50 protein-coding genes (1 of these 50 only partly in view) are annotated in these 57,671 nt (G+C 54.8%); 32 read left to right on the forward strand and 18 right to left on the reverse strand.

Going from position 1 to position 57,671, the window contains the following annotated elements; genetic code table 11:
* Nucleotides 1-64 precede the first annotated feature (64 nt).
* The 5 genes from AC07P6_RS15935 (at nt 65) to AC07P6_RS15955 (ending at nt 5,841) form a co-directional block, all read left to right on the forward strand.
* On the forward strand, nt 65-1,111 hold the full coding sequence (locus tag AC07P6_RS15935; protein ID WP_478313640.1) for a LacI family DNA-binding transcriptional regulator: 1,047 nt from the start codon (nt 65-67) through the stop codon (nt 1,109-1,111).
* A 108-nt stretch (nt 1,112-1,219) separates the two neighbouring features.
* Nucleotides 1,220-2,527 (forward strand): MFS transporter, encoded by a 1,308-nt coding sequence (locus AC07P6_RS15940; RefSeq protein WP_478313642.1) that lies wholly within the window; start codon nt 1,220-1,222, stop codon nt 2,525-2,527.
* Nucleotides 2,528-2,552: 25 nt separating this feature from the next.
* Complete coding sequence (locus tag AC07P6_RS15945; RefSeq protein WP_478313644.1) at nt 2,553-3,317, forward strand: SDR family NAD(P)-dependent oxidoreductase; 765 nt, start codon at nt 2,553-2,555, stop codon at nt 3,315-3,317.
* Between the two features lie 47 nt (nt 3,318-3,364).
* On the forward strand, nt 3,365-3,778 hold the full coding sequence (locus AC07P6_RS15950) for an RbsD/FucU domain-containing protein (protein WP_478313646.1): 414 nt from the start codon (nt 3,365-3,367) through the stop codon (nt 3,776-3,778).
* A gap of 350 nt (nt 3,779-4,128) precedes the next feature.
* A complete protein-coding gene (locus AC07P6_RS15955) occupies nt 4,129-5,841 on the forward strand; it encodes an ABC-F family ATP-binding cassette domain-containing protein (RefSeq protein WP_478313647.1) in 1,713 nt (570 codons plus the stop codon).
* Between the two features lie 50 nt (nt 5,842-5,891).
* Here AC07P6_RS15955 and AC07P6_RS15960 read toward each other — a convergent pair whose 3' ends face one another.
* Both AC07P6_RS15960 and AC07P6_RS15965 read right to left on the reverse strand, forming a co-directional pair.
* Entirely contained in the window at nt 5,892-6,845 is a 954-nt protein-coding gene (locus tag AC07P6_RS15960; protein WP_434663673.1) for a bifunctional helix-turn-helix transcriptional regulator/GNAT family N-acetyltransferase, read from the reverse strand.
* Between the two features lie 200 nt (nt 6,846-7,045).
* The gene (locus AC07P6_RS15965; protein ID WP_434663672.1) at nt 7,046-7,645 is read right to left on the reverse strand and encodes an inorganic diphosphatase; all 600 of its coding nucleotides are present in this window, start codon (nt 7,643-7,645) and stop codon (nt 7,046-7,048) included.
* 227 nt (nt 7,646-7,872) lie between these two features.
* On the opposite strand from AC07P6_RS15965, the gene AC07P6_RS15970 reads away from it, so the two are divergent.
* The 6 genes from AC07P6_RS15970 to AC07P6_RS15995 are packed head-to-tail and all read left to right on the forward strand — an operon-like array spanning nt 7,873 to nt 14,986.
* Nucleotides 7,873-9,495: a TIGR04028 family ABC transporter substrate-binding protein gene (locus tag AC07P6_RS15970; RefSeq protein WP_478313649.1), complete on the forward strand. Its 1,623-nt coding sequence runs from the start codon at nt 7,873-7,875 to the stop codon at nt 9,493-9,495.
* A gap of 10 nt (nt 9,496-9,505) precedes the next feature.
* Nucleotides 9,506-10,450 (forward strand): ABC transporter permease, encoded by a 945-nt coding sequence (locus AC07P6_RS15975; protein WP_478313651.1) that lies wholly within the window; start codon nt 9,506-9,508, stop codon nt 10,448-10,450.
* Nucleotides 10,447-11,298: an ABC transporter permease gene (locus tag AC07P6_RS15980; RefSeq protein ID WP_478313653.1), complete on the forward strand. Its 852-nt coding sequence runs from the start codon at nt 10,447-10,449 to the stop codon at nt 11,296-11,298. The genes AC07P6_RS15975 and AC07P6_RS15980 overlap by 4 nt, the downstream gene beginning before the upstream one ends.
* Complete coding sequence (locus tag AC07P6_RS15985; protein ID WP_478313655.1) at nt 11,295-12,899, forward strand: dipeptide ABC transporter ATP-binding protein; 1,605 nt, start codon at nt 11,295-11,297, stop codon at nt 12,897-12,899. The genes AC07P6_RS15980 and AC07P6_RS15985 overlap by 4 nt, the downstream gene beginning before the upstream one ends.
* Entirely contained in the window at nt 12,896-13,885 is a 990-nt protein-coding gene (locus AC07P6_RS15990; protein ID WP_478313657.1) for a putative FMN-dependent luciferase-like monooxygenase, read from the forward strand. The genes AC07P6_RS15985 and AC07P6_RS15990 overlap by 4 nt, the downstream gene beginning before the upstream one ends.
* A gap of 9 nt (nt 13,886-13,894) precedes the next feature.
* On the forward strand, nt 13,895-14,986 hold the full coding sequence (locus tag AC07P6_RS15995) for an alkylhydroperoxidase domain protein (RefSeq protein WP_434663657.1): 1,092 nt from the start codon (nt 13,895-13,897) through the stop codon (nt 14,984-14,986).
* A gap of 15 nt (nt 14,987-15,001) precedes the next feature.
* On the opposite strand, the gene araJ is transcribed toward AC07P6_RS15995, so the two are convergent.
* Nucleotides 15,002-16,153 (reverse strand): MFS transporter AraJ, encoded by a 1,152-nt coding sequence (gene araJ / locus AC07P6_RS16000; RefSeq protein WP_434663654.1) that lies wholly within the window; start codon nt 16,151-16,153, stop codon nt 15,002-15,004.
* Between the two features lie 264 nt (nt 16,154-16,417).
* Here araJ and AC07P6_RS16005 point away from each other — a divergent pair, with 264 nt between their 5' ends.
* The 4 genes from AC07P6_RS16005 (at nt 16,418) to AC07P6_RS16020 (ending at nt 18,476) form a co-directional block, all read left to right on the forward strand.
* A complete protein-coding gene (locus tag AC07P6_RS16005) occupies nt 16,418-16,855 on the forward strand; it encodes a VOC family protein (RefSeq protein WP_478313659.1) in 438 nt (145 codons plus the stop codon).
* 107 nt (nt 16,856-16,962) lie between these two features.
* Nucleotides 16,963-17,781 (forward strand): polyphosphate kinase 2, encoded by an 819-nt coding sequence (gene ppk2, locus AC07P6_RS16010; protein WP_478313661.1) that lies wholly within the window; start codon nt 16,963-16,965, stop codon nt 17,779-17,781.
* 183 nt (nt 17,782-17,964) lie between these two features.
* A complete protein-coding gene (locus tag AC07P6_RS16015; protein WP_478313663.1) occupies nt 17,965-18,153 on the forward strand; it encodes a hypothetical protein in 189 nt (62 codons plus the stop codon).
* On the forward strand, nt 18,153-18,476 hold the full coding sequence (locus tag AC07P6_RS16020) for a CcdB family protein (RefSeq protein WP_478313665.1): 324 nt from the start codon (nt 18,153-18,155) through the stop codon (nt 18,474-18,476). The genes AC07P6_RS16015 and AC07P6_RS16020 overlap by 1 nt, the downstream gene beginning before the upstream one ends.
* Before the next feature lie 51 nt (nt 18,477-18,527).
* Here the strand turns inward: AC07P6_RS16020 and fdnI are convergent, their stop codons facing one another.
* The 3 genes from fdnI to fdnG are packed head-to-tail and all read right to left on the reverse strand — an operon-like array spanning nt 18,528 to nt 23,120.
* Nucleotides 18,528-19,184 (reverse strand): formate dehydrogenase-N subunit gamma, encoded by a 657-nt coding sequence (fdnI, locus tag AC07P6_RS16025; protein ID WP_142982273.1) that lies wholly within the window; start codon nt 19,182-19,184, stop codon nt 18,528-18,530.
* Nucleotides 19,177-20,061: a formate dehydrogenase subunit beta gene (gene fdxH, locus AC07P6_RS16030; RefSeq protein WP_181486154.1), complete on the reverse strand. Its 885-nt coding sequence runs from the start codon at nt 20,059-20,061 to the stop codon at nt 19,177-19,179. The genes fdnI and fdxH overlap by 8 nt, the downstream gene beginning before the upstream one ends.
* 11 nt (nt 20,062-20,072) lie before the next feature.
* Nucleotides 20,073-23,120, reverse strand: a complete 3,048-nt coding sequence (fdnG, locus tag AC07P6_RS16035; protein ID WP_478313667.1) for a formate dehydrogenase-N subunit alpha — start codon at nt 23,118-23,120, stop codon at nt 20,073-20,075.
* A 226-nt stretch (nt 23,121-23,346) separates the two neighbouring features.
* Between fdnG and yddG the strand changes: the two genes are divergently transcribed.
* Nucleotides 23,347-24,225 (forward strand): aromatic amino acid DMT transporter YddG, encoded by an 879-nt coding sequence (gene yddG, locus AC07P6_RS16040; protein WP_182238846.1) that lies wholly within the window; start codon nt 23,347-23,349, stop codon nt 24,223-24,225.
* Between the two features lie 42 nt (nt 24,226-24,267).
* Here the strand turns inward: yddG and AC07P6_RS16045 are convergent, their stop codons facing one another.
* The 3 genes from AC07P6_RS16045 to AC07P6_RS16055 form a co-directional block, all read right to left on the reverse strand.
* The gene (locus tag AC07P6_RS16045; RefSeq protein ID WP_478313669.1) at nt 24,268-25,548 is read right to left on the reverse strand and encodes a lysozyme inhibitor LprI family protein; all 1,281 of its coding nucleotides are present in this window, start codon (nt 25,546-25,548) and stop codon (nt 24,268-24,270) included.
* Nucleotides 25,549-25,790: 242 nt separating this feature from the next.
* Nucleotides 25,791-26,249, reverse strand: a complete 459-nt coding sequence (tnpA, locus tag AC07P6_RS16050) for an IS200/IS605 family transposase (protein ID WP_478313671.1) — start codon at nt 26,247-26,249, stop codon at nt 25,791-25,793.
* A gap of 177 nt (nt 26,250-26,426) precedes the next feature.
* Nucleotides 26,427-27,917, reverse strand: a complete 1,491-nt coding sequence (locus tag AC07P6_RS16055) for a SmvA family efflux MFS transporter (RefSeq protein WP_478313672.1) — start codon at nt 27,915-27,917, stop codon at nt 26,427-26,429.
* 119 nt (nt 27,918-28,036) lie between these two features.
* Between AC07P6_RS16055 and AC07P6_RS16060 the strand changes: the two genes are divergently transcribed.
* From AC07P6_RS16060 to narI, 6 genes are all read left to right on the forward strand, one after another.
* Nucleotides 28,037-28,612: a TetR family transcriptional regulator gene (locus AC07P6_RS16060; RefSeq protein ID WP_478313674.1), complete on the forward strand. Its 576-nt coding sequence runs from the start codon at nt 28,037-28,039 to the stop codon at nt 28,610-28,612.
* A gap of 188 nt (nt 28,613-28,800) precedes the next feature.
* Nucleotides 28,801-30,189, forward strand: coding sequence for a NarK family nitrate/nitrite MFS transporter (locus AC07P6_RS16065; protein WP_478313676.1), 1,389 nt, complete (start codon nt 28,801-28,803; stop codon nt 30,187-30,189).
* A 123-nt stretch (nt 30,190-30,312) separates the two neighbouring features.
* Nucleotides 30,313-34,053, forward strand: a complete 3,741-nt coding sequence (locus AC07P6_RS16070; protein ID WP_478313678.1) for a nitrate reductase subunit alpha — start codon at nt 30,313-30,315, stop codon at nt 34,051-34,053.
* Nucleotides 34,050-35,594, forward strand: coding sequence for a nitrate reductase subunit beta (gene narH, locus AC07P6_RS16075; protein ID WP_110276571.1), 1,545 nt, complete (start codon nt 34,050-34,052; stop codon nt 35,592-35,594). Before AC07P6_RS16070 ends, narH begins: the two co-directional genes overlap by 4 nt.
* Nucleotides 35,594-36,289: a nitrate reductase molybdenum cofactor assembly chaperone gene (gene narW / locus AC07P6_RS16080; RefSeq protein WP_434663633.1), complete on the forward strand. Its 696-nt coding sequence runs from the start codon at nt 35,594-35,596 to the stop codon at nt 36,287-36,289. The genes narH and narW overlap by 1 nt, the downstream gene beginning before the upstream one ends.
* The gene (narI, locus tag AC07P6_RS16085) at nt 36,286-36,966 is read left to right on the forward strand and encodes a respiratory nitrate reductase subunit gamma (protein ID WP_142465938.1); all 681 of its coding nucleotides are present in this window, start codon (nt 36,286-36,288) and stop codon (nt 36,964-36,966) included. The genes narW and narI overlap by 4 nt, the downstream gene beginning before the upstream one ends.
* Before the next feature lie 139 nt (nt 36,967-37,105).
* Here the strand turns inward: narI and nhoA are convergent, their stop codons facing one another.
* The 4 genes from nhoA to AC07P6_RS16105 form a co-directional block, all read right to left on the reverse strand.
* Nucleotides 37,106-37,951: an N-hydroxyarylamine O-acetyltransferase gene (gene nhoA / locus AC07P6_RS16090; protein ID WP_110274167.1), complete on the reverse strand. Its 846-nt coding sequence runs from the start codon at nt 37,949-37,951 to the stop codon at nt 37,106-37,108.
* Between the two features lie 76 nt (nt 37,952-38,027).
* Nucleotides 38,028-39,683, reverse strand: a complete 1,656-nt coding sequence (locus AC07P6_RS16095; protein ID WP_478313680.1) for an ABC transporter permease — start codon at nt 39,681-39,683, stop codon at nt 38,028-38,030.
* Nucleotides 39,684-39,859: 176 nt separating this feature from the next.
* Nucleotides 39,860-40,828, reverse strand: coding sequence for an ABC transporter substrate-binding protein (locus AC07P6_RS16100; RefSeq protein WP_478313681.1), 969 nt, complete (start codon nt 40,826-40,828; stop codon nt 39,860-39,862).
* Nucleotides 40,825-41,529 (reverse strand): ABC transporter ATP-binding protein, encoded by a 705-nt coding sequence (locus tag AC07P6_RS16105; RefSeq protein ID WP_434664080.1) that lies wholly within the window; start codon nt 41,527-41,529, stop codon nt 40,825-40,827. The genes AC07P6_RS16100 and AC07P6_RS16105 overlap by 4 nt, the downstream gene beginning before the upstream one ends.
* A 211-nt stretch (nt 41,530-41,740) precedes the next feature.
* Here AC07P6_RS16105 and AC07P6_RS16110 point away from each other — a divergent pair, with 211 nt between their 5' ends.
* The 4 genes from AC07P6_RS16110 to AC07P6_RS16125 all read left to right on the forward strand — a co-directional run bounded on the left by AC07P6_RS16110 (nt 41,741) and on the right by AC07P6_RS16125 (nt 44,062).
* A complete protein-coding gene (locus AC07P6_RS16110; RefSeq protein ID WP_110274163.1) occupies nt 41,741-42,322 on the forward strand; it encodes a flavin reductase family protein in 582 nt (193 codons plus the stop codon).
* Nucleotides 42,323-42,541: 219 nt separating this feature from the next.
* Nucleotides 42,542-43,042 carry a MarR family winged helix-turn-helix transcriptional regulator gene (locus AC07P6_RS16115; protein ID WP_139538247.1) on the forward strand — a complete coding sequence of 167 codons (501 nt, stop codon included), beginning with the start codon at nt 42,542-42,544 and terminating at the stop codon, nt 43,040-43,042.
* A 31-nt stretch (nt 43,043-43,073) separates the two neighbouring features.
* On the forward strand, nt 43,074-43,406 hold the full coding sequence (locus tag AC07P6_RS16120; protein ID WP_478313683.1) for a DUF6616 family protein: 333 nt from the start codon (nt 43,074-43,076) through the stop codon (nt 43,404-43,406).
* 137 nt (nt 43,407-43,543) lie between these two features.
* Complete coding sequence (locus AC07P6_RS16125; protein WP_478313685.1) at nt 43,544-44,062, forward strand: ClbS/DfsB family four-helix bundle protein; 519 nt, start codon at nt 43,544-43,546, stop codon at nt 44,060-44,062.
* Between the two features lie 8 nt (nt 44,063-44,070).
* Here AC07P6_RS16125 and AC07P6_RS16130 read toward each other — a convergent pair whose 3' ends face one another.
* Nucleotides 44,071-44,895: a helix-turn-helix domain-containing protein gene (locus AC07P6_RS16130; RefSeq protein ID WP_475700124.1), complete on the reverse strand. Its 825-nt coding sequence runs from the start codon at nt 44,893-44,895 to the stop codon at nt 44,071-44,073.
* Between the two features lie 203 nt (nt 44,896-45,098).
* Here AC07P6_RS16130 and AC07P6_RS16135 point away from each other — a divergent pair, with 203 nt between their 5' ends.
* From AC07P6_RS16135 to AC07P6_RS16150, 4 genes are all read left to right on the forward strand, one after another.
* Nucleotides 45,099-46,670 (forward strand): alpha-L-rhamnosidase-related protein, encoded by a 1,572-nt coding sequence (locus tag AC07P6_RS16135; protein ID WP_478313686.1) that lies wholly within the window; start codon nt 45,099-45,101, stop codon nt 46,668-46,670.
* Nucleotides 46,671-46,695: 25 nt separating this feature from the next.
* On the forward strand, nt 46,696-48,078 hold the full coding sequence (locus tag AC07P6_RS16140; protein WP_478313687.1) for a glycoside-pentoside-hexuronide (GPH):cation symporter: 1,383 nt from the start codon (nt 46,696-46,698) through the stop codon (nt 48,076-48,078).
* A 42-nt stretch (nt 48,079-48,120) separates the two neighbouring features.
* A complete protein-coding gene (locus AC07P6_RS16145) occupies nt 48,121-49,725 on the forward strand; it encodes a carbohydrate porin (RefSeq protein ID WP_475700121.1) in 1,605 nt (534 codons plus the stop codon).
* Nucleotides 49,726-49,976: 251 nt separating this feature from the next.
* The gene (locus AC07P6_RS16150) at nt 49,977-50,957 is read left to right on the forward strand and encodes an IS110 family RNA-guided transposase (RefSeq protein ID WP_478316951.1); all 981 of its coding nucleotides are present in this window, start codon (nt 49,977-49,979) and stop codon (nt 50,955-50,957) included.
* Nucleotides 50,958-51,151: 194 nt separating this feature from the next.
* Here the strand turns inward: AC07P6_RS16150 and pptA are convergent, their stop codons facing one another.
* Both pptA and AC07P6_RS16160 read right to left on the reverse strand, forming a co-directional pair.
* Entirely contained in the window at nt 51,152-51,379 is a 228-nt protein-coding gene (gene pptA, locus AC07P6_RS16155; protein WP_434663611.1) for a tautomerase PptA, read from the reverse strand.
* 678 nt (nt 51,380-52,057) lie between these two features.
* The gene (locus AC07P6_RS16160) at nt 52,058-53,062 is read right to left on the reverse strand and encodes a LacI family DNA-binding transcriptional regulator (RefSeq protein ID WP_304259388.1); all 1,005 of its coding nucleotides are present in this window, start codon (nt 53,060-53,062) and stop codon (nt 52,058-52,060) included.
* A gap of 303 nt (nt 53,063-53,365) precedes the next feature.
* On the opposite strand from AC07P6_RS16160, the gene AC07P6_RS16165 reads away from it, so the two are divergent.
* Together AC07P6_RS16165 and AC07P6_RS16170 are read left to right on the forward strand one after the other, a co-directional pair.
* Nucleotides 53,366-54,562, forward strand: coding sequence for an L-talarate/galactarate dehydratase (locus AC07P6_RS16165; protein ID WP_478313689.1), 1,197 nt, complete (start codon nt 53,366-53,368; stop codon nt 54,560-54,562).
* A gap of 232 nt (nt 54,563-54,794) precedes the next feature.
* On the forward strand, nt 54,795-56,105 hold the full coding sequence (locus AC07P6_RS16170) for an MFS transporter (protein WP_434663605.1): 1,311 nt from the start codon (nt 54,795-54,797) through the stop codon (nt 56,103-56,105).
* Nucleotides 56,106-56,169: 64 nt separating this feature from the next.
* Here the strand turns inward: AC07P6_RS16170 and AC07P6_RS16175 are convergent, their stop codons facing one another.
* Nucleotides 56,170-57,063, reverse strand: a complete 894-nt coding sequence (locus AC07P6_RS16175; protein ID WP_182238901.1) for a transporter substrate-binding domain-containing protein — start codon at nt 57,061-57,063, stop codon at nt 56,170-56,172.
* On the reverse strand, nt 57,060-57,671 hold the 3' portion of the coding sequence (locus AC07P6_RS16180) for an amino acid ABC transporter ATP-binding protein (protein WP_182238903.1). 168 nt of this gene lie beyond the right edge of the window; the window shows 612 of its 780 coding nt (coding positions 169-780); the start codon falls outside the window, past its right edge — the gene reads right to left on this strand; it ends in the stop codon at nt 57,060-57,062. The genes AC07P6_RS16175 and AC07P6_RS16180 overlap by 4 nt, the downstream gene beginning before the upstream one ends.

The following is a 57,671-nucleotide window of genomic DNA, read 5'->3' on the forward strand; positions in this document are numbered from 1 at the left end:
GATTATGATTCATCACAAGGAAAAAAGTCCATTTGTGCCGAAATACAAAAACAGGACATTAAGCATGGCAAATATACGTGATGTTGCTCAACTGGCTGGTGTATCAATCAGTAGCGTATCAAATTTTTTGAATAATCGCTCTGATAGAATGAGTGAAGCAACTCGGCTGCGAATTCAAAAATGCATGGCTGAACTTAATTATTCAGCCAAGCGAGTAATAATGCCGACTGAGAAGGACCAGGCTAAAACATTAGGGTTACTTGTCCCTTCCATTCTTAATCCGAGCTTTTCTGCATTAGCGCATCAGCTTGATTTAGCTGCCAGAGTTTATCGCCATCGATTTTTATTAGGTAACTCTTATCGCAACGAAGATGAAGAGCGAGCATTTATTCAGGACATGAAATCCCATGGTGTCCATGGGCTCATTGTTGCCGCCAGTGATATCAGAAAGACGCATTTTATTCACGCTGCTGAGCAAGGAATGATAATTGCGACCTACGACAACCGACTATCTGAAAGCGTGCCATCGCCAATCCGTTATTTTGATAGTATCTCTATGGATAACATTGAAGCAGGACGAATAGCAACGCAGCATTTATTAGATTGCGGTTGCCGGGAACTCGTATTTGCAACTGAAAGTAGTTTAACTCTTGGTAGAAGTCATAAAATTCAGGGATTTCAATCAGCGATTAAATATTCCTGTCATATTGCGCAAGGACGAACTCTTGAAGGAAAAGCTTACAGTGCATATGGCGATACGGAAATGTTTGACCTTGGTGTTATGTTGGCCCCAAAGATCATCGCCATGACGCCGCGACCAGATGGCATTGTGGCCATTAATGATGCATTGGCAATCGGTTTAATGGTTGGGCTACGCTCAGCCGGATGCTCAATCCCAGCCGATATATCAGTGGTCGGTATCGATAATATCTCATTATCAGCTCTTGTATCACCATGTCTGACATCAGTGATGCCACCTCTTACCGAAATGGCAGAGCTCATTGTTACACGATTAATTCAGCGTATCGAAAACCCCACACTACCAACAGAAGAGTTTTTATTCACACCTAAACTTATTAGCAGAGACTCCGTAAAGCAAAACAATATTTAATTGGATATAAAATAAGTCATTAAAATTGATATTCACTTCAACGTATTGAAGTGAATATCAATGGTATCAAATCTTATAACACTTAGCAGTAAAACTGGAAAACAAATTATGACCAAGCGAACTCCGAATAATATCGAGCGTAGCGCAATAAGAAAATTGACATGGCATATTGTGCCGCTAATGATTTTACTATATTTCCTGGCCTTTCTTGACCGGAATAACATGGCCTATGCAGCGATAGCTTTAGAAGACAGTTTAGGTTTAACTGCCACTGCCTTTGGTTTTGCATCAGGAATATTTTTTATTGGTTATTTCATGTTTGAGATCCCAAGCAACGCAGGCACCATTAAATTTGGGCCGCGACTTTGGTTTACTCGTATTCTGATTTCATGGGGAATATTCGCAACCTTAATGGGTTTTGTCAGAACACCAACCGAACTCTATATCTGCAGGTTTATGCTGGGCGTTTGTGAGGCTGGTTTCTTTCCATCCGTCGTTTACTACTTTACTGTTTTCTTTCCTCCCGCATGGCGGACAAAAATTCTCGGTATGTTTATTATCGTTCAACCGCTATCAAACGCGCTTGGCTCCCCCGTTTCCGGTATGATCCTCAGTATTGAACAAGGCTGGTTAGGGTTAGAACCCTGGCAATGGCTGTTCATTCTGGAAGGCATCCCGCCGATTGTCATCGGTCTGGCTCTCCCTTTCTTAATAAAAAACTCGCCGCAAGAAGTAGGTTATCTTGATGCCGAAGAGAAAGCCTGGTTAATCAATAGTACTCAGCGCTCTAAATCAGGCTCAAAAATTTCGCTTGCGGAATTCTTGAAAGGAATCAAAAACCCTAAATATCTCCTTTACGCCATGCTCAATTTTGGCATGGTATGCGGTATTTATGGTTTCGGTATGTGGTTGCCTTCCATTATTACCGCTATATCCGGGGATAACATTTTACGCGTTAGTCTGATAGCCCTGATTCCTTATGGTCTGGCAGCCTTGCTTGTCTATCCGTGGAGCTTGTTGGCGACTAAAACAGGGAAAATTGGTGTATTTTCCGGTGTCAGCATGCTTATTGCAGCAGTTGGACTTATTGGCGCAGTCATATTCTTTCAATACAACATTATTGTCTCGCTTTCATTCTTGTCGATTGCGGCAATTGGAATTTACACCGCCGTTCCACCCTTCTTGTCTATGCCAGCGAATGTTTCAACTGGTGCCGCGACGGCAGCAGGTCTGGCCTTGGTGAGTAGTATTGGCAATATTGGTGGTTTTGTCGCTCCGTGGGTAGTCGGTTTACTTAACGATCTCACACACAGCAGCACGCCGGGCCTGATTTTTCTGTCTTTATGTTTACTGGTTACCGGGCTCATCTGCATTTTTTATTGCGCCAAACAACGTGAAGGCGTCATACATTCCTGAAGTTTTAAACAATTGAGGTCACATAATGGGAAATCTTAAGGGTAAAAAAGTTTTTATTACTGGCGCCGAACAGGGTATTGGCAGAGCAACCGCCGAACGACTAATACAGTCTGGCTGCGATATTTATATGCACTATCATAGCGGTGAAGAAGGCCCCAAAGAGTTAGCCGCCTTCGCTCATTCGCTTGGGCAAAAAGCAGCCTGGGGTTATGCAGACCTCATCGATACGGATGAAGCCACGGATTGCCTGTTGAAGGCAGCAAACTTTCTCGGAGGCATAGATATTCTTGTCAATAACGTCGGCGGAATCGTGGGACGTAAATGGTTAGGGGAGATCGATCGGCAATTTTGGCAAACCGTAATAGATGTCAATATGACGACCATGCTCAATATTACGCAGGCTGCGTTGCCTTTCCTGAAGGCGGCGAAAGACGGTGCAAGTATTATAAATCTGGCTTCGCTCGCGGGCAGATCTGGCGGCCATGCTGGCTCATTAGTGTACTCGACCACTAAAGGGGCCATTCTGACCTGGACTCGCTCGCTCGCAGCAGAACTCGGCGAATACGGTATTCGCGCTAATGCAGTTGCGCCGGGGCTTATTCTCGGAACCCGTTTTCATAACCGCCATACCAGCAAAGAATCTGCCGACGAAACAGTTAAGCATATCCCGCTTGGTCGGGGCGGAACGCCGGATGACGTTGCTCGCGTAATCACTTTCCTGGCGGCGGAATATGATGGTTTTGTTTCCGGCGCAACAATTGATGTTAACGGTGGTATTTACCGCATGTAAAGAGGCCACTGGAGGCCATAAATCCCTCCTTAACCTGGAAATCGTTCATGATTAAATATGACATTATCCACCCTGAACTGCTTTGTGCTCTGGCGAAATGTGGTCATAAAACGCAACTGCTGCTCGCAGATAGCAATTATGCTTGTAATACTAACGCCCCGGCTGATGCCTCACTGATTCAACTGAATTTATCGCCAGGCATGATTCCAGCAACCTATATCCTGCAAAAACTGCTCTCCTGTATCAATGTCGAGCATGCGGTGCTAATGAGTTCTCCTCCCGAATTCGAAAACACAATTGCTACAGAATACCGGATGCTACTGCCCGAAACCTGCGAAATAAGCTATCTGGAGAGAAATGCTTTTTATGCCCAGGCTAAATCACCCTTGACTCAGGTGGTTATTGCATCAGGCGAACAACGGCGTTTTGCCAATCTTCTTCTAACGATTGCACCCGCCTGAATAATTGCTGGCTACCAGCACTCGCTGTTTAACGCCGCCTCCTCTGGTGGCGTTCCTCCTTCCGATCTTCTTAACGATAACTAGCCAAAACCTCTTTATCCCTCTACACTGCCGTCACCCATCAACTAACTGAATAGAAAAGGAGGATCCCATGCCGTACTGTGAAATGTTTAGTTTTTCACATACATTTGGCGATCGCACCAGCTCAAGCGTTATCGGTATCGTGCTGCGATAACTTCAGCTTGAGCGAAGAAACCAAAGACTAAATCCCTTCCCTCGGGCTTACCGGGTTATCGTCAGCGATGTTTGACGAGGCATTTCTATGCCTGTAACTCTTGAGTAAGTTCACAATGAGCACATTACTAACTGCACAATCTCTTCATGTTGATACGGCGTTTGGCCCGCTGTTCACCAACCTCTCCTTTACCCTGAAAAAAGGCGACCGCATTGGCCTGATTGGCTATAACGGCTGCGGTAAAAGTACCCTGTTACAGGTGCTCGACGGCACGCTGTCCCCCACTTCAGGTAACGTGGCGCTGGCTAATCATTGCCTGATGGCGCGCGTAGAACAACATCTCCCGGATACGCTGTTAGCGCAGCCCCTGCTCGACGTTGTGCTGGCAAAACTCACGGCTGTCGATCGCGAAAGTCAGCGTTGGCAGGCGGAACGACTGCTGGCGGAGATGGGCTTTACGCCAGCGGAAACTCAACAGCAAGCGTCAACCCTGAGCGGTGGTCAGCATACCCGACTACTGCTCGCCAGGGCGCTGATTCAGCAACCGGATCTGCTGCTGCTGGATGAACCGGGAAACCATCTCGACCTGCCGACCCTCCTGTGGCTGGAAAGCTTCTTGCAAACCTGGCAGGGGAGTTTCGTTCTGGTGTCGCATGATAACCCGTTATTGGATGCTGTAACTAATACCAGTTGGATCCTGCGCGACAAAACTCTGCACGCCTTCTCCCTGCCCTGTAGCGCCGCCCGTCAGGCGCTGGAAGAGCAGGACGCCAGCGACGCGCTGCGTCATAAAGCGGAGCAAAAAGAGATCGACCGCGTCGCCGCCAGTGCCAAACGATTAGCTATTTGGGGCAGGACGTACGATAACGAAGATCTCTCACGCAAAGCCAAGCAGATGGAGAAACAGGTTCTGCGCCTGAAGGAGAGCCAAACCGACCTCACCGCCGGAACGCCATGGCGGCTGGCGCTGCACGGCGACGCGCTGCGGGCAGACCGACTGCTGGAGATAGAGCAGCTCCCTGTTCCGCCAGCGCCGGGGCTGCCCGCGCTGTTCACTGCGGGCCTGGCTCGCCTGAAAAGCGGCGACCGGGTGGCGATTATGGGGCGCAACGGCTGCGGTAAATCCTCACTGCTGCGTCTGCTGTGGCGGCATATGCAACAGAACACAACGGAGAACGGTTTACGTCTGCATCCGCGACTGAAGCCGGGTTATTACGACCAGACCCTGCATCAGCTTGCCGATGACGTCACTCTTCTTGAGGCACTGGAGGCTTTTGAACCGGCACCGGAAATACGCAAGCGAGCGCTGATTTCCGCCGGATTCAACTGGGTGCGTCACGGGCAAAGGGTAAGCACCCTAAGCGGTGGCGAACGTTCACGACTGCTGTTTGTTGGCCTGTCGCTGGCCTGCTATAGCCTGTTGTTGCTGGATGAACCAACTAACCATTTAGATATTGATGGCAAAGCGGCGCTTGCAGAAACGCTGCGCGATTATCCCGGCGGTCTGCTGTTAGTCAGTCATGACCGGCAGTTAATCGACAACAGTTGCAACCGCTTCTGGCTTATTAATGAACACGGGCTTAGCGAATGGAACAGCGCCGATGAAGTCTATGAAAATCTGCGCGCCGCCGTTCGTCGCCCGATGGCGCAGACCGCGACAGCACTCACCATCGAACCTGAAGAGGATAACGATACGCTGCTGGAACGGCTAGTCATGCTGGAGCAACTGTTGGCTGACGATCTGACCCGTAGGCCAAAACATCAAAAACCGCAGTTGCAAGCACAATGGCGTGAGGAGATTGCTACCATTAACACACGGTTAAGTTAATGAATTTCCCCCGGCGTGAAATAACTGCGCCGGGGGATTATTTATTATGATTATGTCGACTGTTTTACCCGAGTAAACTGCTGTTCGGTCATCATCCTGCCCCACTGATCCCCCTGCCACTCTTTATGAAGTGTGAATCCGAAGGATTCATAAAGCCTGCGTGCGGCATTCAGTCCGCTGAACGTCCACAACTGCACTGTCGAAAAATCCTGGCCGTCACAAAAGGCCATAGCTTCGCTCAAAAGACGTCTGCCGATTCCGCTCCCCCGACAGCTATCGTCAAGAATAAACCAACGCAGATGCGCCTCATTATTACCGAGATCCTGACCGTCAATCGCCACCGACCCGACAATTCTCTCGCCCTGCACCGCAAGCCAAATCCGGCTACACGGCGTATCAAGACGACCAGAAAACTCCGCCAGTCCACTAGCGACTTTACTCTCAAAAAAGTGACCAAACCCATAGTGCTTCGCATAGTACTCGCCGTGCATCTGCGCAATGCGGCCAATCATTCCCGGTCGATAACCCGTGAGGATGCTGATCTCTTTTTTCGGGGCGACGGCCTCAGCATCACGGCATTTTTCTAGCGCGTAAGCCCAGGTTGTGAGGCCCTGCGCAACGTTTTGTTTTTGGTCGTCGGTCAAATAAGCCAGCGCAGTAACGACCCGCATTGCTCCGTAGGCGTGAATTTTGCTGACGGTAGCCACGCCTTTTGCTGTTAATTCAAGCTGCTTAAAACGCCCATCGTGAGCAGCGGGTTTTTCCTGTAGCTCTCCGGCAGCAAGCAGTCGGGAAAGCATTCGGCTGACGCTCGATTTTTCAAGACCCAGAATCTGAACCAACTGAGCAGCCGTCATGGCACCGCGAACCGAGATTTCAAGTAAAGTGTGGACCGCAGAAGGTGAATAATCCGTGGCGGCAAGCGTGGTATTCATAAAACCCAGCTCGCGCACCATCAGGCGGGAGGCGGTTCGAATTTCATCAACAAGTGAGGGTATCGTCATTTCAGTTCAGCAGATTTAATAAATGGTTGCATGATACAACCATCTTCATACATATGCTGTCAATACGTGATGCTGGACGTACGGCAGATGCTCCAGCATCATGGCGGGGCTGATTGCCTGAATGCTGGCATATTTATCTACACGAATATTGATATTACGTAGAAAAATCGACAGGCACCGGATGGTGCCTGTTTATTCATCTATTGCGGATTTTTCTCTTTCCAGGCGTCCCATGCCGCTTTAATCTCCTGCTTCGCGGCAGCGGCATCGTTAAACCCGTTCAGCTCAACTTTTTTGCGGCCATCCGGCAGCTGTTTGTAAACGCGGAAGAACGCCTCAAGGCGCTCCTGCTCAATTTTTGGCAGGTCGCTCACATTTTTGATGTCATCGTAGGTCGGATCGATTTTACTCGCCGGAACGGCAATAATTTTGTCGTCCTTCTCGCCGCCATCAATCATCTTCAGCACGCCAATCGCGCGCAGCTTAATCAGCGTTCCCGGAGCCATTGGCGCACGGGTATAAAACACCACGTCCAACGGGTCACCGTCTCCCGCCAGCGACTGGGTCAACGAACCATAGTTAGCCGGATAGGCCACCGGCATTGACTGAAAACGGTCAGCAATCAAAAAGCCCGTTTTGGCGTCCGTCTCATATTTAATAATACCGCCCGCCGGAATTTCAGTGACCGCATAAAACTCTTCGGGATTGTTTTTCGGCTGTGGAAAATCCAGAACGTTTTGCGCCTGAACGGCAGCAGTAAACAGAAGACCTGCGGCAAGGATAGTTTTTACCAGATGCATTGTATTGTCGCTCTATCGTTATAAGAAATTGAAAAACAACACGATAAAGGGATTAGATGAATAAAATATGACGTTAATTTTTCATTACGATGAACGCCAGCCTCTTAAAATCCCCGCTGCAAATATACGAATTGCTTTTTATGCAAATGCTTAGCGTAAATCCTTATTTCCTTTGTCAAAACGCGCGCCCGATGATGGCAACACAATAGATAACAAAGGAATTCACCATGCAAACCCGTTTTCGCCTGCCCGCGCTGGCGGCACTTTTTTTAACCGGTACCTTTTCCGTGTGGGCCGCCGACGCGCCGGTTAAAGGCGGCACACTAATTTATCTGGAGCAGCAACCGCATACCAACCTTTATCCGCCAGCCGGAGGGTTCTATCCCAACGGAGGTATTCTCAATCAAATAACCGATAAGCTCACCTGGCAAAACCCGGAAACATTACAAGTCGAACCGTGGATTGCCGAAAGCTGGAGTGCTAACACCGATAAAACCGAATATACCTTTAAGATTCGCCCTGGCGTCACGTTCTCTGACGGCACGCCACTGGATGCCAATGCGGTAGCAAAAAACTTCGACACCTACGGTCTGGGAAATAAAACGCATCGCCTGCCGGTTTCTGAAGTGATTAATAACTACGACCACAGCGAAGTTATCGACCCATTGACGGTCAAATTTTACTTTAAAAAACCGTCACCGGGTTTTCTGCAGGGCACCGCCACTATTGGCTCCGGGCTGGTCTCTCTCAGCACTCTCGCACGTAATTTTGAAGAGCTGGGCGACGCCCGCCATATTATTGGCTCCGGACCGTTTACCGTTAAAGATGAAAAGCCGGGGCGCGAACTCACCCTGGTGGCGCGTAAAGATTATCAATGGGGGCCGAAAAACCTCGCTCAGCAGGGGCCCGCGAATCTCGACGGCATCACCTATATCGTGACGCCGGAAGACAGCGTGCGCATTGGCGCGCTATTAGCAGGCCAGGCCGATTTTATCCGCCAGGTCCAGGCCTATGATGAAAAACAAGCGACCGATCAGGGTTTTAAAATCTATGCAGCTCCGACGCGCGGTGTTAACGATAGCCTGAGCTTCCGCCCCGATAATCCGCTGGTCGCCGATCTGCGCGTCCGTCAGGCGCTGCTGCATGCAACCAACGCCAAACAGGTAGTTGAAACCCTGTTCTCCGCCAACTATCCGCAGGCCACCTCCGTCATCGCCACCACGGCGGCGGGCTACGTTAATCTCAGCGATAAACTGGCGTTCGATCAGGCCAAAGCAAAACAACTGCTTGATGACGCTGGCTGGAAACCGGCCGCCGACGGCATTCGGGTGAAGGATGGGCAGCGCCTGGCATTAACCGTCTATGAATCGCTGCCGCAGCCGCAAAACAAGGAAGTGTTGCAACTGATCGCCCAGCAGTGGCGTCAGGTTGGCGTCGCACTGGCGGTAAAAGCCGGCGATGCCGGCAGCCATACGCTGGATAACCTCGACCCGCTGAAAACTCCGCTCACCGTATCTGAAGTGGGTCGCGCCGACCCGGACGTGGTCAAAAGCATGTTCTTCCCCAACAACCGCGATGCACTGCTGCAAAAAGGCGGCTCCAGCGACAAGGTACAAAGCTTCCGCGACGATAAACTCAACGCGCTTTTGACCGCCATTTCCGCCGAGGTTGAACCGCAAAAACGTCTCCAGCTTACCGGCGATGCCCAGCGCTATCTGCTCGATAACGCCTACGTGATCCCCATTTTTGAAGAGCCGCAGGTCTTTGCCGGCGCGCCGTGGGTCAAAGGCGTCAGCTTTGAAGCGGTAGGCCGCCCGTCGTTCTACAGCGCGTGGCTGGAAAAGCACTAAGGAGCATGCGATGAACCATTATCTTCTGCGGCGTTCAGGCCAGGGATTACTGGTGCTGTGGGCGGCGTTTACCCTTTCTTTCGTGCTGCTACAGGTGCTGCCGGGAGATGCTGTACTGATCAAGTTTCAGAATCCGGACCTCGGACTCAGCCCTGAACAAATCGCCGAAATGCGCATCGCCTATGGGGCCGACAGCCCTTTGTGGAAACAGTATTTTCATACTCTGTTCGCCATGTTGCAGGGAGATTTTGGCTATTCGCTACAGGCCGGGCTACCGGTCAGCACGCTTATCGCCAGCAATCTGCCGGAAACAATAAGCCTGGCGCTACCCGCCTTCGTACTGGCGGTATTGCTGGCCTTCGCCCTCGCCTTCGCTTCACGGCTGCCGGGCCTGCGCTGGTTGAGCAATTCTCTGCAATCACTGCCGGTGCTGTTTATCTCGCTGCCAACGTTTTGGCTGGGGATTGCCCTGATTCAGCTTTTCTCGTTCCAGCTGCGTTGGATCCCGGTTATTAATCCGGGTCCGATAGAAGGCCTGATCCTGCCGATCGTCGCCGTCGCAATACCGATTTCGGCCCCGCTGGCGCAAATCCTGATGCGCAGTCTGGATCAGGTCGCCGCGCTGCCGTTTGTCGCCGTCGCCCGCGCCAAAGGAATGAGTGAGACCGGCGTCCTGTGGCGGCACGTCATCGGCAACGCCTTGCTACCGGTGCTCAATATTGCGGGTCTGCTATTGGGGGAACTTATCGCCGGAGCACTGATCACCGAAACCGTGTTTGGGCGCGGTGGACTCGGTTTGCTGACCCAACAGGCCGTTAATAATCAGGATATTGCCGTGCTTCAGGCTGTGGTGATGATTTCCGCCCTTGGCTTCGTCCTGATTAATCTGCTGGTCGATCTGCTGATGCCGCTGTTCGATCCGCGCCTGAAAACCGTTATCGGAGGTGTAGTATGAGCCTGGTTGATTACGCCACCGCCGCTCGTCGCAGAACGACAAACTGGCGCTCGCTGCGCTTGCAGCCCGGTTTACTGCTAGCCTGGACGGTGATGAGCGTTGCCGTACTGATGGCGATTGCTCCACAGTTATTTACCGCTTATAACCCGCTGGAAGGCTTTCCCGGCGCACAGCGTTTAGCTCCGCAGGCGGGTCACTGGCTGGGAACCGACCAGTTGGGCCGCGATCTCTGGAGCCGCATTGTCTTTGGTGCCGTCCACTCGCTTTCCGCCGCGCTGGCGGCGGTGGCGATTGGCCTGATCGTCGGGACCGCGCTGGGCACTCTCGCCGGGGCGCTGGCGGGACGTGTTGAATCGGTGGTTATGCGCCTGGTCGACGTTCTGCTGGCGATCCCCTCTTTATTACTGTCGCTCACGGTCATTATCCTGCTCGGCTTCGGCACGCTCAATGCCGCCGTGGCGGTAGGCGTCGCGGCGATAGCCAGCTTTGCCCGTCTGGCGCGCGCGGAAGTGGTGCGCGTACGCCACAGCGATTTCGTTGAAGCCGCATACGGCAGCGGCGGCACCTTTTTCGCCGTCTTCTGGCGGCATATTCTGCCCAACTCACTCACCGCTGTTCTGGCCTTCGCCACCCTTCAGTTCGGTCAGGCGATTCTCGCACTCTCGACCCTCAGCTTTCTCGGCTACGGCACGCCGCCGCCGGTACCAGAGTGGGGATTACTGATCGCCGAAGGCCGCAACTACCTCTCCACCGCCTGGTGGTTAACCACCCTTCCCGGCATTGCGGTCGTCGCTGTCGTGCTTGCCGCCAACCGCATTAGCCAGCAATTTAGCGGAGAACGCCGATGAATGTTTTAACCGTAGAGAACCTGCGTATTAGCTATCGTTCACAACGCCAGTGGCGTGAAGTGGTGCACAACGTTAGCTTCAGCGTAAAGCGTGGTGAAATGCTGGCGTTTGTTGGCGAATCGGGCTCAGGAAAAACCACTACCGCTCAGGCAATTATTGGCCTGCTGGCAGATAACGCGCGCCGGGATAGCGGGCGTATCAGCATTAACGGTGAGGATATCAGCAACTGGTCTGCAAAACGACTCGATGGCCTGCGCGGTGCGCGGATTAGCCTGGTTCCGCAAGACCCGGGAAACTCCCTTAACCCGGTCAAAACTATCGGCGCGCAGGTGGGTGAGATCCTGCGGCTGCATCAAAAAAGCAGCGCCGCGGAGCGCAAAGAGCAGGTGCTGGCGCTGCTGACTAAAGTCGGTTTGAGCCACCCGGAACAACGCTTTGATCAGTACCCCCATCAGCTTTCAGGCGGTATGAAGCAGCGGGTACTGATTGCTATCGCTATCGCCCTGGAGCCTGATTTAATCATCGCCGATGAGCCGACCAGCGCCCTCGACGTCACGGTACAAAAACGCATTCTTGACCTGCTCGATACGCTACGCAGGGAGTCCGGCACGGCGGTACTGTTTGTCACTCACGATCTGGCGCTGGCGGCGGAACGCGCCGACCGCCTGCTGGTCTTCCGCCACGGAGAGATTCAGGAGCAAGGCGCAACCGGCGATGTGGTGCGCACGCCGCAGCATGCCTATACCCGCCAGTTGCTCAGCGATCTCCAGGGATCGACGCTGGCCATAGCCCCAACCTCCGGGCGTATCCTGGCGACCCCGGCAATTCGCGTTGAGGGCATCAGCAAACGTTTCTCATTGGGTCATTCCCACTTACAGGCGCTGGACACCGTGAGTTTCGAGGTTAAACGCGGCAGCACTCATGCGCTGGTTGGCGAGTCCGGTTCTGGCAAAACCACCCTCGCGCGGATCCTGTTGGGGTTTGAAAAGGCTGATATCGGTCACGTCTCTATCGATGGTATTGATGCCGGGCATCTCAGCCGCGAGGCGCTGCGCCAGCTACGACGCAAAATCCAGTTCGTCTACCAGAACCCCTTTGCCTCGCTGGATCCGCGACAAACGCTATTTGAGATTATTGAGGAGCCGTTAAAAAACTTTGACCATCTGAATGTCGAAGCAAGACGTCAACGCGTGGAAACGGTCGCCGCCCGCGTGGCGTTAGCCCCAGAACTGCTCTCGCGAACCGCCCGGGAACTTTCCGGCGGACAGCGCCAGCGGGTCGCCATCGCCCGCGCCTTAATCCTTGAGCCGACGATCCTCGTGCTGGATGAGGCAACGTCCGCACTGGACGTCACCGTACAGGCGCAAATTCTGGCCCTGCTGCAACAGCTTCAACAACAGCTCGGGCTGACCTATCTGTTTATTACTCATGATTTAGCGACGGTACGCCGTATCGCCCACAGCGTTACGGTGCTGCAGGCTGGCCGGGTTGTTGAACACGGCGAGGTCAGCCGACTGTTTGCCGCCCCGCAGCATGACTATACCCGCGAGCTTATCGCCGCTATTCCCTGGTTTTCATCGCCGAGCAAGGAGGTCGCATGACCCGCAAACGACTGGGATTTTTCACCCGCCTGTTGGACCACGCAACGCCCAAAGAGCGCTATCGGCTGGCAACCGAGCAAATTCGCCACGCCGAGCGTCTGGGGTTCGATAGCGCCTGGATTGCCCAGCACCATTTTCATGAACATGAAGGCGGTCTGCCGTCACCGCTGGTATTTCTCGCCCACGCGGCGGCGCACACCGAGCGCATTCGTCTGGGAACCGCCATTATCACCCTGCCGATGGAAAACCCGCTGCGGGTAGCCGAGGATGCCGCAGTGCTGGATCTGTTAGCGGATGGTCGGCTGGAGGTGGGCTTCGGCTCAGGCGGAACCCCCACCTCGTTCCTGCCCTTCGGGCTGACAATCGATCAGCGCAGCACGGTGTTTAGCGAGCATTTGCATTTGATCCAAAGCGCCTGGCGCGGCGATTCGCTATCGCATCCGGATAACCATCTTTACCCTCAGGCGCCGCAGCTTGCCGAACGCATCTGGATTGCGACATTTTCCATTGAAGGCGCCGTTCGCGCGGCTCAGTCCGGGCACGGATTAATGCTCTCGCGAACGCAACCGCGCCCATCAGGACAACCCACGCTGCCGCTGGATGCTATTCAAAATCCAATTATTGATGCTTACCTTGCGGCGCTGCCAGCAGGCGTTGAGCCACGAATACTCGCCTCGCGCACTGCGTTCGTCGCCGATAGTCAGGCGTATGCGCTAGAAGTAGCGGAACCCGGTTTACGCCAGCAGGCCGCGCAGCATCGGGCCGCAGGTCATGAGATCATTGGTGACACCGTCACTGATTATTTATCCCAGCTTGACGCCCACGTTGGCGACGCAGAGCACGTTGCCGCTTCGCTGGCGCAGGATAGCGTGCTATCGCGGGTCACTGATATTTCGTTTCAGGTGCACTCCGTTGAACCGTCGCACCGCGACACACTTCGTTCCATTGAGCTGATCGCTCAGCATATTGCCCCGCAGATACGATAAGGAGTCACCATGACGTTAAGTCAGGATATTTTGGCTGAACTGGCAGAGATTGCCCCGGATTCCGCTTTAGCGGCGGCGCGCGCTGTGCGCGAGGCAGCAACCCGCCACGCGCAGGGAAGCTATGAAGTGCTGTTCAGTCAGCAGGATAACGATTTTCCGCTGGACGAGCGTTTTGCCATTGCTGCGAAGGTGGCGAAACTGCACCAGGCCGATGCGCTGGCCGCCCACTATGCCGGTTTTGGCATTGCCGACCCCACGTCACCTCGACTGACCCCGGCGCTGGCCTTCGCCCGACTGTTAACATTTACCCCGGTGGAAGCCACACCGTCGGCGCTGGAGGCCTTGATCCGCGCCAGATGGAGCCTGCGCGGTATAGTGACGCTTGCCCAGCTTATCGCCTTCGTCAGCTTTCAGAGTCGGCTAGTCAATGGGCTACGTCTGCTTAACGGAAAAGCCACCACCGTCGCGGAAACCCCGGTGGTTGCGGGCTTCTGGCACACCGCGCCGCAGACCGTCAGCGGTAAGAGTGCGCCAGTGCATTTCACCCGCGATGAGCTGCACTGGGAGCCGTGGCTGGATGCCAAACCGTTGGCGGAATTTACGCCGGATGAACAAGCGCTGCTGGCGAAATTTGGCCATAGCGATTCGCCCTATTTCCGCCTGCTGGCGCGCAACCAACCGGTACTGGAACAGCGCACATTAACCGATAAAGGGATTTTCTATACCCCCGGCGGCCTGCCTCGTGCTGAACGAGAACTGGCGGCGACGGTAGCGAGCAAAATCAACGGTTGCATCTACTGCGCCTCGGTGCACGCTCGCAAGGCAGCACAGCTGGCGAAAGATGAAACGGCAGTTGAAACGCTGCAGGCAGTGACGCCGGGAGAAAAGCTGAGCGACGGGCAGACGCCGCGCTGGCAGGCGCAAATCGATTTCGCCGCTGCGATTTCCGTTACCCCTCCAGCGCTCGCCATCAGCCACCTGACGGCAATTGAACAACAGGGGCTGGATACGCTGGCGCAGCTGGATTTGCTGCAATCGGCGGCCTTCTTCGCCTGGGCCAACCGTTTAATGTTAACCCTCGGCGAACCGTGGCAGGCGTAATCGCGACGGAATCAATCAGACCAAACGCTGCTGACAGCGGGCATAAATCAGCAGCGAACTGAGTGCCAAAAACGAGAGCAGCGCGGCCGGTAAAGCAACGGAGCTCCAGCCAAAACCGGCCGTCACCACCATCCCACCGAACAGCGCCCCAATGGCGCTGCCGAGATTAAAGGCGATTTGCCCGCCCGCCGCCCCCAGCATCTCGCCGCCTTTGGCATTTTGCAGCAGCAGAATTTGCAGCGGCGCTGCCAGGGCAAAAAGCGCCGCGCAGCAAATAAATGCCAGCGTTAATGATGCGGCTTTATTTTCACCGAACAGAAATATCAATAATAAAGTGGCGACAATAATCCCATCCGTGACGGCGGCAATACGTAATGGGCTATAGCGAACGGAAACTTTACCGCTGAACAAATTGCCTAATACCATTCCCAGCCCCACCAGCATCATAATAAATATGACGGCACTCTCGCCAAAACCGGAGACGTTAATCATAAACGGCTTAATATAGCTAAACCACGCAAATACCCCGGCATTACCAAACATCGTGGCGGCAAAAATAAGCCACGGTGCGGGAGATTTCAAAAAATGGAATTGCTCGCTCAAGCGCGCCGTTGATTTATCAAACAGCGTGGGAATCCACCAGGCAATAGAGACCAGAACTGCAACGTCAAAGACTGCAATCGCCAAAAAGGTATAGCGCCAGCTGAACTGGTGTCCAAGCCAGGTCCCGGCGGGAACCCCCAGTAAATTGGCGACCGTCATCCCGGCGATCATCCCCGCTACCGCCGCAGTGACCTTCCCTGGAGGAGCGGTTTTCGACAGGATGATGGCCCCCACGCCGAAAAATGCACCGTGCGGGAAGCCGGAGATCAGGCGACCCAGCGCCAGCATCGAATAGCTGGCGGACAAGGTAAATATGGCATTGCCGATAACGCAAAGGGCCACCAAAAACAGCATGACCGACTTTAACGAAAAGCGGCTAGAGAATAACGCCATAATCGGCGCGCCGATGACCACGCCAAAAGCATAATAAGAGATCATATTGCCTGCGGCGGGAATGGATATGCCGACATCATGAGCGATTTCAGGTAATACGCCCATAATGCCAAATTCCGCCATGCCGAGTCCGAAGGTGCCAAGCGCTAATGAAAAAATTGTTTTTTTCATACATCTGTTACAGGAGTGAAAAGACGGCCGGCATTATTGACTATTCAGCACCAGCAAACCAGATAAAAACGCGCGGCGGGGGTTTTATCCATATAACAGCTCGATTCGTTCATGCGAAGCCCGGACGGGCCGCGTGAAAATGGTTTAAATGCCAGCGTCCAGCTCTAAGAATCAGTGGGCTCAAACGGTTAAACGCCCCCTTGATCTCAACTTAACTTAAGGTTGTAGAGTGTCCCCCTCAGCAATTCACAGAGTGAGAAAAGCATGCAACCTGTTGATGTCGGCTTCACCCATGTCGCCTTTACCGTTCGCTGCCTGGCAAGCAGCATTGATTTTTATACTCGTTATACCGCAATGACGGTTATCCACCAGCGCGAGCCTGACTTGCCCTCAGCGCGTAAGGTGGCATGGCTCAGCGACAGTACCCGACCCTTCGCGCTGGTGTTGGTACAGAGCGACGAACCGGCCGATACTCCGCTGGGTCCCTTCGGCCACCTCGGCGTCGCCTGCGCCACCCGGCAGGAGATTGACAACAAAGTCGTCGAGGCGCGACGCGAAGGCGTCTTACGCCGGGAACCTGAACAGGCGGGCGATCCGGTCGGATATTTCGCCTTCTTCGCAGACCCTGACGGCAATACCCTCGAGCTTTCATGGGGGCAACAGGTCGGCCTTCAGGTCATCAATGGCGGGCTTCTTGCCTGAACGACGACACGATCGCCCGGCCGTATCATAACGGGCAATATTTCCCGCCGCCTTGCCGCTCAACGATTACACTTCAAAGAGATATCACGGCAGCACGGAGAATCGAGATGGGTAAAAAAAACAGCGGCAAAGCGTCCGATACGGCCATGAAGGTCGCTCCGCTCGATAATAAAGAGTATGAAAAGTCATTGCGTCGGCTACACGTTGAGCTGGTGAAGTTACAGCGCTGGGTGGTGCATAAAGGGCTGAAGGTGTGCATCGTCTTTGAAGGCCGCGACGGCGCCGGTAAAGGCGGTACAATCAAAGCGATAACCGAGCGAGTCAGTCCGCGAATTTTCCGCGTCGTCGCCTTACCTTCGCCAACCGAGCGCGAAAAGAGTCAGCTCTATTTCCAGCGCTATATCAAGCATCTACCCGCCGCTGGCGAGATTGTGATTTTCGACCGCAGTTGGTACAACCGCGCTGGCGTTGAACGCGTGATGGGGTTTTGTACCCCCGAAGAGGTGCAAAAGTTTCTCGAAGGAGCGCCAATGGTGGAGCGTGGCATGGTGGAGTCCGGGATCATCTTGCTTAAATACTGGCTGGAGGTAACCCCGCAAGAGCAAGAGCGCCGTCTGCGCGACCGGATCGACGACGGACGCAAAATCTGGAAGCTCTCGCCGATGGATATTAAGTCTTTCAACCGCTGGGACGACTATACCGAAGCCCGCGATGCGATGTTTGCCGCCACGGATACTGCCTGGGCGCCGTGGTTTGTTGCTCGCTCGGAGGATAAGAAACGCGTGCGCCTGAATATTATTACCCATTTGCTTTCACAAATACCCTATGAGTCTCTGCCCGTGGAACACGTTACCTTACCAAAACGCAAAATAGGCAAAGTCAAAGCAACCAATTTCCCTTTCCGCTTTATTGCTGAAAAATATTAATTTTCCCCTCACCTCTGCGCAGAGTTCTCCCTGTGCAGAGGATTATTACGATAACCGTTAATATTTCATTCTGTTGCTTTACGCTGGAAGCCGTCTCGCAAAATAAAAAACAAAGTTAATAATAGCGTTTATTTCTAAGTTTGGTGGAGCGATAATAAGGATATCAACAGGAAGGAGTCTATAATGAAGAGCAACGCGATGAATAAAAACAGGACTGGCGAACATGATGCATCAACTCAGTCTGCCTCATCTCAAAAGACATCTTGCGAAACGGACAAGCAGAAACGGAACAAAGAATTCATTAATGCAATGAATGATTTTATTGCAAAGAATGGGACCATTACGGATGATGAATTTTTCAGGGTGTTTTAATGCTTAAACAATTTAATGTATATCGAAATTGCTCCATGCAGACTAATAAAACACTGCCTTATTATATGATAGTGCAGAATGATTATTATGCTGATCTGGCAACCAGAGTCATCATACCTTTAATGCGAACCCAGTTGTTACCTTGTTGGCACCAGCATGTCGCGCCAAAGGTTAATATAGAATTCGAAACTTTATTACTTTGCACACCAATGGTGACTAACTTAAATAATAAAAAAATACAGCAGCAAGATTTTATCTGTAACCTGAGCAATGCTCGCCAGGGGGTTATTGACTCTATCGATACCCTGATTACAAATTGCTGATAACCTTAGACCCGCTCCGTCATCACCGGAGCGGGGAACCATAGCTAAGGCTTACTTCAGCCCTTCACGACTTTCTTTCTTCGCTTCCATACGCTCCACGTCGCGATACCAGCGCGGGTGATGCTTCTTCGCCCAGCGGCGGCTCACCTTCCCTTCGATCATTCCCTTAATCGATCCTTTAACCCAGAATGCCATATACATATGGATCAGAATCGCATGAATGAGAATAATCGCCGAGGCCGCGTGGATCAGCAGGCTATAGCGAATCACCTGAATCGGGAAATAGTGGGCAAAATAAGGCCGCCAGATAATTACACCGGTCACCAGCAGCACAAAGATCATGCTCATAATGGTCCAGAACATCATTTTCTGCCCGGCGTTATATTTCCCCACCCGCGCCACTTTATGTTCGTTGCCCTTCAGTACCTCGACAATGCCCTTCAGCCACGGAATATCCTGTTTATCAGGAATATTGTGATGGACGAAACGCACGAACATAAACATCAGGGCGACGAAAATCAGCACGCCAAAGAACGGATGCAGAATACGTCCCATCTGCGGTGTACCGAAGGTTTCAGTCAACCATTGCAGGGTCGGGAAGAAAAACGAAATGCCCGATAGCGAGACCAGAAAGAAGCAAATCACCACCGTCCAGTGACAGGCGCGGTCGATAAACTTCGTGCGCACAATCATTTTCGATTTACTCATCATGCTCCTCCTCATCGTCATCCACTTCCTTGTTCGGCCCAATCCCGATGTAGTGATAAATCAGCCCGGCAAAGGTGGCGACAAAACCGATGGCGGAAAGCGGCTTCAGCGCCCCTTTCCACAGATTGATAGAGGTATCGATCTGCGGCTCTTTCGGCAGGTTATGGTACAACTCCGGCCGATCGGCATGATGCAGTACGTACATCACATGCGTACCACCGACGCCCGGCGGGTTATAAACGCCAGCATGCGGATAACCGCGTTTCTTCAGCTTTTCAACCCGCTCATGCGCCACTTCCAGCATCTCTTTCTTGGTGCCGAAATGGATAGCGCCGGTTGGGCAGGTTTTCACACAGGCCGGTTCCTGGCCGACGCTGACCCGGTCAACGCACAGTGTGCATTTATAGACCCGGTTATCCTCTTTGTTGAGGCGCGGGACGTTAAATGGACACCCTGCGATGCAGTAGCCGCAGCCAATGCAGTTCTCCTGCTGGAAGTCGACGATACCGTTAGCGTACTGAATAATCGCCCCGGCAGACGGACACGCCTTCAGGCAGCCCGGATCCTCACAGTGCATACAGCCATCTTTACGAATCAGCCACTCCAGCTTGCCGTTCTGCTCGGTTTCGCTAAAACGCATCACCGTCCAGGACTTAGCGCTGAGATCGGCGGGGTTATCGTAAACCCCGACGCAGTGTCCAACGTCATCGCGGATATCGTTCCACTCGGAACAGGCCACCTGGCAGGCTTTGCAGCCCACGCAGGAGGAGACATCAATCAGCTTTGCCACTTCCGCCTTAAAATCCCGCGCGCGCGGCGCGGGCGTGATCGGGTTGGTGGCGGAGCGTTTAATGATGTCCTGAGTTTCCATCGCCATTCATTCGCTCCTTACGCTTTCTCGATGTTGACCAGAAACGCCTTGTACTCCGGCGTTTGCGAGTTGGAATCACCCACGTTCGGCGTCAGGGTATTGGCGATGTAACCTTTGCGGGCCACGCCTTCAAAACCCCAGTGCAGCGGGATCCCGACGGTTTCCACCTGCTGACCGTTAACGTTGAGCGTTTGCAGACGGCGGGTTACTACGGCCACCGCACGAATAAAGCCGCGCTTGCTGCTGACCGTCACCCGATCGCCATTGGCAATCCCCTTCGCGCTCGCCAGACCCTCGCTGATTTCGACAAACTGTTCCGGCTGCGCAATCGAGTTGAGCAGCGCATGCTTAGTCCAGGTGTGGAAATGCTCGGTCAGGCGATAAGTGGTACCGACATACGGGAACTTGTCCTTCTTACCTAAACGCAGGGCATCTTCTTCATACAAGCGCACCACCGGACTGGAGATGACGTTCGGATGCAGCGGGTTGGTCCCCAGCGGCGTTTCCATTGGCTCGTAGTGCTCCGGGAACGGCCCTTCAGCCAGCTTATCCAACGCAAAGAGGCGGCCAAGACCTTCTTGTTGCATGATAAACGGCCCGGTTTTACTGCCCGGCGGCGCGGTATTGAAGTCCGGAATATCATTCCCGACCCATTTACTGCCGTTCCACTGGATCAGCATCCGTTTCACATCCCACGGTTTACCGTTGATATCCGCCGAGGCGCGGTTATACAGCACGCGGCGGTTGAGCGGCCACGCCCATGCCCAGCCCAGCGTATTGCCAAGCCCTGACGGATCAGCGTTATCGCGGTTGGCCATCTGGTTGCCCTGCTCGGTCCAGCTCCCGGTGTAGATCCAGCAAGACGAAGCGGTGCTACCGTCATCACGCAGCAGCGCGAAGCTGTTCAGCAATTGACCTTTCTTCGCCAGCAGCACACCGTTGGCGTCGTATAGATCTTCCAGTGCATAGCCGTTGTTCTCTTTGGCGATCTCTTCCGACTCCGGATGATCCGGCTGTTTGTAGTTCCAGCCCATCTTCAGCAGCGGCTCGACGCCTTTGCCGCCTTCAGTGCGATACATCTCACGCAGACGGTGGTAAATACCGGCCAGAATTTCGCCGTCGTTACGTGCTTCGCCCGGCGCATCCTGACCCTTCCAGTGCCACTGCAACCAGCGCCCGGAGTTGGCGATAGAGCCATCCTCTTCGGCAAAGCAGGTGGACGGCAGACGGAATACTTCGGTCTGAATCGCGGCGGAATCGACGTCGTTAGACTCGCCGTGGTTTTGCCAGAAGGTCGATGTTTCGGTGACCAGCGGATCGATAACCACCATGTACTTCAGTTTGCTCAGGCTGCGGACAACTTTGTTTTTGTCCGGGAACGAAGCCACCGGGTTAAAGCCCTGGCAGATATAGCCGGTGACTTTGCCGTTATCCATCATATTGAAATACTTGATAACGTCGTAAGCCTGGTCCCACTTAGGTAACCAGTTAAAGCCCCAGTCGTTCTCTTTCTGCGCCGCGTCGCCATAGAAGGATTTCATCAGGCTGACGAAGAACTTCGGATAGTTGCTCCAGTAGTTCACCTGATCGGCAAGCGTTGCTTTTGGCGTATTCGCCGCCAGATAGCTTTGCAGGCTCGTCTGTTTTTCAGATGGCAGCGTCAGATAACCGGTCAGACTGGTCGAGAGCAGACCTAAATCGGTTAATCCCTGGATATTGGAGTGACCACGCAGCGCGTTCACGCCGCCGCCCGCCATGCCCATATTGCCAAGCAGCAGCTGGATCATCGCCATGGTGCGAATGTTCTGCGCCCCAACGGTATGCTGCGTCCAGCCCAGCGCGTACAGGAAGGTGGTGGTTCTATCCGCTGCGCTGGTAGAGGCCAGCACTTCGCACACTTTGAGGAAATCGGCTTTCGGCGTACCGCAGATGTTCTCCACCACCTCTGGAGTATAACGAGAAACGTGCTGTTTCAGCAGGTTCCACACGCAGCGAGGATGTTGCAGAGTTTCATCGCGCATGGCGTAGCCATTTTCGTCGAACTGATAGTTCCACGAAGATTTATCGTACTGACGTTTTTCAGCATCGTAGCCGCTGAACAGGCCATCATCAAAACCGAAATCTTCACGAATCAGCAGGTTAGCGTTGGTGTAGTGTTTAACGTACTCCGCATTGATTTTGTTATTTTGAATCAGGTACAGCAGAACGCCCGACAGGAAAGTAATGTCGGTACCAGAGCGAATCGGCGCATAGATATCAGCCACCGACGCCGTGCGCGTAAAGCGCGGGTCGACGACGATAAGCGTCGCATCGTTGTTGTTTTTCGCTTCCATCGCCCAGCGGAATCCCACCGGATGGGCTTCAGCGGCGTTACCGCCCATCACCACCACGACGTTAGCGTTTTTGATATCAACCCAGTGGTTGGTCATCGCACCGCGACCAAATGTTGGAGCAAGACTTGCTACCGTTGGTCCGTGTCAGACGCGCGCCTGGTTATCTACCGCCAGCATGCCGAGAGATCGCACAAACTTCTGCGTCAGCATACCGGTCTCATTACTGGCCGCCGAGGCGCACAGCATCCCGGTGGAGAGCCAGCGATTCACCGGGACGCCCTGTTCGTTCTTCTCGATAAAGTTGGCGTCGCGGTCGGCTTTCATCAGTTTAGCGATGCGGGTAAATGCCTCATCCCAGGAGATACGCTGCCATTTATCTGAACCCGGCGCGCGGTATTGCGGATAGCGCAGACGGTTTTCACTATGGACGTAGTCCAGCAGACCCGCGCCTTTCGGGCATAGCGCACCGCGGCTCACCGGGTGATCGGAGTCCCCTTCAATATGGTAAATCGATTCTTTAGCGTTTTTCGCGCCGTCGCCCAGGCTATACATTAATAGCCCGCAGCCCACGGAACAGTATGTGCAGGTGTTGCGGATCTCTTTCGCACGCAGCAATTTATAGTTGCGCGCCTGAGCCAGCGCCATTTTGGGTGCAAAACCCAATGCAGCAACTGTTGTTCCGGCCATACCGCCTGCGCAGATTTTAAAAAACTTTCTGCGGCTGACGTCCATTGTTCCCCTCCATGCGGGATGTTTATTCATCGAGGAAGGGAAAACTAACAGCAAAGCCCCTGTTTTATTTGCGTCAAATCAATGTCCAAAACGCATGCCCCCTTAATAGTCAGGAACGTCGAAATTCATTACCCCATTAGTATTAAGCGTTAAGGAAAATATCCCCCTGAAGCCAACAAAAAGTGTTATAAAACCCGACTGCATTTGAAGCAACATCAGGTTAAATATGGAAAAGAAGAGAGCTACGCTGATTGGATTCGCCGCCATTATTCTCTGGAGTACGATGGTCGGGTTGATACGCGGCGTTAGTGAAGGGCTTGGCCCGGTGGGCGGCGCGGCGATGATCTACAGTCTGAGCGGTATTTTGCTGATCTTTACCGTCGGCTTCCCGCAAATACGCCAAATCCCTCGCCCCTACTTACTGGCAGGTAGCCTGCTGTTCGTTAGCTATGAAATTTGCCTAGCGCTGTCGGTAGGATTAGCCGGAACTCGCCAGCAGGCGATTGAAGTGGGAATGGTCAATTATCTGTGGCCCAGCCTGACGATTTTATTCGCCATCTTGTTTAACGGGCAAAAAAGCAGCTGGCTGGTGATCCCCGGATTGTTACTGGCGTTATTTGGCGTTACCTGGGTATTAGGCGGTGAGCACGGTCTGAATATCGATGAAATAATCAGCAACGTAGTCTCCAGTCCGCTGAGCTATATTCTGGCCTTTGTCGGCGCGTTTATCTGGGCGGCCTACTGCACGGTTACCGCCAAATACGCAAAAGGCAAAAACGGCATTACTCTGTTTGTCCTGCTCACCGCCCTGACCCTGTGGCTGAAATTCCTGTTCAGCGAGCAGCCGCCGATGGTCTTTAGCTGGCCGGTCATCATCAAGCTGGTCACCCTGTCAGTCGCGCTGGGATTAGGATACGCGGCGTGGAACGTCGGTATCCTGCACGGCAACGTTAGCCTGCTGGCCGCCGCCTCCTATTTTACCCCAGTGCTCTCTTCGGCGCTGGCGGCGTTGTTGCTCAGCGCGGCACTCTCGTGGTCATTCTGGCAGGGTGCCGGGATGGTGTGCATCGGCTCCCTGCTCTGCTGGCAGGCGACCCGGCGCTAAGCTACCCGATGGCGGCGGATATCTTTCGCCGCCATCGGGACTTCATTTTTTAGCGATATAAATTTCGTAATGCTGCCCTTTCTTTTCTGCAGAATAAGTGCGGTATGTGGCAACAACCAGATCCTCATCGTTATAGTTCAGGTAGTAAGGTTGCAACATCCCTTCCACCGGTAATATACGCTGGGTGGTTTTATTTTTAATGTCTGTTTTCCAGATGCAGGCATAACCGCCATCGTTATCAAAATAAAATGAATTCTCATCGCCCCAGGCATAGTTGCGCATATATTCGAAATCATTACCCTTTGAAGTCTCCCCCTGCGCCAGGAATACATTAATCCCCTGATCCGGCCTGTCAGCCGGGAAATAGAACATCCCTTCGTCATAATCATCGCGTGACGCCAGGCGCCATTTCCCATCCGGGGACGCTACCCGACTGGTGCACTCCTGAGTTTCGCAGTAACCCACCCATGCCTCTTTTTTTAAGCTTGCCTCGCTGCGCGTGGTGCTCTGCGTTTTTTCCGCCTTGTCACTGGTGGGATCAAGAGTGTAAGTCTCTACCGTATAATCGGTGCTATCGACCAGCTCTGGATCGGGGCGCTGAAGAACGGAATAGACGATACTATTCGTACTACCGGGGTCGTATTTAATCATCACATCGTCACGGTATGAATATTCGTAATGAGCAACAATCAGTGACTTCCAGCCGTTTTCAACGCGAATAATATTGTTAACCTGCTTATCGCCCTCTCTTCCGGAGACAAGAAAATAGATAACCAGATCACCGTTCACCACTCTGTGCGTCAGCACTCGCCAGTCAGAGTCATCCAGTTTATAATTCCGTGATGAGATAACCCATTCTGGTACGATGACCTTAACCCGCCAGCGGTCCTCGGTAATGGTAAAACCATTTTTATTTTGCAAATTCTGCGCCATGGGCGGGTCGAGTAAATCGCCATCACGATTAAAAACGTCATCGACATTCCGAAAAGGTGAAATCGCGGTTAAGTCTTTATTTCTGGCAACATATTTTTCTTTTATACAAGAAATATCATCCCCACACTGATTTCTTTCTTTCACCCATTGGCGCTGTTCCCTGAACAATGTGCCGTGATTAATGCTATTATTAAGTGCCGAAGTAAAAAACAGGTTTAAAACATTATCCACACTTGATAGATAAGTATCATTACATATCGTTAATTCTGTCTTATTAAGATTTTGAGCAGAACAATCAAACCCTGCGGCATATACCGGCAGCGATGCTATAAATAACCCAGCACCGCAGGTTAACTTTTTTGCGTTACGACTAAAGCACGTCAGTGTCATTGTGAATTCCTTTTACCTTTCCCTGCCACTTTCTCATACGGTATCCGGAACATTAATTAACATACTCAGATGGTAAACGACAGCACAACGCATCTCCACATAGAAGAATCAGAAAAAATAAAGAAGATTGGATAAATAAATATCCTCCGGCATAGCCGGAGGTTTTTCAGATGCGCCTATAAGGCTCTGTTACCAGCCGCGCCCTAACAGGCGCATCACGACCTGACATTTGCATCTATGGATTACTTACCGCCCGTAAACGGGCTGCCAGGATATGGGATCGACAACTGCTCGCCCATTTTATCCTCTGCAAGTTGGTGCTTTATGTATTCTTGTATCCTGCTCGTGTTTTTCCCTACCGTATCAACGTAATACCCTCGGCACCAAAACTCTCTGTTACGGTATTTGAACTTCAAATCGCCAAACTGCTCATAAAGCATCAGGCTGCTCTTTCCCTTCAGGTACCCCATAAATCCAGATACACTCATCTTGGGCGGGATTTCCAGAAGCATATGGATGTGATCCACACAGCATTCCGCTTCCAGAATATTCACGTTTTTCCATTCGCACAGCTTTCTTAAAATACTCCCTATCGCTTTGCGTTTTTCCCCGTAGAACACCTGTCTCCGGTATTTCGGCGCAAAAACTATGTGATATTTACAGTTCCAGCGGGTGTGCGCTAAGCTCTTTTCGTCCCTCATTGGGACCCCCTTTTGATTTCTTGTTGAACGTTTGCAGTTGCCAGACCGCAAACTGTTTTAACAAATCAAAAGGGGTTTTTATAACTGGCCCAAAGCTGAAAGCTTTACTGAACCCCCAGCCTAGCTGGGGGTTTTCTGTGCACAATAAAAGCCGGAGAATAACTCCGGCAAAAGGAATTAATTCAATTCCGGCGCTTTCGCCAGGCTGCGCCAGATACCTGCCGTCAGCAGTAAAAGCAGGACGCCGGCCGTCGCCAGCACGATGCTGTGCGAGTTGATAAACGCCGTCTTCGCCGCCTCAATCAAACTTTGCGCCGGAATGGCGGGCATCGACTGCGCCAGCTTAATCGCCTCGCTAATCGATGATGACGCTTGCTCTGCCGCCGCGCCTTCCACACCCATCGGCAGAATAATTGACGACGTGTAGCTACGAGTCAGGATCAGGCCAAATAGCGCAATCCCCAGGCCTGCACCCAGCTCGTAGGCCATGGTTTCAATGGCTCCTGCTGCTGCGGCCTTCTCCTTCGGCGCGGCAGCCATAATCGCTGAGCTGGAGGCGAGCAGCGCGCTGGCGACGCTGAAGCCCAGTAGCGTCATCAGCCCCCAGGCCTGCCACTGCTGAGTGCTGAAATCGGTCATCGACAGGCCGAGGAAGCTCAGGGCGCTCAGCAACATACCGCCGGTCGCCACCTCGCGCAGCCCTAATCGTGACACCAGCATCCCGGCAATCGGCCCGCTAAACCCGCTGGCTACCATCACTGGCAGCATAAATAGCCCGGCCTCAAAAGGCGTTTTGTTATGCACAAACTGGAGTTCCTGCGCCATCAGCAGCTCGAAACCGACCAGGGTGATCAGCGCCGTCATCGCCATCATCACACCACTTAAAATAATGCGGTGGGTAAACAGACGCATATCGACCATCGGGCGTGCCGCCGAGAGCTGCTTACGCACAAACCATGTCAGCATCGCTGCGCCAGTAATCGCCACCAGTCCGGTTATCCACAGCGCCATTTGCCCTTTCAGCGCCGTTTTGGCGCTAAATACCAGCATCAGTATGGCGGCAATAAGGATCAACGCCTGGAATAAATTGAGCGGCTGTTCGCGCCGCGCAGGCTGGCGTGGGACCACTTTGGCATTAATCGCCATCACCACCAGCACGATCGGTACGTTGATCAGGAATACCGAGCCCCAATAGAAATGCTCCAGCAGCATGCCGCCAACCAGCGGGCCAAATGCCGCACCGCCAGAACCGACCGCCGCCCACAGGCCGAGCGCCATGTTACGATGGCGGGCTTCCGAGAAGGTGCTACGGATCCCGGCGAGCGTTGCCGGGACGATCATCGCTGCCCCTACCGCTAACAGCGCGCGGGAAGCAATGAGCGTCGCTGCCGTGGGTGAAAACGCCGCCGCCAGCGATGCCGCGCCAAAAATACCGCTACCGAGCAGCAGCAGCCGTTTGAAGCCGATTTTATCGCCCAACGCGCCCATCGGCAGCACCATGCCGGCCATCACCAGCGAATAGATATCAATAATCCACAGCAGCTCATTGCCGCTGGTTCCCAGCGCCACGCTCAGCGTCGGCGCAGCCACATGCAGTACCGTGGCGTCAATCGCCACCGGAATATAAACCAACAAAATCGCCATCAGCGTCAACCATTGCCGAGACATACTACTTTTCCTCAATGTTGAAATTGGACATTTGTCCAGGATGGCGATCCTGCCGTAATGTTGAACGAGTGTCCAACTTTTTGTTACTATCGCCAAAAAAACAGGGGTCACGGAACGTTATGAGCTATTTAAATCGCGATGCGCGTCGGGAAGTCATTGTGCTGGCAGCCATGCGCGTGGCGCTAAGAGGCGGACTGGGCGCGATGACAGTCCGCCAGATAGCGGCTGAGGCTGGCGTTGCCGCCGGGCAGTTGCATCACCACTTCACTTCCACTGGCGAGTTAAAAGCCCATACCTTTGTGCGCCTGATCCGAGAAATGCTCGATATGCCGCTGGTCAGCAATGATGCCAGCTGGCGCGAGCGCCTGTTTTCAATGGTCGGGAGCGATGACGGCAGGCTTGAGCCCTATATTCGCTTATGGCGCGAAGCACAGCTGCTGGCCGACAGCGACAGCGATATCAAAGGCGCATACCTGTTAACCATGAGCATGTGGCATGAAGAGACGCTGAAGATTATCCTGTGCGGAATCGAGGCGGGTGAGTTTCAGCCCAAGGACAACGCGGAAAGTATCGCCTGGCGGCTGATCGCCCTGGTCTGCGGCCTCGATGGTATTTACGCGTTGGGGATGCAGGAAATTGATGATGCCACCTTCAACCGTTATATAAACTATTATATATCGATGGAGTTATTTTAATTCAACGTTACATTCTGTAACAAATAATCCCCCCCGATTATTCGCGCGTCTTCTTATGACGCGCTTTTCTTATCTATTCTTCAATCATTACAACGGATAAAAAAACCACCTCTGCATACAGTATTTTCTTAATTTACTGTTTTTACTTATTTATTCTTTTCACTGAATACTGTTCATTCGAGGGCAATATGTCGACAGAAAATGAGAAGAAGAATCATTACCTTTTAAAAGAGTGGAAGCCAGAAAACGCGGCATTCTGGGAAAATAAGGGAAAGAAAATAGCGCGGAGGAATCTTTGCATTTCCGTGGCTTGTCTGCTACTCGCCTTTTGCGTGTGGATGCTATTTAGTGCCGTCGCGGTCAATCTCAATAAAGTCGGATTTAATTTCACCACCGACCAACTCTTTTTATTAACCGCCCTGCCTTCACTTTCCGGCGCAATATTACGCGTACCCTACTCCTTTATGGTGCCTATATTTGGCGGGCGCTACTGGACGGTATTAAGCACGATTATTCTGGTGGTGCCCTGCATCTGGCTGGCAATTGCTATTCAAAATACCGCTACTCCATTTTGGGTATTTATCACCATTGCCCTGCTGTGCGGTTTTGCTGGTGCCAACTTTGCTTCCAGCATGGGAAATATCAGCTTTTTCTTTCCCAAAGCCAAACAGGGCAGCGCGCTGGGGGTGAACGGCGGGCTCGGCAACCTCGGCGTCAGCGTGATGCAGATGATTGCTCCGGCGGTGATCTTCCTGCCGATATTCGCGTTCCTCGGCGTTCACGGGGTTCCCCAGGAAGATGGCTCCATCCTCGCGCTAAGCAACGCGGCTATTGTCTGGGTACCGCTGCTGGTCATCGCCACCATTGCTGCCTGGGTGGGCATGAACGATATTGCCAGCTCAAAGGCTTCGGTTCGCGATCAGCTCCCGGTCCTGAAGCGCCCGCATATGTGGCTGTTAAGCCTGTTATATCTGGCGACGTTTGGTTCTTTTATCGGCTTTTCCGCCGGTTTTGCCATGCTGGCGAAAACGCAGTTCCCGGACGTCAACATCCTCAAGCTGGCCTTCTTCGGGCCGTTCATCGGCGCGCTGGCGCGTTCATTCGGCGGCATTATCTCCGACCGTCTCGGCGGCGTCCGGGTCACCCTGATCAACTTTATCCTGATGGCGCTGTTTACCGGCCTGCTGTTCCTCACCCTGCCTGGCTCCGGTTCCGGCAGCTTCCTCGCCTTTTACGTGGTGTTTATGGGGCTGTTTCTGACCGCCGGTCTCGGCAGCGGCTCCACCTTCCAGATGATCGCCGTAATTTTCCGTCAGATCACTATCGAGAGCGTTAAGAAGCGCGGCGGCAGCGACGAACAGGCCCAGCACGAAGCGGTAACCGATACCGCGGCGGCGCTCGGGTTTATCTCCGCCATCGGCGCGATTGGCGGCTTCTTTATTCCGAAAGCCTTCGGCACCTCTTTAGCCATGACCGGCTCGCCGGTCGGGGCCATGAAAGTGTTCTTTGTCTTCTACGTCGTGTGTGTGCTGGTGACGTGGTTGGTCTATGGCCGACGCACACCGGCAAAAAAATAACGAGAAATTTGCCGGATGGCAGCTAACGCCTTATCCGGCCTACGGGATCGAGCGGTCTTGTAGGCCGGATAAGCCATCCGGCAATGGCACGATGCCGTACATTATCGAAGCAGGAGAAATGTCATGAGTAAACTACTGGATCGCTTTCGCTACTTTAAGCAGAAAGGCGAGACCTTTGCCAACGGTCATGGTCAGGTGTACAACACCAACCGCGACTGGGAAGATAGCTACCGTCAGCGCTGGCAGTTCGACAAGATTGTCCGCTCCACGCACGGTGTGAACTGTACGGGCTCATGCAGTTGGAAGATTTACGTTAAGAACGGGCTGGTCACCTGGGAAACCCAGCAAACCGACTACCCGCGCACCCGCCCTGACCTGCCCAACCACGAACCCCGCGGTTGCCCGCGCGGTGCAAGCTACTCCTGGTATCTTTACAGCGCTAACCGCCTGAAGTATCCGCTGGCGCGCAAGCGGCTGATCGAGCTATGGCGCGAGGCGCTGGCTCAGCATCCGGATCCGGTGATGGCCTGGGACAGCATCATGCAGGACCCGGTCAAAACCCTCAGCTACAAGCAGGTGCGCGGTAAAGGGGGTTTTATCCGCTCCAGTTGGAAAGAACTGAACCAGCTGATTGCCGCCGCCAACGTCTGGACGATTAAAAACTACGGCCCGGACCGCGTCGCTGGCTTCTCGCCGATCCCGGCGATGTCGATGGTCTCTTACGCCGCCGGTACCCGTTACCTGTCGCTGCTTGGCGGTACCTGCCTGAGCTTTTACGACTGGTACTGCGACCTTCCCCCCGCATCGCCGATGACCTGGGGCGAGCAGACTGACGTCCCGGAATCCGCCGACTGGTACAACTCCAGCTACATTATCGCCTGGGGTTCCAACGTTCCGCAGACCCGTACGCCGGACGCCCACTTCTTTACCGAAGTCCGTTACAAAGGCACGAAAACCATCGCCATTACCCCGGATTATTCGGAAGTCGCCAAGCTTTGCGATCAGTGGCTGGCCCCAAAACAGGGTACCGACAGCGCGCTGGCGATGGCGATGGGCCACGTGATCCTTAAAGCGTTTCACCTTGATAACCCCAGCGATTACTTCCTCAACTATTGCCGCACCTATACCGATATGCCGATGCTGGTGATGCTCGACCCGCGCGAGGATGGTAGCTACGTGCCGGGGCGTATGGTACGGGCCTCCGATCTGGTCGACGGGCTGGGCGAAAGCAACAATCCGGAATGGAAAACCGTGGCGTATAACAGCGCAGGCGAGCTGGTCGCGCCTAACGGTTCAATTGGCTTCCGCTGGGGTGAAAAAGGTAAATGGAACCTTGAGCAGCGGGCTGCCGGGCAAGAAACAGAATTAACGTTGTCGCTGCTGGACAGCCGCGATAGCGTCGTTTCGGTTGGTTTCCCCTACTTCGGCGGCAACGAAAATCCGCACTTTCGTAGCGTCAAACAAGATCCAGTGACGATTCATCAGCTCCCGGTCAAACAGCTGCCGCTGGCTAATGGCGAAACCGGCCTGGTGGTGAGCGTTTATGACCTGATACTTGCCAACTACGGACTCGATCGCGGCATAGAGGACACCAACGCGGCAAAAGATTTTGCTGAAGTGAAAGCTTATACCCCGGCGTGGGCCGAGCAGATCACCGGCGTACCGCGCCAGCATATCGAGCAGATCGCCCTGGAATTCGCCGATACCGCACATAAAACCCACGGTCGGTCGATGATTATCCTCGGAGCCGGTGTCAACCACTGGTATCACATGGATATGAACTACCGCGGGATGATCAATATGCTGGTGTTCTGCGGCTGCGTTGGTCAGAGCGGCGGCGGCTGGTCGCACTACGTCGGCCAGGAGAAGCTGCGCCCGCAAACCGGCTGGCTACCGCTGGCGTTCGCCCTCGACTGGAACCGCCCGCCGCGCCAGATGAACAGCACTTCTTATTTCTACAATCACGCCTGCCAGTGGCGCTATGAAAAACTTACCGCTCAGGAGCTGCTGTCGCCGCTGGCGGACGCCAGTAAATTTAGCGGTCACTTGATCGACTTTAACGTGCGCGCCGAGCGTATGGGCTGGCTCCCCTCTGCGCCGCAGCTGGGCGTCAATCCGCTCACCATCAAACAGCAGGCCGCCGCCGCAGGTCTTTCCCCGGCCGACTTTACCGCTCAGGCGCTGAAGTCCGGCGATATCCGCTTTGCCTGCGAGCAGCCGGATAACGGCAAGAACCACCCACGTAACCTGTTTATCTGGCGCTCCAACCTGCTGGGTTCCTCCGGCAAGGGCCACGAGTATATGCTCAAATATCTGCTGGGTACCGACAGCGGGATTCAGGGCGATGAGCTAGGTGCGACCGATGACGTGAAGCCCGAAGAGGTGGAGTGGCAGACCGCCGCCATCGAGGGCAAGCTCGACCTGCTGGTGACCCTTGATTTCCGCATGTCCAGCACCTGCCTGTTCTCCGATATCGTTCTGCCGACCGCCACCTGGTACGAAAAAGACGATATGAACACCTCGGACATGCATCCGTTTATCCACCCGCTCTCCGCCGCCGTCGACCCGGCGTGGGAGGCGAAAAGCGACTGGGAAATCTATAAGGATATCGCCAAAACCTTCTCGGAAGTCTGCGTTGGTCATCTCGACAAAGAGACCGATGTGGTGCTGGTGCCGCTGCAGCACGACTCCCCGGCGGAGCTGTCGCAACCCTTTGACGTGCTCGACTGGCGCAAAGGCGAATGCGATTTAATCCCCGGTAAAACCGCCCCGTCGATTGCCGTCGTTGAACGTGACTATCCGGCCACTTACGAGCGTTTCACCTCTCTCGGCCCGCTGCTCGACAAGCTGGGCAACGGCGGCAAAGGCATTTCGTGGAACACCCAGAGCGAGGTCGATTTCCTCGGCAAGCTTAACTACGTCAAACTTGATGGCCCGGCAAAAGGCCGTCCGCGCATTGATAGCGCCATTGACGCCTCGGAAGTGATCCTCGCCCTCGCCCCGGAAACCAACGGTCAGGTGGCGGTAAAAGCCTGGCAGGCGCTCGGTGAATTTACCGGGCGTGAACATACCCATCTGGCGCTGAATAAAGAGGATGAAAAAATCCGCTTTCGCGATATTCAGGCCCAGCCGCGCAAGATTATCTCCAGCCCAACCTGGTCAGGCCTGGAAAGCGAGCACGTTTCATATAACGCCAGCTATACCAACGTCCATGAACTGATCCCCTGGCGTACGCTGTCCGGCCGCCAACAGCTGTATCAGGATCACCCCTGGATGCGCGCCTTTGGTGAAAGCCTGGTGGCCTATCGCCCGCCAATCGACACCCGCAGCGTCAGCCACATGAAGGAGATCCCCCCTAATGGATTCCCGGAAAAAGCACTTAACTTCCTGACGCCGCACCAGAAATGGGGCATCCACTCCACCTACAGTGAAAATCTGCTGATGCTGACCCTGTCGCGCGGCGGGCCGATTGTGTGGCTTAGCGAAACCGACGCCAAAGAGCTGGGCATTGAGGATAACGACTGGATTGAAGCCTTTAACGCCAACGGTGCGCTCACCGCCCGTGCGGTGGTCAGCCAGCGCGTACCGCCGGGCATGACCATGATGTATCACGCTCAGGAACGCCTGATGAATATTCCGGGCTCGGAAGTCACCGGTCGGCGCGGCGGGATCCATAACTCGGTCACCCGCGTGTGTCCGAAACCGACGCATATGATCGGCGGCTATGCCCAACTGGCCTACGGTTTTAACTACTACGGCACCGTCGGCTCCAACCGCGATGAGTTCATCATGATCCGCAAAATGAAAAATATTGACTGGCTGGATGACGAAGGTCGCGATCAGGTTCAGGAGGCGAAAAAATGAAAATACGCTCACAGGTCGGCATGGTTCTTAATCTCGACAAATGCATTGGCTGCCACACCTGCTCGGTCACCTGTAAAAACGTCTGGAGCAGCCGTGAAGGGATGGAGTACGCATGGTTTAACAACGTGGAAACCAAACCGGGTATCGGCTATCCGAAGAACTGGGAAGATCAGGAGGCGTGGCAAGGCGGCTGGGTTCGCAGCATTACCGGCAAGCTCACTCCGCGCCTCGGCAACCGTGTCGGCGTACTGTCTAAAATCTTTGCCAACCCGCTGATTCCGGGCATTGACGACTATTACGAACCGTTCACTTACGACTACCAGCACCTGCACAATGCGGCTGAAGGTAAACATCTGCCCACCGCCCGCCCGCGCTCGCTGATCAGTGGCCAGCGTATGAACAAGATTGAATGGGGCCCGAACTGGGAAGAACTGCTCGGCGGCGAGTTTGAAAAGCGTGCCCACGACCAGAACTTTGCCGCAATGCAAAAGGAGATGTACGGTCAGTTCGAAAACACCTTCATGATGTATCTCCCGCGTCTGTGCGAACACTGTCTCAACCCAAGCTGTGTCGCCACCTGCCCGAGCGGCGCTATCTACAAGCGTGAAGAAGACGGTATCGTACTGATCGACCAGGACAAATGCCGCGGCTGGCGACTGTGCATCAGCGGCTGTCCGTACAAAAAAATCTACTTTAACTGGAAGAGCGGCAAGTCGGAGAAATGCATCTTCTGCTACCCGCGTATCGAATCCGGACAACCGACGGTCTGCTCCGAAACCTGCGTCGGGCGCATCCGTTACCTCGGGGTGCTGCTGTATGACGCGGACCGCATCGAAGAAGCAGCCAGCACCGAACATGAAACCGATCTCTACGAGCGCCAGTGCGACGTGTTCCTCGATCCGCATGACCCGGCGGTGATCGAAGAGGCGTTGAAGCAAGGCATCCCGCATAACGTGATTGACGCAGCGCAGAAATCCCCGGTCTACAAGCTGGCGATGGACTGGAAGCTTGCCCTACCGCTGCATCCGGAATACCGCACTCTGCCGATGGTCTGGTACGTCCCGCCGCTGTCGCCGATTCAGTCGGTGGCCGATGCGGGCGGCCTGCCGAGCAACGGCAATATTCTCCCGGCGGTGGAAAGCCTACGCATTCCGGTGCAATACCTCGCAAATCTGCTCAGTGCGGGCGATACCGGCCCGGTGCTGCGCGCCCTGAAACGCATGATGGCGATGCGTCACTACAAACGCTCCCAGACAGTGGAAGGCGTCACCGACACCCGCGCCATCGAAGAAGTCGGCTTAAGCGTGGAACAAGTTGAGGACATGTACCGCTATCTGGCGATAGCCAACTACGAAGACCGCTTTGTGATCCCAACCAGCCACCGCGAAATGGCGGAAGACGCTTTCCCGGAAAAAAACGGCTGCGGCTTCACCTTCGGCGATGGCTGCCATGGGTCGGATACCAAGTTCAACCTCTTCAACAGTCGGCGCATCGACGCCATTGACATCGGTGGCGTGCGCAAACACGGGGAGGGAGAATAATGCAGATCCTCAAAGTCATTGGTCTGCTGCTGGAGTATCCGGACGAGGTGCTGTGGGAGAACCGTGAGGAGGCGCTGACGCTGGTCAGCGCCGATGCTCCGGAGCTGCTACCTTTCGTCGGGCCGCTGCTGGCAGCGAAGCTCCTCGACCGACAGGCCGAATGGTGCGAAGTGTTCGAGCGCGGGCGTGCTACTTCGCTGCTGCTGTTCGAACACGTCCACGCCGAATCCCGCGATCGCGGCCAGGCGATGGTTGATTTAATGGGCCAGTATGAACAGGCCGGTTTGCAGCTAAACAGCCGCGAACTGCCGGACCACCTGCCGCTCTATCTGGAGTATCTGAGCATCTTACCGGAGAGCGAAGCCCGCGAAGGGTTACAGAACGTCGCGCCGATTCTGGCGCTGCTCGGCGGGCGCTTGAAGCAAAGAGAGTGTGAATACTATCGGCTGTTTGACGTACTGCTGTCGCTGGCTGATAGTCAGTTAAACAGTGACAGTGTCACGAAGCAGGTGGCGGGGGAAAAGCGCGACGATACCCGCCAGGCGCTGGATGCAGTGTGGGAGGAGGAGCAGGTGAAGTTTATCGAAGATAACGCCACCGCCTGCGACAGCTCCCCAATGCAGTCTTATCAACGACGCTTTAGCCAGGACGTGGCACCACAGTATGTCGACGTCCGTGCCGGAGGCCCGAAATGATACAGTACCTTAACGTCTTCTTTTACGATATCTACCCCTACCTCTGCGGCACGGTTTTCCTGATCGGCAGCTGGCTGCGCTACGATTACGGACAGTACACCTGGCGCGCCTCGTCAAGCCAGATGCTGGATAAGCGCGGGATGGTGCTTTGGTCGAACCTGTTCCATATCGGCATTCTCGGGATCTTCTTCGGCCACTTCTTCGGCATGTTGACGCCGCATTGGGTCTATTCCTGGTTCCTGCCGATGTCGCAGAAGCAGCTGATGGCGATGATCCTTGGCGGGGTTTGCGGTGTGCTGACGTTAGTCGGCGGCATCGGGCTGCTGGTTCGTCGTCTGACGAATCCGCGCATTCGCGCCACCTCCACCACCGCGGATATCCTGATTCTGAGCATTCTGCTGATTCAGTGCGCGCTCGGCCTGACGACCATTCCGTTCTCCGCGCAGCACCCGGACGGTAGCGAAATGCTAAAACTGGTGGACTGGGCGCAGGCGGTCGTGACCTTCCACGGCGGCGCGTCGGCGCATCTTGACGGCGTGGCGTGGATTTATCGTGTCCATCTGGTGCTTGGGATGACCATCTTCCTGATATTTCCGTTCACCCGCCTGGTGCACGTCTGGAGCGCCCCGGTGGAGTATTTCACCCGCCGCTATCAGGTAGTACGTTCAAGGCGCTGAGCCTTTCCCCTCACCCCGACCCTCTCCCCAAATGCGGGGAGAGGGAGAAAGGCAGACTGGCGCAGAACGCAAACTCCACACCGTACGATCCCCTCTCCCTTCCAGGGGGAGGGTTAGGGTGAGGGTAAAACGTCAAAACCTACTTCCCCGCCTCCGGATGCGTATCAAACGCCGCCATCACCGCCGCTAACTCCGCTTCGCTAAAGCCATATTTCGCATCGTCAACACCGAGGCCGAAACGTGTTTGCAACGCTTCGTACAGCGCCGGAACGTCCGGTAAGTCCAGCTTTTCGACCACATGGTTTTTATCCCAATGGGTAAAGTGGAAATTGGTTAACGTCATCTTGCCACCGTCCGGTAAATGGCGACACATCAGCAGATGGTGACGGAAGTGCGACTGCGGCCAGTGCGCCGACCAGAAGTTGCCCATCACGTAGTCAGAAGCGTACTGACGACCCAAATCAAAATGGTACATCGACTGCCAGTGACCGTGATGGCTGAACTGCAGCGCCCATTCATCCCCTTCATAAATCAGGCGATACTCACCGTGCGGCGTGGTTTGTTCAACATCCGCCAGCAGCCGAATCGGCGCGGTCAGGGTCTGACCGCCAAAGCCGACATCGGCAATCCAACGCTCGCCCTCAACCTCCACCAGCAACAGCCGATGAGTGCGCGGCGGCATATGCGGTGGATTGGCCAGCACCACTCGCCCCAGCAGGCTGCGCACGTTAAAGCCCATCTCGCGCAGCGCCCTCTCCAGCAGACCATTTTGCTCAAAGCAGTAACCGCCACGACGGCCATGAATCAACTTATCTTCCAGCGTCCGATCGTCGAGATGCATCTCTCTGGGCAGCAACACATCCAGGTTCTCAAACGGGATCGCGCCGTTATGGTGGATATGCAGTTCACGCAAGGTGTTAATCGATACTTCAGGGGTTCCCGTCCAGCCCAGACGAGAAAAATAGGCGCTTAAAAATGGACTCATCAATGCCTCCAGCAATCGGTGTCCGACATTTATAGCCTGTTTTTTCTGCCTGACCAGCTATTTTGTGCGATCGCCTTTATTCACGCGTGCCCCGCTGCATCAGCGCCAGCGCGCTGAGCATTAAAGCCAGGCCAGTAAATAGCGTCAGGGAAGCCATTGCCATCCCCTGTCCTACCGAGCCCTGCTCAAACTGACGCCAGATAAACACCGCCACAGTTTGCGTCCCCGCCGGAGCCAGCAGCAGCGAGGTCACCAGCTCGCGGGAAGCCACGGCAAACACCATCAGCATCGCCGCCAGCAGCGCCGGAAATACCAGCGGCAGAACGATCAAACGTAGCGCCTGCAATGGCGTTGCGCCATGCACCCGCGCCGCCGGTTCAAGGTTATTACCGAGTTGGCGCAGCGCGCTGCCGACATAGCGCACCGGCCACGGCAGCAGCAGACAGCAATAAGAAAGCAGCAGCATAAACCAGGTGTTATAGGGAGAAACCGGCCAGAACGGCTGATTCCACAGCAGAATCAGCCCAACGCCGACCACCACGCCCGGCAGCGCTGCTGGCATCAGCGATAATGCATCGACAATCGCACTCCCTCTGATTTTCTGCACCAATACCAGCCAGGCAGCCAGAAGACCAATCAGGCCGACGATCAACGCTGAAGCCAGCGCCAGCGAAAGGCTGGTCCCCAGCGCTGACAGCGCATCGCCCTGCTGGGCAAACAGCGCATCGAAATGCCTGAAGGTAAAATTGTCGGCATGAATACCACCCGACAGCGTCCCCATCAGGCTGGTCAGCACCATCGATGCCCCCGGCAGCAGCACCGCCAGTCCGCCGATACCCGCCATAAACAACACCGCCGGAAGCGCCAGCCAGCCTAAATCCGCCCCGCTATTCTCTCCCGGCTTGCCGGTTACGCTGGTCACTTCTTTATCGCCGACCAGCCGCTTTTGCAGCCACCAGGCCAGCAGCGCTACCGCAATCAGCAGCAACGACAGCAGCGATGCACCCGGCAGGTCGATAGGCCAGTCGGCGAGCTTTTTCTCTATCCCGACGGTGAGCATCACCAGCCCCGCCCGCGAACCGAGCGCCGCCGGAACGCCATACTCTTCAATGGCGAGGGTAAACGCCAGCAGCATCCCCGCCGCCAGCGCCGGAGAAAGCATCGGCAACGTGATATGCCAGAACGCCCGCCAGGCGCTGGCTCCGTGCACCCGCGCCACTATCGCCAGCCGCTGACCGCTCGCCAGCAGACTGCGCGAGACCGCAAAATAGACCACCGGGAAGATGTTGAGGGTCATCACCAGCACGATCCCGCTGCGGCTGAACAGCAGATCGTTCAGATCCCAGCCGGTCAGCTGTTGCAGATAGCCGTTGCTTTGCAGTACCAGCATCCATGACAGCGCGGCAATATACGGTGGCGTAAGAAAGGGGATCAGAAATAGCAGATCCCACAGGCGCGGCAGCGGCAAGTTAAACAATCCGCGCAGCACGCCCAGCGGCAAACCGATAATCACGCTCATCAGCGCTACGCCGCAGGCCACCCATAGGGTGCCGCCAAGCATCGTCGGCAGCTGCGGGTCGGCAATCAGCGACGATACGCCGCTAAACGCGCCGCCCAGCGAACCGGCGCTAAACTGGGGGAATATCGCCTGCAGGACGATAAAAAAGAGCGGTAACGCCACCAGCACCAGCAGCGCCGTTAGCGTTCCCGTCGAAATAAGTTTCTGTTTCACGGTAGTTTCCTGGAAACGATCCCCGTCTGCGATCCGATAGCCCGGACAGGCGCGCCAGCGCCGCCTCCGGGAAATGCACCGGGCTCTGATACCTCAGCGTTGCATCTTCCCGGTGGCGCTACTGTATGACTGGGCTACTTTGGCCAAGCAACGTTTCGCAACCCGGGGAAATCGATTTACTGCGTGAAGAGCGAATTAAAACGTGAAAGGACCGCGCTACGTTCGCTGTTGCCATCGCTGGTGGTCGGCAGAATTTTCAGCTCATTGAGCAGCGGACGCTTAGCCTGAACATCGCTACGGGCGGGCATTAACCAGGCATCGGCGACCAGCGTCTGACCTTCCGGGGACAGGACATAGTCAACAAAAGCTTTAGCATCGTCTGCATGCTGGCTGGTTTTAAGGATCATCATTGGACGCGGCGCAATAACCGTACCGCTGGCCGGGAAAATCACCTTCAGCGATTCACCCTGATGAATATTGCCGTAAGAAACATAGTCCACCGCGCCGAAGACCGCCGCTTTCGCCCCCTGCATCACCGGCGTCACCGCCTGGGCATTCGGCCCGCTGACCACCATGCCGTTCTTTTTCAGCTCGTCAAACAGCGCCCAGGCTTTATCACCCATGCCATTCTGTAACCCGATCAGCAAATCCAGCGACGCGCCGGAGAGCGCCGGGTCCGGCGTGGTGACCTTATCTTTGAACGCGGCTTCGGTCAGGTCGCGCCACTCTTTCGGCTCCGGGGTGCCGCTTTTGGTGTTCCAGACGATCCCCAGCGCCGAAATACCCTGAGCGACGTAATCAGCGGATTTCAGATTCGCCGGAACCTTATCGGCATTAACGCTCTGATACGCCAGCAGCCAGCCGCGGTTATGCAAATCCTCCGCCGTATCCCAGGAAGCGGAGATCAGCACGTCCGCCTGCGGGTTCGCCTGTTCGGCTTCAAGACGCGCCATCACCTTGCCGGTAGTGGCCTGGAAAATATTCACCTTCACCCCAGTTTTCTTCTCATAGCCGCTGGCGAGACTTTTCGCCAGAGAGCCCGGACCGGCGGTGTATACGGTCAGCGCGTGGGCGCTGGAGATCATGGTGGTCGATAACATAATCGCGAGCGCAACTCCTGTCTTAATGGTCATAACGGTTTTCATGCGGGTTCCCCTGAGGATGAAGTAACGGCGCGGACGGCAGCAATGCTGCCCGCAGATAAATGCACAATCTTGTCTGCCAGCAGCTCGGCTTCGCGACGGTCGTGGGTGACGTAGACGGCTGTAATCCCCAACTGACGCAGCAGGCGGCTCATCTCCACGCATAGCGACTCGCGCAGTTCGCTGTCAAGGTTGGAGAGCGGCTCATCAAACAGCAGCACGCGGGGTTCTGCCACAATGGCGCGGGCCAGGGCGACGCGCTGCTGCTGACCGCCGGAAAGCCCCGACGGTTTGCGGTCAGCAAAGCCGTTGAGACCGACCATCGCCAGCGCCTCCTCGACGCGCTTTTGCCGTTCGTGACGCGCTACACCGCGCATACGCAGCGGAAAAGCCACGTTCTGCGCGGCCGTCATATGCGGCCACAGAGCATAGTCCTGAAAGACCATACCGAGATCGCGCTGTTCCGGGGGCATTCCCCAGCCGGTTTTCGCCACCAGACGATCGCCGAAGTGAATTTCACCGCGGGCAGGTACGGTTAGCCCAGCGAGCAAGCGCAGCAGCGTGCTTTTGCCGCAGCCCGAAGGCCCCAGCAGCGCAACGATGCTGCCCGCGTCGATATGCAGACTGATCTGATTAAGAACGGTATGAGTGCCGAAGGCGAAGGAAACACCGTCGAGTTTGATGCCGGTAAGCGCGCGCATTATCGCCCTCCCCATTGGGAAAGCGATGCTCTGCCAGCGGTCAACATCCGCCGGGCCGCGCTCACCTGAGATAAATTCAGGGGAGCTAACATATTGTGATCCTCTTTGGGACTTAGTGCCGCCGACTATAGGGAGCCTGTATGACGTATTGATTACATTTTCATTGCGGATTAACGTGTGGTCAGGCATCAGACCCATTTACCAAGGAACGCATATGAGCCGTTTTCGCCACGTGGAACTCCAGTACGCCAGTCGCCTGCTTAATCATGGCCCGACCATTCTGATAACCAGCTATGACGCCCAGTCTCAACGCCGTAACGTCATGGCCGCCGCGTGGTCGATGCCGGTGGAGTTCGCGCCGCCAAGGCTGGCTATCGTGGTGGATAAAAGCGCCTGGACGCGGGAAATTATTGAGCGCAACGGCACCTTCGGCATCGTCGTCCCAGGGGTGGAAGCCGCCAGCTGGACCTACGCGGTCGGCAGCATCAGCGGGCGCGATGAGGATAAATTTAACGCTTACGGCATTCCGGTAGTGCAAGGCCCGGAACTGGGATTACCGCTGATCGAAGAGAAATGTCTGGCGTGGATGGAGTGCCGCCTGCTGCCGCCAACCGCAGCCCAGGAGCAGTACGACACCCTGTTTGGCGAGGTGGTTTCCGCCGCTGCAGATGAGCGCGCGTTCGTCACCGGTCGCTGGCAGTTCGACGACGATAAGATCAATACGCTGCATCATCTCGGCACAGGAAATTTTGTCGCCAGCGGTCGCCACGTACAGGCTAATACCCCGGAAGAGTAAACCTTACCGACCCGCAGATTGTTGAGAACGGTAGCCCGGACAGATGCGCAGCATCGCCTCCGGGAAATGTCCAACGCCGAGTAAAGCGTCAGCCGCCATCCGGCAAAAAAACAGGCTCGACGTTCAGGCAAGACTTGTCATCAATCTCCACATTTTTCGCTTGATCGTCTATCGCTTCAGCCATATAGTTAGTCGCCATACTATATGGCTGAGGCTGATATGGAACTTGAACAAAAATACCTTTCGCTGCTGCAGGAGGCCGAGCGTCATCAGCTTGCTGACGTCGACAATATCCGCCTCTGTTTTCAAACTCTATCGTTAGCGGCTGCCATCGACCGCGATTGCGCAACGCTGCTGGCTCCGTGGGGATTATCCGAGGGACGTTTCGTGCTGCTGTTTTTGCTCGATGCCGCAACCGACGGTCTCGCTCCCAACGTGTTGGCGGAAAAAGCAGGCGTCACCCGGGCAACCATTACCGGGCTGCTTAACGGTCTTGAGCGTGACCAGTTAATTGAGCGTCATGCCGACCCTCTTGATGGCCGGGCCATGCGCATCGCATTAACCCCTGAGGGCAAGCAGCTTATCGGCAACGTCTTCGCCCAGCACGGCCGTTGGATTGCAGGCTTATTCAGCCATCTCTCAGCGCAGGAACGCACCCAGCTATCCGAACTGTTGGCGAAAGTCGCCGCCGGTACGCTGGCAGGAAAAAGTCTCTCATGATCTGGATATCAACCCAAAGGAGTCACCCGTTATGTCCCACTATTTAGTCGAACTTTATACCCCTAACTCCGCCTGGTGCGCGCTGTCTGTGGAGCAGCGTCAGCAGTTTATCAATGGCATTCAGTCTGGGATGAGCGGCCTCGCGCAATGGGGCGTTGAACTCCTGACGCTGGCGCAGACCGATACCGCTATCGATAAAGCTTCCCCACACCGTTTTTTAGGGATCTGGCGTTTTCCTGACGCTCAGGCCCGCGATGCGCTGTTGGCTGGTATCGCCGCCAGCGGCTGGTATGATTATTTTGAACATATCAATGCCGCCGCGAACACCGGTAGTCTTGAAGAGCATCTGAGCGCGCTAGGTTGATTCTCTGCGCGCTTCCCCCGGGGGCGGCGCAAAGCGCCTGCCCGGGCTACCGGTTCGCAGACGTCTGAAGACGGGTAGCCCGGACAGATGCGCAGCATCGCCTCCGGGGAATCATGTCACTTAGAAAGGAACTCGCTATGAGCGTACCGCAAACCCAGGATCAGCTACTGGCAGCCATCGAAAAAAACTTCGCTAAATTGGCCGATTACCTGGCACATATTCCCGAAGATAAAACGTACGAAAAGACCCTGGCTGGTCACGCGCAGGGTACGATGATGAGCGTTCGCGATCTGGTCTGCTATCTGCTGGGATGGAATGAGCTGGTGCTCAAATGGATAACTCTTGACGAAACCCGGCAACCTATCGACTTCCCGGAAACCGGCTTTAAATGGAACCAGCTCGGACTGCTGGCGCAGAAGTTCTATGCCGATTATCCATCGCTGAATTACCCTGCTCTGCTTACTGCCCTGCATCAGGCGAAGCAGCAGATTGCCGCCTGCATCGAAGCGCGGGATGACAACACGCTTTACGGCCAACCGTGGTATGGCAAATGGACGCTGGGGCGAATGATCTCCTTCAACACCTCGTCACCTTATGCCAACGCCTGTGGTCGTTTGCGCAAATGGGCAAAGGAACAAAATGTGCCGTTGAAATAATCTTTGTCTCAGCGCAGCAGTCGACGCCGGTCTTCGCTGGGGGTCAGGCCAAACACTTTTTTATATAAGGTGGTGAAGTGGTTACTGTTCGCGAAACCGCATAAATAAGCTACTTCTGTAATCGTCATATCGGTTTCGCGTAATTTTACGCGGGCCGAGACTAAACGCAGGCGTTTTAAATAATTATCCGGCGTCAGCCCGGTGGCCTCTTTAATATGGCGAAAAGCGGTTCGCGTGGTCAGATGAAATTTCTCCGCCAATTGCTGCCAATTATGCTCTTCAAAACAGTGCTCCTGCAGCCAGGTAAGCAACTTATGTAGTTTATACTTTGTATTGCTATATTCGGCCTCTGATTCCGCATGCAAAATGGTGGTAACGAGCTGGAAAAACGCAGCTTCGCGCAGTGCGCTATTTTCAGCCTGCTGGCATTCAGCCGAGAATATCTTTTCAACCAGCTCCCGGCAGATATGACGGGTATCAGGGGCCAGCCAACCGTAGCAAGAGGCCTGCTGCGCCGAGAACTTCTGTAATAATGCATCAAGATGCTGTAAATATCGAAACTCAACCAGCGGATTAATTAACACATTAATCAGCTTAAGCGTCCCCAGCTCATCATAATAATGCACATCGCCCGGCTGAACGTAAAAAACATCGCCCTGTTGAATATATAAAGGCCGACCATTAATAACGTGTAAACCGTGTCCCTCTTCAACAATCACCAGTTCGGCAAACTCATGACTATGCTCATGGCTATTATCTTCCGGGTCACTAGCGTACATCCCCAGCTTATCCTGCGGATGGGTGAAATAATACTCAACGGTCAACATCATCATTTATTAAGTCCAAAACGGCATACGGCGCAGTGGCAAGATAATGCATTTTGGCGGTCGTCACGAGCAAGATTTATGGAATTGTGATCGCCAACCTCTCCATCCCACCATCATTGCCATTTTCTCAAACGCTTTGGCATTGCCAGAGTGGTTGCCGCAGGCAGCGGCATCTTATGCTGCACTCAAATAAACACAGAGGACGCAGTATGTCACAGGCTATTCAGCATAATTCTCAGGTCAAGATGACCCGTCACCAGGATTTTTTACGCACCGCCGAGGTGCTCCGGCCCTCGCTGCGCAGCGAATTACACCCGCCTGTCGCCGTGATAGAAGCCCAGACTGACTCCCGCGCGCTATTTGGCTGGCGTGCTGAAACGGTGAGTACCCTGGAGGCCTTTTATCAGCGCGAACTGACCAGCGGCGATAGCGTCATCATCGATTTTGGCAGCCACTACGTCGGCTACCTGCATTTGCTCTGCCAGAGCGCAGGAAGCCCGCCGGATGCCCCTGCACACCTGCAATTCACCTTTGGCGAAACCCTCAGCGAAGTCTGCGAATCCTTCAGCGAATACCAGGGCTGGCTCAGCAGCAGTTGGCTACAGCAGCAGGATCTGTGGCTTGACGTACTGCCCGCAGAGATTGACCTGCCGCGCCGCTACTGCTTCCGCTACCTGAAAATCGAGGTCAAAGCGGTATCGAGTAAATTCCGCCTGTGTTTCGACCAGATACAGGTGAACGCCGTGACCTCGGCTACCCAAACTTGTCCAGCGAGCATCTCCGCCGATCCGCAACTGCGAGAGATCGACCAGATTGCCGTTCTGACTCTGCAAAACTGCATGCAGGAAGTCTTCGAAGACGGCCCTAAACGTGATCGCCGCCTGTGGCTCGGCGATTTACGCCTGCAGGCGCTGGTCAACGATGTGACTTTCTGCCGACACGACCTGGTGCGCCGCTGCCTGTACCTCTTCGCCGGACATACCCGAGAAGATGGCATGGTGTCGGCCAACGTTTTCGTCCAGCCGGATGTCATTGCTGATGACACCTTCCTGTTTGATTACTCACTGTTTTTTGTCGATGTTCTCTACAACTATCTGCAAAGCGCTGAGGATATTGCCACCGCTCGCGAGTTGTGGCCCACGGCTAAGCGACAGATCGAGCTAGCGCTGACCCGCTGCGACGACTCAGGCCTTGTGCGCGATAGCGACGACTGGTGGGTATTTATCGACTGGCAAGAGTCGTTGAATAAACAGGCCGCCGCGCAAGGGGTGCTGATTTACTGCCTACAGCGTGCCATCTGGCTGGCGGAACGTTTTGAACCTGAACGGGCGGCGAGCTATCGCACCTGCCTGCAACAGCTCAAAGCGGCGGCGCTTGATACGTTATGGGACGAACAGCAAGGCTTTTACGTTAGCGGCGCGCAGCGACAGGTTTCGTGGGCTTCGCAAATCTGGCTGGTACTGGCGGAAGTCGGTACTCCTCAGCAGCGCCAGGAGATTATGCGTAACCTGGAGAAAAATCCCCCCGCTATCGCCATGAACACGCCCTATCTGCGCCACCACTATATCGCCGCCCTGTTGCAGTGCGGGCTGCGCGATGAAGCAATTGCGCAGATCAAAGCCTACTGGGGCGCAATGGTCGATTACGGCGCGGACACCTTTTGGGAAATTTTTGACCCGGCGCGCCCTGAGTTTTCCCCTTATGGCAGCAAACTGATAAACAGTTATTGCCATGCGTGGAGCTGTACCCCGGCCTGGTTTATTCGCCAGTACGGACTTTAACAACAACGATAAGCGAGTTCATTTTATGGCAGAAACAACTTTTACCCTGTGGCGGCAGCGCGTTGGCTACGGCATCGCTGACCTCTCCTGCAACCTTGTGTGGCAGATGATTTCTCTTTATCTGATGTTCTTTTACACCGACGTGATGGGCCTTCCTGCCTATTATGTCGGCCTGATGTTCCTCGTCACGCGTCTGGTGGATGGCGTTGCCGACGTACTGATGGGGCTGGTTATCGACAACACCACCACCCGCTGGGGGCACTGCCGTCCGTACTTGTTGATTGGCGCGGTGCCTTTTGGGCTGTTGTGTATTCTCGCCTTCTACGTGCCCGATTTCGGCACCACTGGTAAGCTGATTTACGCGTTTATCACCTATCTGTGCCTGTCGTTTCTCTACACCATCGTCAACATTCCGTTCTGCGCGATGCTGCCGTTTCTGACGAACGACTCGCGGGAGCGCACGACCCTGTCAGCGGTGCGTATTCTGCTGGGATCGCTTGGGGCGACGATTGTTGCGGTCGCTACTCTCCCCCTCGTCGGCACGTTAGGCAAAGGTAATCAGGAACACGGTTTCTTCTATACCGCGGTCATTTTCGGCGTGATTGCCACCTTTTTCCTGCTGGTGAGTTTTCGTAACGTCAAAGAAAATATCAGCATTACTCAGGAACGCATGACCTTAAAACGCGCCTGGGTCAGCCTGCGCGCCAACCGTCCGTGGTTTGTGTTCGCCATTAATATTTTCCTGATGTGGGGAGCGTTCTTCTTCCAGACCGGCGCGCTGGTTTACTTCTTCCACTACTACGTTGGCAATAACGATCTGACGGCGATCGTTGCCGGGATCTCCACTTTTGTTCCACTACTCGGCACCCTCACCGTGCCGCTGCTCGCCAGCCGCATGAAAAAACGCCATGTTTATCTGATTGCCAGCGCGATCAACCTTGTCGGGATGGGCATGATGATGGCGGCAGGCGTTAATAGCTGGGGACTGATTGCCGGTGCGGTGGTTCTGTCGCTCGGCGCAGGGCAACGCACGGCGATCTACTTCTCGATGCAGGCCGATCCGGTGGATTACGGGGTATGGAAAACCGGTATCAACACCGCCGGGATTTTAACCTCGATCAATGGCTTCCTCGGCAAAGTCGCCATGGCAGGCGCAGGGGCGATTACCGGCGTGCTGCTCTCTTCCGGCGGCTATATCGCCAACCAGGCGCAAAGCGACAGCGCGATGCTGGCGATTAAAGCCTGTTATCTCTACATTCCGGCATTGCTGATTGTTGCCTCAATGCTGTGGATTGGTCGCTTCTATCGCCTGGACGACCAGTACGAGCAGATCCGCGCCGACCTCGACGCCGGACGCCGCGCGCCGTCGGACACTTCGTCGGTATCTGGAGAAAACCACGCTCTGTAAGGCGTACAACACCGCACTACTTCTGGAAAAATAAGGATTCGTATGCGTATCTCTTTGATTAGCGCAGCGGTTTGCTGCGCCCTTTTTTCGGCCTGGGGCGCGAGTGCCGCGCCTCTCACCATCGAACAACGGCTGGCGCAGCTGGAGGCCCGGCTTAATCATGCGGAGCAAGAAGCGGGAGAAGCCAACCGTCGGGCACAGCAGGCGGAACAACGCACCAGCGCCGCAGAACAGCGCGCGGCGGCAGCGGAAAAACAGGTACAGGGTCTGAGCCAGCGCACCGCAGCGACCGAGCAAAAACAGCAGGCCACCGACAAACAGCTGGCGAAATCCAGCCTTACCGACGGCTTTGAATTTAACGCTTACGCCCGTTCCGGGATGCTGGTTGATAGCCACGGTAAAGGCGCGCGAGGTGGTCCTGGGATCTCCCCGGCCAGTTCGCTCAACGGCGATGCCCACGTTGGCCGTCTCGGCAATGAAAAAGATAACTATGTGGAGTTGAGTTTCGGCAAGAAAATGACCTTCAGCGACGGGTCATGGGCGCACTTTAAAACCATGCTCGCCGATGGCGCGACCAACCCGGACCCTTGGGTGCAGGATAACGACAGCCACCACCTTAACGTACGCCAGCTGTACGTTGAAATGGGCAACTTCGCTGATTTTTCCGGGCCGTTTAAGAGCGCCTCAATCTGGGCGGGCAAGCGATTCGACCGCGATAACTTCGATATTCACTTTACCGATAGCGACATTATGTTCCTTGGTGGTACCGGCGGCGGCATCAACGACGTGGCCTGGGGCAGCCATCTGCGCGGTGATTATTCGGTTTATGCACGTAATTTCGGCGATCTGGGCAGCGATAACTACGAAGACAACGATATTCAGAACCTGATGTTCACGGCGAACCACTTCTGGAACAACTGGCAGTTGATGACCACGGCGATGACTGCCCAGGGCAACGATGACCTGAAGGATAACACCTCGACCACCGGTAGCTATGCCCTGCGTAGCGATAATACGGCGAAGAGCGGTTATTACGCGATGCTGGCTTATCACGATAAGCAGCAGTTCTACGGCCTGGCGCCAGGGGTATCCGAAAGCGCCTTACAGTACGGCGGTGGCCTTGGGGCCGAAGCGCGTCAGCCCGGCAGCGATGGCGATCTCACCGAGAATGCAAAATCCTTGCGCTTTGCATCATACGGAATTTTGCCGCTGGGGAAAAACTGGCAGTTGGCACCATCGGTTATCGCCCAGCACAGCGAAGACCGCTACCGCGATGGCGACCGCTACGATTGGGCAACCTTCAACCTGCGGGTGTCTCAGGGGATCACCCGCAACTTTGCCCTGCTGTATGAGGCTTCCTGGCAGTATATGGACCTCAATCCAAACGGGAGAAGCTATCGTTACAATGACGGCGTGCATCAATACCAGGCGGTGAGCGGCGATTTTTATAAGCTGACATTCGCCCCGACGTTCAAAGTGGGCGATGTGTTTGATATTAAAGCGCGCCCGGAGATCCGTTTCTTCGTGACATGGATGAACTGGGATAAAGACCTTGATCGCTACGCGATTAACGACGATTTCGGCAGCAAAGGCTTTACCGCCGGTGGTAACTGGAACTTCGGCGTGCAGACGGAGATTTGGTTCTGATACAGCAGCACGGCGCCGTGTTCCTCCCGGGGGCGGCGCAAAGCGCCTGCCCGGGCTTGTATGATGACTCCATCAGAAAGAACCGGCCAGTTCTCTCTGATGGCGGTCCGGATGCCGTGTCCGGGCTTAGGCTTTCGCGCCTGTTCCGTAGATCCTTTGCACCGGACCGCCGTTCTTTCTCATGTGATAAACCGGACAGTATCATGGACCGGCTTTCACCGGTAACCCGTATTCGCAAGGTTGGTTTCACTATGGAAAATGAACTGCACTTCATCGGCATTGATGTTGCCAAAGCTAAGCTCGATGTTGATATCCTGCGCCCTGATGGTCGACATCGCGGTAAAAAATTCGAAAATACGCCCTCCGGACATGAAGCGCTTGTCCGCTGGCTTCGCAGCCATGATGTGAACCATGCCCATGTCTGCATGGAGTCCACCAGTACCTACATGGAAGAGGCTGCCGCGTATCTGAGTGATGCCGGTTATACCGTCTCCATTATCAACCCCGCCCTGAGTGCCGCCTTCGCCCGTAGTGAAGGGTTGCGCAGTAAAACCGACAAAGTCGATGCCCGTATGCTGGCGCACTTCTGCCGGGAGAAACGTCCGTCAGCATGGGAGGCACCGCACCCGACAGAGCGAGCCCTGAAAGCGCTGGTGTTACGGCATCAGGCGCTGACAGAGATGCAGACGCAGGAGAAAAACCGTCAGGAAACAGCCCCGGAGGTCCAGTTAGCGAGCATCGATGTGCTCCTGGAGTGCCTGAGTGCTGAACTGAAACGTATCGAAAAACAGATAAAAGACCTGACGGACAACGACCCGGATATGAAGCAACGGCGGAAGCTGCTGAACAGCATCCCGGGTATCGGCGAGAAAACGGCGGCGGTCCTGCTGGCGTATACGGGACTGAAGCTGAGGTTTGCCACAGCGCGGCAGTTCGCCGCGTATGCAGGGCTGACGCCGGTGCAGCATGAGTCAGGCAGTAGCGTGATGCGGGCGAGCCGGATGAGTAAAGCGGGTCCGGTTCAGTTGCGCAGAGCATTATATATGCCAGCAATATCAGCGCTGTATCACACGGCGTGGGGAAAAGCGTTCAGAAAGAGACTGGAAGGGAATGGCAAACGCGCGAAAGTTATCATAGGGGCGATGATGCGCAAGCTGGCGCAGGTGGCGTACGGAGTGCTGAAGTCAGGGGAGCCGTTCGATGCGTCACAACATGGAATAGCGGTAGCGTAGGGACGAAAAGACTGCGGGAATAGAAAAACAGCACCCAGAGGGTGCTGTCGGTGGTGTGTCTGTCATCCAGAAACCGGAGAGAGCCCCGCAACTAAAAATGGTTGCCGATGCTCACAGTATCTACGGGCTCACAGACAGCTGAAGACGGGTAGCCCGGACAGATGCATAGCATCGCCTCCGGGAAGGCAGCGCAGTTACATACTGTAACCCGGTTTCTTAATCAACTGCTCTATCTGCGGGGCGATTTCGCTGTCCCAGACCTGCTGCCAGTCGCTCGGTTCAATCTGTTTGAGGGCCACGCTTACCGAGCTGTCTTTACTGCTCAGATGGCGAACCAACACTTCGGTAATATCGGCAGCCAGCGCCGTTTTTTGTTCATCGTTCAGATCGCGGGGGAAACATTTAATATCTACGTGTGGCATAGCAGGCTCCTTATTGTCAGAACGATAAAGCTATCATAGCGCACATCGTTCAGTTCTCATTTTGTGCCTAAATCTACTCGTTGCGACGCAGCTCTTTTGTGATCCCCTAGTACCCCAAAGCCTGATTTTACAGACTCGAAGAACGAAGAGGCGACAAAAGGAAATAGAATGAGTTTCAAAGCGGAATCCGCCTCGCAAGATACAAAAAAGCCCTGCTGGTGAGGCAGGGCTTTTTATTTTCTACCCTCAGTATCTAAGCCAGAGACTGAGCGGTATAACGCGACATGGAACGTCCCGACAGGCTGAGTATAGCTCTGCGATGACCCATTGCCAATAAAAGACAACATCCTATAATACCCCTCGTCGGATATTCCGTACGCCAGATCGCAACTGATTCAAGCCCTGGCTGCCGGACGGGTGGTGCCGCGGGTAGTGCCCCGGTTTGGAGTGCGGCATGACGTCCCGACAAACGTACAACCAGCGTTGACAGGCAATGTTAGGGTAAGACGCTGGCATTGCGCTCCGCAAGTACGGAGAGCGGATGTAATGGACTTACTGTCTGTGATCATCGCTGTAATGGAGCTGATTCTGGCACTGCTACAGTTGATTGACCTGTTCAGATAATCAACAGGTTGAAACGCACCAAAGGGGGAATACCCCATTCCCCCTTTAACAACTCTACGCCGACTCCCGCACCACCAGGTGAAAGCCGATATCAACAATCACCTCTTCTTCTCCGCTGCCTTCGATGCGGTCGGCTAACAAAGTTGCCGCCTGCTCACCGATGGCGTGGCGGTCAACGCTGACGGTGGTAATAGCCGGACGGTTGCTGGCGGCGAAATCCAGATCGCCAAAGCCGATCACCGCCAAGTCCTCCGGTACGCGCAGACCGCGGCTTTCGGCTTCCATAATCGCCCCTTGTGCCAGGGTATCGGAACTGCAGACAATAACGTCAAACTCGCCGGAACCGAGCAGCTCAGCCAGGCCGCGGCGCCCGAGCGCCAGCGATGCCGGAAGCGGCACTTCGACCTGCGGCGCATCTTCAAAACCGTGTTTAGCCAGCCGGGCGCACAGCCCCTGTTTACGCAGGGTCGCACGCGAGTCCCCTGCCCACAGCAGTCCCGGACGGCGATAGCCTTTTTCCAGCAAATACTCGCCGATGGTCTCGCCCACTTTTTCATGGGAAAAGCCCACCAGCATATCCAGTGGCGTCGGCGTCAAATCCCAAATTTCCACCACCGGTGTGGCGGCATTAAGAATGGTTTTCTTTAGCGCCGGAGCGTGCTGGATCCCGGTCAACACCACGCCATCCGGGCGTCGCGAAAGCAGGGTTGCCACCAGCTCGGCTTCGGTCTGCCGACTGTAGCCCGCCACGCACAGCAGCATATGGTAACCGCGCGCCGCCAGGGTATCGCTCAGCGCCTGGATGGTATCGACAAACATATTGTTGTTGATTTGCGGCACCACCACCGCAACCAGCTTGCTGCGCCGTGACGCCAGGCCACCGGCCAGCGCATTGGTGATATAGCCCGTGGCCTGCACCGCCTGCATCACCTTTTCTACCGTTTTTGGCCTGACCAGCTGCGGCGTATTCAGCGCCCGACTGACCGTCATCGACGACAGCCCGGCGGTACGGGCAACATCATCCAGCGTCGGTGCACGCGTCGGTTTTCTGCTTTTCACGACTAAGTCCCCGTGTTGAGTCGTTTGTTGTGGGCATTATTGATGAAGCCCTACGCAATTGCCAGCCTGCTCCTGCGCATCCTCAATAGAATCAACGATCTGCAAAATAAAATGTTATCGCTATCATTATGCATTGTGAATATTCACAAATCTCTTTGGATCGTGATATGCATTGCATAATTTTACCATTAAGAACCGTTAATTGTGATCGTTTGTACAAATTAAAATCAACGTCGTGGCGCAAAAACAAAATCAGGATTAAAAATGTTAGCGCAAACATTTTTAATCCAAAAGGAACTTACCATGACCTCTAGCGCTAATTCCGAGTCCGTGACTTACGCCAAAGCTTCCGGCGTCAAAACCGCCGCTGAAACCGGCGATCGCATTGAACACGTCAAACTGTCGCTGGCCTTCCTGCCGCTGGCGACCCCTGTCAGCGATGCCAAGGTCCTCACCGGACGGCAAAAACCGCTGACCGAAGTGGCTATTATCATTGCCGAAATCCGCTCCCGCGACGGTTTTGAAGGGGTTGGCTTTAGCTATTCCAAGCGTGCAGGCGGCCAGGGTATTTACGCCCACGCCAAAGAGATTGCCGATAACCTGCTCGGTGAAGACCCGAACGATATCGACAAGATCTACACCAAACTGCTGTGGGCCGGTGCTTCGGTTGGTCGTAGCGGCATGGCGGTGCAGGCCATCTCCCCTATCGATATTGCGCTGTGGGATATGAAAGCCAAACGCGCCGGGCTGCCGCTGGCAAAACTGCTCGGCTCGCATCGCGATTCCGTGCAGTGCTACAACACCTCCGGCGGCTTCCTGCATACGCCGCTGGATCAGGTGCTGAAAAACGTGGCTATCTCCCGCGAGAACGGCATCGGTGGGATCAAACTAAAAGTTGGCCAGCCGAACACGGCTGAAGATATTCGACGCCTGACGGCAGTGCGCGAGGTGCTGGGCGATGATTTCCCGCTGATGGTGGACGCCAACCAGCAGTGGGATCGCGAAACCGCCATCCGTATGGGACACAAAATGGAGCAGTTCAATCTTATCTGGATTGAAGAGCCGCTGGATGCTTACGATGTCGAAGGCCACGCGCAGCTCGCCGCCGCGCTGGATACGCCAATTGCGACCGGTGAGATGCTGACCAGCTTCCGCGAGCATGAACAGCTGATCCTCGGTAATGCCAGCGACTTTGTGCAGCCGGATGCCCCACGCGTCGGCGGGATCTCTCCGTTCCTGAAAATTATGGATTTGGCAGCGAAGCATGGCCGTAAGCTGGCCCCGCACTTTGCGATGGAAGTCCACCTGCACCTTGCTGCCGCCTATCCGCTGGAGCCGTGGCTGGAGCACTTCGAGTGGCTGAACCCGCTGTTTAATGAGCAGCTTGAGCTACGCGACGGCCGGATGTGGGTTTCTGAGCGCCACGGTCTCGGCTTTACCCTGAGCGAACAGGCCCGCCGCTGGACCCAGCAAAGCTGCGAGTTTGGCAAACGCCCATAATCGATTTCCCCGGATGGCGGCGTAAACGCCTTATGCGAGCTACAGGCCCCGTAGCCCGGGCAAGGCGCATCAAGCGCCGCCCCCAGGAGAAAACAACATTTTCCCGGAGGCGATACTGTGCATCTGTCCGGGCTACCGGTCCGCAGACGACTGAAAACCCGTAGCCCTGCTGGGGAAAAACTTCTTTTTGGCTGTACCCACAATACACAACCCTGCAAAGGAGTTGATTAAAATGCAACAGCAAATAAAACGCAGCAACGTGCGTTACGGTATATTATTATTTTTATTTCTTGCCACCGTATTTAATTATGCCGACCGGGCAACGCTGTCCGTCGTCGCGCCAATTATGAGTAAAGAGTTAGGTTTCGACCCGGAGGCGATGGGTCTGGCGTTTTCGGTATTTGGTATTTCCTACGTTATTATGCAAATACCCGGCGGCTGGCTGCTGGATAAATATGGCTCGCGTCTGGTCTACGGCTGCGCGCTGATCGGCTGGTCAGTGGTGACCATGTTCCAGGGCACTATCTTTATGTTCGCCAGCCCGCTGGTAGTACTGGTGATCCTGCGCCTGATGATGGGGGCCATCGAAGCACCGGCCTTTCCCGCCAACAGTCGCTTAAGCGTTCAGTGGTTCCCGAATAAAGAACGTGGATTCGTGACTTCGGTTTATCAAGCCGCGCAGTATATTTCGCTGGGCATTATTACGCCGTTGATGACGATTATTCTGCATAATCTAAGCTGGCACTATGTATTTTATTATATTGGCGCTATCGGCGTCGTGCTGGGGATATTCTGGCTAGTTAAAGTTAGAGACCCGCTACATCATCCAGCAATAAATCAGCAGGAGCTCGATTATATTCGTGAAGGCGGCGGCGAGCCGGAATTAGGCAGCAAAAAAACACAGCAGAAATTAACTCTTGCGCAAATTAAGAGCGTTTGCGTCAACCGCATGATGATTGGCGTCTATATCGGCCAGTTCTGCGTCACGTCGATTACCTGGTTCTTCCTCACCTGGTTTCCGACCTACCTCTACCAGGCTAAAGGCATGTCAATCCTCAAGGTTGGTTTTGTCGCCAGTATCCCGGCGATTGCCGGATTTATCGGCGGCCTGCTGGGCGGCGTGTTCTCGGACTGGTTGCTGAAGCGCGGCTACAGCCTGACCACCGCCCGCAAGCTACCGGTGATCTGCGGCATGCTGCTCTCCTGCGTGATTGTCGTCGCCAACTACACCTCTTCAGAAGTGGTGGTGATCGCCGCCATGAGCCTGGCATTCTTTGCTAAGGGCTTTGGCAACCTTGGCTGGTGCGTGCTCAGCGACACCTCGCCAAAAGAGATGCTCGGCATCGCGGGCGGCGTATTCAACATGTGCGGCAACCTGGCAAGCATCATCACCCCACTGGTGATTGGGGTGATCCTTGCTAAAACCCAGTCGTTTGATTACGCCATCCTGTACGTCGGTTCCATGGGCGTGCTGGGCCTGTTCTCCTATCTGTTTATCGTCGGGCCGTTGGACCGCCTGACCCTGACCCCGCGTACCGCTTAATTTAAGACCTGGCGAGAATTCGCCCCCGCTGTTTCGCATCACACTCCTGCGGAACAGCGGTTTTTTAGTAAGTTATCCCCGGCGGATTAACCTGCGATTGCGCCACCTCTTCGCCCTGCTCGCCCCAGCGGGCAAGCACCTTCTGGTACTCTCCGCGAGCAATAGCGCCATCCAGCGCGGCCTGAAGCGCAAAGACCAGTCCGTTGCCTTTTTTGGTAGTAGTGGCGACGTAAGCTTTTTTCGGCCCCAGCCCCACGACTTTAGTTTTGCCGCTTAGCGCCGCTTTGTAAGCCGCCACCGACTGAGGACCAAAGAACACATCCGCCCGTCCGGACTGAATATAGAGGTTGCCGGAAGCGTCATCGGTCAAGTAGACGGGCAGCGCCGGTTTGCGCCCGGCGGATTCATTTTCGGCATTCCAGCCAAGTAGAATTCGCTCTTGATTGGTCCCGGAACCGACAATCACCTTTTTGCCGGAAAGATCCGCCGGACCGTTTACACGGGCGATATCGCTGGTGGATTTCACGGAAAACGCCAGCGAGTCGACGCGGTAGGTGGCAAAATCAAACTTCTCTTTACGCTGCTCGGTCACCGCAATATTGACCAGCGCCACATCATAGCGCCCGGAGGTGATCCCCAGCGGCCAGTCCTCCCAGGCGGTGGGCACCAGCTTCAGCTTCAATCCAAGGCTCCCGGCCAGTAGCCGTGCGATATCCGGATCGCTACCGATACGCGTGCGGTTATCGCTGGCCAGCAGCGCCAGAGGCGGCGAATTGAGCGCTGAAATAGCGACCGTCAACGTTCCTGGTTCAACGAACCGATAGTTTACCGGGATCTTCGCGATTGCCTGTTCATCGCGCGTCACCGGCAGCGGCTGCTCATTGGCGCGCAGGTCGATTGCCGCCTGCGTACCAGCAGACAGGGTGAATAGTGTCAGGGCAACAAATCCATTTCTCATGCCGGTAATACCCTCGATAAAAATTGCCGCGTGCGCTGATGCTGCGGATGGTTGAGCACCTCATCGCTGCTGCCCTGCTCGACAATCTTGCCGTCGACCATAAACACCACCTGATCCGCCACTTCTTTGGCAAAGCCGATTTCATGGGTCACCACAACAAGAGTGGTACCGGAGCGCGCCAGTTTTTTAATCACATCCAGCACTTCCCCCACCAGCTCGGGATCGAGCGCGGAGGTCGGTTCATCAAACAGAATCACTCGAGGGTTGAGCGCCAGCGCGCGGGCAATGGCGATACGCTGCTGCTGACCGCCGGAAAGGTGCCGCGACCAGGCGTCGGCTTTATTGCGCAACCCAACGACATCAAGCAGTTCATAGGCGCGTTCAATGGCCTCTTTGCGGGTTACCTGTTTATGGGCGATGGGCGCTTCAATCAGGTTTTCCAGCACCGTCAGGTGCGGGAACAGATTGAAGTTCTGAAACACGTAACCGACGTTAACCCGCTGACGAAGGATATCTTTCTCTTTCAATTCATACAGCTTATCGCCTTTACGACGGTAGCCAATATAGTCGCCATCAATCTGGATAAAGCCTTCATCGACACGCTCAAG

The organism is Klebsiella sp. GFKo11 (assembly GCF_056490265.1).

Excerpts from the sequence above, each read along its gene's own strand:
- AC07P6_RS15935 (WP_478313640.1), top strand. The coding sequence starts at position 65 with ATGGCAAATATACGTGATGTTGCTCAACTGGCTGGTGTATCAATCAGT.
- AC07P6_RS15940 (WP_478313642.1), top strand. The coding sequence starts at position 1,220 with ATGACCAAGCGAACTCCGAATAATATCGAGCGTAGCGCAATAAGAAAA.
- AC07P6_RS15945 (WP_478313644.1), top strand. The coding sequence starts at position 2,553 with ATGGGAAATCTTAAGGGTAAAAAAGTTTTTATTACTGGCGCCGAACAG.
- AC07P6_RS15950 (WP_478313646.1), top strand. The coding sequence starts at position 3,365 with ATGATTAAATATGACATTATCCACCCTGAACTGCTTTGTGCTCTGGCG.
- AC07P6_RS15955 (WP_478313647.1), top strand. The coding sequence starts at position 4,129 with ATGAGCACATTACTAACTGCACAATCTCTTCATGTTGATACGGCGTTT.
- AC07P6_RS15960 (WP_434663673.1), bottom strand. The coding sequence starts at position 6,845 with ATGACGATACCCTCACTTGTTGATGAAATTCGAACCGCCTCCCGCCTG.
- AC07P6_RS15965 (WP_434663672.1), bottom strand. The coding sequence starts at position 7,645 with ATGCATCTGGTAAAAACTATCCTTGCCGCAGGTCTTCTGTTTACTGCT.
- AC07P6_RS15970 (WP_478313649.1), top strand. The coding sequence starts at position 7,873 with ATGCAAACCCGTTTTCGCCTGCCCGCGCTGGCGGCACTTTTTTTAACC.
- AC07P6_RS15975 (WP_478313651.1), top strand. The coding sequence starts at position 9,506 with ATGAACCATTATCTTCTGCGGCGTTCAGGCCAGGGATTACTGGTGCTG.
- AC07P6_RS15980 (WP_478313653.1), top strand. The coding sequence starts at position 10,447 with ATGAGCCTGGTTGATTACGCCACCGCCGCTCGTCGCAGAACGACAAAC.
- AC07P6_RS15985 (WP_478313655.1), top strand. The coding sequence starts at position 11,295 with ATGAATGTTTTAACCGTAGAGAACCTGCGTATTAGCTATCGTTCACAA.
- AC07P6_RS15990 (WP_478313657.1), top strand. The coding sequence starts at position 12,896 with ATGACCCGCAAACGACTGGGATTTTTCACCCGCCTGTTGGACCACGCA.
- AC07P6_RS15995 (WP_434663657.1), top strand. The coding sequence starts at position 13,895 with ATGACGTTAAGTCAGGATATTTTGGCTGAACTGGCAGAGATTGCCCCG.
- araJ (WP_434663654.1), bottom strand. The coding sequence starts at position 16,153 with ATGAAAAAAACAATTTTTTCATTAGCGCTTGGCACCTTCGGACTCGGC.
- AC07P6_RS16005 (WP_478313659.1), top strand. The coding sequence starts at position 16,418 with ATGCAACCTGTTGATGTCGGCTTCACCCATGTCGCCTTTACCGTTCGC.
- ppk2 (WP_478313661.1), top strand. The coding sequence starts at position 16,963 with ATGGGTAAAAAAAACAGCGGCAAAGCGTCCGATACGGCCATGAAGGTC.
- AC07P6_RS16015 (WP_478313663.1), top strand. The coding sequence starts at position 17,965 with ATGAAGAGCAACGCGATGAATAAAAACAGGACTGGCGAACATGATGCA.
- AC07P6_RS16020 (WP_478313665.1), top strand. The coding sequence starts at position 18,153 with ATGCTTAAACAATTTAATGTATATCGAAATTGCTCCATGCAGACTAAT.
- fdnI (WP_142982273.1), bottom strand. The coding sequence starts at position 19,184 with ATGAGTAAATCGAAAATGATTGTGCGCACGAAGTTTATCGACCGCGCC.
- fdxH (WP_181486154.1), bottom strand. The coding sequence starts at position 20,061 with ATGGCGATGGAAACTCAGGACATCATTAAACGCTCCGCCACCAACCCG.
- yddG (WP_182238846.1), top strand. The coding sequence starts at position 23,347 with ATGGAAAAGAAGAGAGCTACGCTGATTGGATTCGCCGCCATTATTCTC.
- AC07P6_RS16045 (WP_478313669.1), bottom strand. The coding sequence starts at position 25,548 with ATGACACTGACGTGCTTTAGTCGTAACGCAAAAAAGTTAACCTGCGGT.
- tnpA (WP_478313671.1), bottom strand. The coding sequence starts at position 26,249 with ATGAGGGACGAAAAGAGCTTAGCGCACACCCGCTGGAACTGTAAATAT.
- AC07P6_RS16055 (WP_478313672.1), bottom strand. The coding sequence starts at position 27,917 with ATGTCTCGGCAATGGTTGACGCTGATGGCGATTTTGTTGGTTTATATT.
- AC07P6_RS16060 (WP_478313674.1), top strand. The coding sequence starts at position 28,037 with ATGAGCTATTTAAATCGCGATGCGCGTCGGGAAGTCATTGTGCTGGCA.
- AC07P6_RS16065 (WP_478313676.1), top strand. The coding sequence starts at position 28,801 with ATGTCGACAGAAAATGAGAAGAAGAATCATTACCTTTTAAAAGAGTGG.
- AC07P6_RS16070 (WP_478313678.1), top strand. The coding sequence starts at position 30,313 with ATGAGTAAACTACTGGATCGCTTTCGCTACTTTAAGCAGAAAGGCGAG.
- narH (WP_110276571.1), top strand. The coding sequence starts at position 34,050 with ATGAAAATACGCTCACAGGTCGGCATGGTTCTTAATCTCGACAAATGC.
- narW (WP_434663633.1), top strand. The coding sequence starts at position 35,594 with ATGCAGATCCTCAAAGTCATTGGTCTGCTGCTGGAGTATCCGGACGAG.
- narI (WP_142465938.1), top strand. The coding sequence starts at position 36,286 with ATGATACAGTACCTTAACGTCTTCTTTTACGATATCTACCCCTACCTC.
- nhoA (WP_110274167.1), bottom strand. The coding sequence starts at position 37,951 with ATGAGTCCATTTTTAAGCGCCTATTTTTCTCGTCTGGGCTGGACGGGA.
- AC07P6_RS16100 (WP_478313681.1), bottom strand. The coding sequence starts at position 40,828 with ATGAAAACCGTTATGACCATTAAGACAGGAGTTGCGCTCGCGATTATG.
- AC07P6_RS16110 (WP_110274163.1), top strand. The coding sequence starts at position 41,741 with ATGAGCCGTTTTCGCCACGTGGAACTCCAGTACGCCAGTCGCCTGCTT.
- AC07P6_RS16115 (WP_139538247.1), top strand. The coding sequence starts at position 42,542 with ATGGAACTTGAACAAAAATACCTTTCGCTGCTGCAGGAGGCCGAGCGT.
- AC07P6_RS16120 (WP_478313683.1), top strand. The coding sequence starts at position 43,074 with ATGTCCCACTATTTAGTCGAACTTTATACCCCTAACTCCGCCTGGTGC.
- AC07P6_RS16125 (WP_478313685.1), top strand. The coding sequence starts at position 43,544 with ATGAGCGTACCGCAAACCCAGGATCAGCTACTGGCAGCCATCGAAAAA.
- AC07P6_RS16130 (WP_475700124.1), bottom strand. The coding sequence starts at position 44,895 with ATGATGATGTTGACCGTTGAGTATTATTTCACCCATCCGCAGGATAAG.
- AC07P6_RS16135 (WP_478313686.1), top strand. The coding sequence starts at position 45,099 with ATGTCACAGGCTATTCAGCATAATTCTCAGGTCAAGATGACCCGTCAC.
- AC07P6_RS16140 (WP_478313687.1), top strand. The coding sequence starts at position 46,696 with ATGGCAGAAACAACTTTTACCCTGTGGCGGCAGCGCGTTGGCTACGGC.
- AC07P6_RS16145 (WP_475700121.1), top strand. The coding sequence starts at position 48,121 with ATGCGTATCTCTTTGATTAGCGCAGCGGTTTGCTGCGCCCTTTTTTCG.
- AC07P6_RS16150 (WP_478316951.1), top strand. The coding sequence starts at position 49,977 with ATGGAAAATGAACTGCACTTCATCGGCATTGATGTTGCCAAAGCTAAG.
- pptA (WP_434663611.1), bottom strand. The coding sequence starts at position 51,379 with ATGCCACACGTAGATATTAAATGTTTCCCCCGCGATCTGAACGATGAA.
- AC07P6_RS16165 (WP_478313689.1), top strand. The coding sequence starts at position 53,366 with ATGACCTCTAGCGCTAATTCCGAGTCCGTGACTTACGCCAAAGCTTCC.
- AC07P6_RS16170 (WP_434663605.1), top strand. The coding sequence starts at position 54,795 with ATGCAACAGCAAATAAAACGCAGCAACGTGCGTTACGGTATATTATTA.
- AC07P6_RS16175 (WP_182238901.1), bottom strand. The coding sequence starts at position 57,063 with ATGAGAAATGGATTTGTTGCCCTGACACTATTCACCCTGTCTGCTGGT.